The sequence below is a fragment of the Nostoc sp. genome (assembly GCF_036917455.1).
GTDB lineage: Bacteria > Cyanobacteriota > Cyanobacteriia > Cyanobacteriales > Nostocaceae > Nostoc.
On sequence record NZ_JBALDK010000141.1, the window covers coordinates 57,672 to 113,536 of the forward strand.

Annotated in this window: 68 protein-coding genes and 2 pseudogenes (1 of these 70 only partly in view); 20 read left to right on the forward strand and 50 right to left on the reverse strand. The window is 42.8% G+C overall.

Annotation, left to right across the window (positions count from 1 at the left end):
* Positions 1-212 precede the first annotated feature (212 nt).
* The 6 genes from V7K42_RS14560 to V7K42_RS14585 all read left to right on the forward strand — a co-directional run bounded on the left by V7K42_RS14560 (position 213) and on the right by V7K42_RS14585 (position 6,872).
* Positions 213-1,454: a DNA cytosine methyltransferase gene (locus tag V7K42_RS14560; protein WP_334917252.1), complete on the forward strand. Its 1,242-nt coding sequence runs from the start codon at positions 213-215 to the stop codon at positions 1,452-1,454.
* A gap of 106 nt (positions 1,455-1,560) precedes the next feature.
* Positions 1,561-2,241, forward strand: a complete 681-nt coding sequence (gene deoC / locus V7K42_RS14565) for a deoxyribose-phosphate aldolase (RefSeq protein ID WP_334917254.1) — start codon at positions 1,561-1,563, stop codon at positions 2,239-2,241.
* Positions 2,242-2,345: 104 nt separating this feature from the next.
* Positions 2,346-3,230 carry a DNA repair protein RecO gene (gene recO, locus V7K42_RS14570; RefSeq protein WP_334917256.1) on the forward strand — a complete coding sequence of 295 codons (885 nt, stop codon included), beginning with the start codon at positions 2,346-2,348 and terminating at the stop codon, positions 3,228-3,230.
* Positions 3,217-4,857, forward strand: coding sequence for an MFS transporter (locus V7K42_RS14575; RefSeq protein ID WP_334917361.1), 1,641 nt, complete (start codon positions 3,217-3,219; stop codon positions 4,855-4,857). Before recO ends, V7K42_RS14575 begins: the two co-directional genes overlap by 14 nt.
* Positions 4,858-5,203: 346 nt before the next feature.
* Complete coding sequence (locus V7K42_RS14580) at positions 5,204-6,352, forward strand: glycosyltransferase family 4 protein (protein ID WP_334917258.1); 1,149 nt, start codon at positions 5,204-5,206, stop codon at positions 6,350-6,352.
* Between the two features lie 124 nt (positions 6,353-6,476).
* On the forward strand, positions 6,477-6,872 hold the full coding sequence (locus tag V7K42_RS14585) for a hypothetical protein (RefSeq protein ID WP_334917260.1): 396 nt from the start codon (positions 6,477-6,479) through the stop codon (positions 6,870-6,872).
* Positions 6,873-6,887: 15 nt separating this feature from the next.
* Here V7K42_RS14585 and V7K42_RS14590 read toward each other — a convergent pair whose 3' ends face one another.
* The 8 genes and pseudogenes from V7K42_RS14590 to V7K42_RS14625 all read right to left on the reverse strand — a co-directional run bounded on the left by V7K42_RS14590 (position 6,888) and on the right by V7K42_RS14625 (position 14,287).
* Positions 6,888-7,694 carry a peptidase gene (locus V7K42_RS14590; RefSeq protein WP_334917262.1) on the reverse strand — a complete coding sequence of 269 codons (807 nt, stop codon included), beginning with the start codon at positions 7,692-7,694 and terminating at the stop codon, positions 6,888-6,890.
* A 10-nt stretch (positions 7,695-7,704) separates the two neighbouring features.
* Complete coding sequence (secG, locus tag V7K42_RS14595; protein WP_094328436.1) at positions 7,705-7,938, reverse strand: preprotein translocase subunit SecG; 234 nt, start codon at positions 7,936-7,938, stop codon at positions 7,705-7,707.
* A 97-nt stretch (positions 7,939-8,035) separates the two neighbouring features.
* Positions 8,036-9,634 carry a 2,3-bisphosphoglycerate-independent phosphoglycerate mutase gene (gene gpmI / locus V7K42_RS14600; protein WP_334917264.1) on the reverse strand — a complete coding sequence of 533 codons (1,599 nt, stop codon included), beginning with the start codon at positions 9,632-9,634 and terminating at the stop codon, positions 8,036-8,038.
* Between the two features lie 266 nt (positions 9,635-9,900).
* Positions 9,901-10,203 carry a TRADD-N-associated membrane domain-containing protein gene (locus V7K42_RS14605; RefSeq protein ID WP_334917266.1) on the reverse strand — a complete coding sequence of 101 codons (303 nt, stop codon included), beginning with the start codon at positions 10,201-10,203 and terminating at the stop codon, positions 9,901-9,903.
* A 502-nt stretch (positions 10,204-10,705) separates the two neighbouring features.
* Positions 10,706-12,391 (reverse strand): ABC-F family ATP-binding cassette domain-containing protein, encoded by a 1,686-nt coding sequence (locus tag V7K42_RS14610; RefSeq protein ID WP_334917268.1) that lies wholly within the window; start codon positions 12,389-12,391, stop codon positions 10,706-10,708.
* 155 nt (positions 12,392-12,546) lie between these two features.
* Positions 12,547-13,170: pseudogene (locus tag V7K42_RS14615) on the reverse strand (Rpn family recombination-promoting nuclease/putative transposase).
* A gap of 34 nt (positions 13,171-13,204) precedes the next feature.
* Complete coding sequence (locus V7K42_RS14620) at positions 13,205-13,702, reverse strand: hypothetical protein (RefSeq protein ID WP_334917270.1); 498 nt, start codon at positions 13,700-13,702, stop codon at positions 13,205-13,207.
* Between the two features lie 222 nt (positions 13,703-13,924).
* Positions 13,925-14,287 (reverse strand): helix-turn-helix domain-containing protein, encoded by a 363-nt coding sequence (locus V7K42_RS14625; protein WP_094342463.1) that lies wholly within the window; start codon positions 14,285-14,287, stop codon positions 13,925-13,927.
* A gap of 240 nt (positions 14,288-14,527) precedes the next feature.
* Here V7K42_RS14625 and V7K42_RS14630 point away from each other — a divergent pair, with 240 nt between their 5' ends.
* Positions 14,528-14,974 carry a hypothetical protein gene (locus V7K42_RS14630; protein ID WP_334917272.1) on the forward strand — a complete coding sequence of 149 codons (447 nt, stop codon included), beginning with the start codon at positions 14,528-14,530 and terminating at the stop codon, positions 14,972-14,974.
* A 9-nt stretch (positions 14,975-14,983) separates the two neighbouring features.
* Here the strand turns inward: V7K42_RS14630 and prfA are convergent, their stop codons facing one another.
* From prfA to rplC, 32 genes are all read right to left on the reverse strand, one after another.
* Positions 14,984-16,081 (reverse strand): peptide chain release factor 1, encoded by a 1,098-nt coding sequence (gene prfA, locus V7K42_RS14635; protein WP_334917274.1) that lies wholly within the window; start codon positions 16,079-16,081, stop codon positions 14,984-14,986.
* Positions 16,082-16,184: 103 nt separating this feature from the next.
* Positions 16,185-16,427, reverse strand: a complete 243-nt coding sequence (rpmE, locus tag V7K42_RS14640) for a 50S ribosomal protein L31 (protein ID WP_292848128.1) — start codon at positions 16,425-16,427, stop codon at positions 16,185-16,187.
* A 194-nt stretch (positions 16,428-16,621) separates the two neighbouring features.
* Positions 16,622-17,038, reverse strand: coding sequence for a 30S ribosomal protein S9 (gene rpsI, locus V7K42_RS14645; RefSeq protein ID WP_012410698.1), 417 nt, complete (start codon positions 17,036-17,038; stop codon positions 16,622-16,624).
* Positions 17,038-17,499: a 50S ribosomal protein L13 gene (rplM, locus tag V7K42_RS14650; protein WP_334917276.1), complete on the reverse strand. Its 462-nt coding sequence runs from the start codon at positions 17,497-17,499 to the stop codon at positions 17,038-17,040. The genes rpsI and rplM overlap by 1 nt, the downstream gene beginning before the upstream one ends.
* A gap of 67 nt (positions 17,500-17,566) precedes the next feature.
* Entirely contained in the window at positions 17,567-18,415 is an 849-nt protein-coding gene (truA, locus tag V7K42_RS14655) for a tRNA pseudouridine(38-40) synthase TruA (RefSeq protein WP_334917363.1), read from the reverse strand.
* A gap of 75 nt (positions 18,416-18,490) precedes the next feature.
* On the reverse strand, positions 18,491-18,841 hold the full coding sequence (gene rplQ, locus V7K42_RS14660) for a 50S ribosomal protein L17 (protein ID WP_094342458.1): 351 nt from the start codon (positions 18,839-18,841) through the stop codon (positions 18,491-18,493).
* A gap of 32 nt (positions 18,842-18,873) precedes the next feature.
* Entirely contained in the window at positions 18,874-19,821 is a 948-nt protein-coding gene (locus tag V7K42_RS14665) for a DNA-directed RNA polymerase subunit alpha (RefSeq protein WP_094328448.1), read from the reverse strand.
* 327 nt (positions 19,822-20,148) lie between these two features.
* Positions 20,149-20,544, reverse strand: coding sequence for a 30S ribosomal protein S11 (rpsK, locus tag V7K42_RS14670; RefSeq protein ID WP_012410703.1), 396 nt, complete (start codon positions 20,542-20,544; stop codon positions 20,149-20,151).
* 54 nt (positions 20,545-20,598) lie between these two features.
* Complete coding sequence (rpsM, locus tag V7K42_RS14675) at positions 20,599-20,979, reverse strand: 30S ribosomal protein S13 (protein ID WP_094328449.1); 381 nt, start codon at positions 20,977-20,979, stop codon at positions 20,599-20,601.
* A 115-nt stretch (positions 20,980-21,094) separates the two neighbouring features.
* Positions 21,095-21,208 (reverse strand): 50S ribosomal protein L36, encoded by a 114-nt coding sequence (rpmJ, locus tag V7K42_RS14680; protein ID WP_012410705.1) that lies wholly within the window; start codon positions 21,206-21,208, stop codon positions 21,095-21,097.
* Positions 21,209-21,331: 123 nt separating this feature from the next.
* Positions 21,332-21,634, reverse strand: coding sequence for a translation initiation factor IF-1 (infA, locus tag V7K42_RS14685; protein ID WP_442938569.1), 303 nt, complete (start codon positions 21,632-21,634; stop codon positions 21,332-21,334).
* Complete coding sequence (gene infA, locus V7K42_RS14690; RefSeq protein ID WP_006276978.1) at positions 21,635-21,859, reverse strand: translation initiation factor IF-1; 225 nt, start codon at positions 21,857-21,859, stop codon at positions 21,635-21,637. It abuts the gene before it with no gap.
* 191 nt (positions 21,860-22,050) lie between these two features.
* Entirely contained in the window at positions 22,051-22,602 is a 552-nt protein-coding gene (locus V7K42_RS14695; protein WP_334917278.1) for an adenylate kinase, read from the reverse strand.
* Positions 22,602-23,915, reverse strand: coding sequence for a preprotein translocase subunit SecY (gene secY / locus V7K42_RS14700; protein WP_094328451.1), 1,314 nt, complete (start codon positions 23,913-23,915; stop codon positions 22,602-22,604). Before secY ends, V7K42_RS14695 begins: the two co-directional genes overlap by 1 nt.
* 74 nt (positions 23,916-23,989) lie before the next feature.
* Positions 23,990-24,433 (reverse strand): 50S ribosomal protein L15, encoded by a 444-nt coding sequence (gene rplO / locus V7K42_RS14705; protein WP_094328452.1) that lies wholly within the window; start codon positions 24,431-24,433, stop codon positions 23,990-23,992.
* 137 nt (positions 24,434-24,570) lie between these two features.
* Positions 24,571-25,098 (reverse strand): 30S ribosomal protein S5, encoded by a 528-nt coding sequence (gene rpsE / locus V7K42_RS14710; protein ID WP_094328453.1) that lies wholly within the window; start codon positions 25,096-25,098, stop codon positions 24,571-24,573.
* A 93-nt stretch (positions 25,099-25,191) separates the two neighbouring features.
* On the reverse strand, positions 25,192-25,554 hold the full coding sequence (rplR, locus tag V7K42_RS14715) for a 50S ribosomal protein L18 (protein ID WP_094328454.1): 363 nt from the start codon (positions 25,552-25,554) through the stop codon (positions 25,192-25,194).
* A 2-nt stretch (positions 25,555-25,556) separates the two neighbouring features.
* Positions 25,557-26,105 carry a 50S ribosomal protein L6 gene (rplF, locus tag V7K42_RS14720; protein ID WP_104906407.1) on the reverse strand — a complete coding sequence of 183 codons (549 nt, stop codon included), beginning with the start codon at positions 26,103-26,105 and terminating at the stop codon, positions 25,557-25,559.
* Between the two features lie 114 nt (positions 26,106-26,219).
* Entirely contained in the window at positions 26,220-26,621 is a 402-nt protein-coding gene (rpsH, locus tag V7K42_RS14725) for a 30S ribosomal protein S8 (RefSeq protein ID WP_012410712.1), read from the reverse strand.
* 20 nt (positions 26,622-26,641) lie between these two features.
* A complete protein-coding gene (gene rplE, locus V7K42_RS14730; protein ID WP_094342456.1) occupies positions 26,642-27,190 on the reverse strand; it encodes a 50S ribosomal protein L5 in 549 nt (182 codons plus the stop codon).
* Positions 27,191-27,294: 104 nt separating this feature from the next.
* On the reverse strand, positions 27,295-27,648 hold the full coding sequence (rplX, locus tag V7K42_RS14735) for a 50S ribosomal protein L24 (protein WP_114081986.1): 354 nt from the start codon (positions 27,646-27,648) through the stop codon (positions 27,295-27,297).
* Positions 27,648-28,016 (reverse strand): 50S ribosomal protein L14, encoded by a 369-nt coding sequence (rplN, locus tag V7K42_RS14740; RefSeq protein WP_012410715.1) that lies wholly within the window; start codon positions 28,014-28,016, stop codon positions 27,648-27,650. The genes rplX and rplN overlap by 1 nt, the downstream gene beginning before the upstream one ends.
* A gap of 46 nt (positions 28,017-28,062) precedes the next feature.
* Complete coding sequence (gene rpsQ, locus V7K42_RS14745; protein ID WP_094328457.1) at positions 28,063-28,311, reverse strand: 30S ribosomal protein S17; 249 nt, start codon at positions 28,309-28,311, stop codon at positions 28,063-28,065.
* A gap of 6 nt (positions 28,312-28,317) precedes the next feature.
* Entirely contained in the window at positions 28,318-28,545 is a 228-nt protein-coding gene (gene rpmC, locus V7K42_RS14750) for a 50S ribosomal protein L29 (RefSeq protein ID WP_334834776.1), read from the reverse strand.
* A 3-nt stretch (positions 28,546-28,548) separates the two neighbouring features.
* Entirely contained in the window at positions 28,549-28,974 is a 426-nt protein-coding gene (gene rplP / locus V7K42_RS14755; protein WP_012410718.1) for a 50S ribosomal protein L16, read from the reverse strand.
* A 104-nt stretch (positions 28,975-29,078) separates the two neighbouring features.
* Positions 29,079-29,861, reverse strand: a complete 783-nt coding sequence (gene rpsC, locus V7K42_RS14760; protein ID WP_334917282.1) for a 30S ribosomal protein S3 — start codon at positions 29,859-29,861, stop codon at positions 29,079-29,081.
* 53 nt (positions 29,862-29,914) lie between these two features.
* Positions 29,915-30,271, reverse strand: a complete 357-nt coding sequence (gene rplV, locus V7K42_RS14765; RefSeq protein ID WP_094328495.1) for a 50S ribosomal protein L22 — start codon at positions 30,269-30,271, stop codon at positions 29,915-29,917.
* Positions 30,272-30,351: 80 nt separating this feature from the next.
* Positions 30,352-30,630, reverse strand: a complete 279-nt coding sequence (rpsS, locus tag V7K42_RS14770) for a 30S ribosomal protein S19 (protein WP_012410721.1) — start codon at positions 30,628-30,630, stop codon at positions 30,352-30,354.
* 99 nt (positions 30,631-30,729) lie between these two features.
* Positions 30,730-31,593 carry a 50S ribosomal protein L2 gene (gene rplB / locus V7K42_RS14775; protein ID WP_094342452.1) on the reverse strand — a complete coding sequence of 288 codons (864 nt, stop codon included), beginning with the start codon at positions 31,591-31,593 and terminating at the stop codon, positions 30,730-30,732.
* Positions 31,594-31,733: 140 nt separating this feature from the next.
* Positions 31,734-32,048: a 50S ribosomal protein L23 gene (locus V7K42_RS14780; protein WP_069070779.1), complete on the reverse strand. Its 315-nt coding sequence runs from the start codon at positions 32,046-32,048 to the stop codon at positions 31,734-31,736.
* Complete coding sequence (rplD, locus tag V7K42_RS14785) at positions 32,041-32,679, reverse strand: 50S ribosomal protein L4 (protein WP_334917284.1); 639 nt, start codon at positions 32,677-32,679, stop codon at positions 32,041-32,043. The genes V7K42_RS14780 and rplD overlap by 8 nt, the downstream gene beginning before the upstream one ends.
* A gap of 141 nt (positions 32,680-32,820) precedes the next feature.
* Positions 32,821-33,453 carry a 50S ribosomal protein L3 gene (gene rplC / locus V7K42_RS14790; protein ID WP_334917286.1) on the reverse strand — a complete coding sequence of 211 codons (633 nt, stop codon included), beginning with the start codon at positions 33,451-33,453 and terminating at the stop codon, positions 32,821-32,823.
* Between the two features lie 950 nt (positions 33,454-34,403).
* Here rplC and V7K42_RS14795 point away from each other — a divergent pair.
* On the forward strand, positions 34,404-34,880 hold the full coding sequence (locus tag V7K42_RS14795) for an NAD(P)H-quinone oxidoreductase subunit N (protein WP_094328464.1): 477 nt from the start codon (positions 34,404-34,406) through the stop codon (positions 34,878-34,880).
* A 42-nt stretch (positions 34,881-34,922) separates the two neighbouring features.
* Here V7K42_RS14795 and V7K42_RS14800 read toward each other — a convergent pair whose 3' ends face one another.
* Positions 34,923-35,351, reverse strand: a complete 429-nt coding sequence (locus V7K42_RS14800) for a GNAT family N-acetyltransferase (RefSeq protein WP_334917288.1) — start codon at positions 35,349-35,351, stop codon at positions 34,923-34,925.
* Between the two features lie 118 nt (positions 35,352-35,469).
* Here V7K42_RS14800 and V7K42_RS14805 point away from each other — a divergent pair, with 118 nt between their 5' ends.
* Positions 35,470-35,979, forward strand: coding sequence for a hypothetical protein (locus V7K42_RS14805; protein WP_334917290.1), 510 nt, complete (start codon positions 35,470-35,472; stop codon positions 35,977-35,979).
* 8 nt (positions 35,980-35,987) lie between these two features.
* Here V7K42_RS14805 and V7K42_RS14810 read toward each other — a convergent pair whose 3' ends face one another.
* The gene (locus V7K42_RS14810; RefSeq protein WP_334917291.1) at positions 35,988-36,815 is read right to left on the reverse strand and encodes an ABC transporter permease; all 828 of its coding nucleotides are present in this window, start codon (positions 36,813-36,815) and stop codon (positions 35,988-35,990) included.
* A gap of 596 nt (positions 36,816-37,411) precedes the next feature.
* On the opposite strand from V7K42_RS14810, the gene V7K42_RS14815 reads away from it, so the two are divergent.
* Positions 37,412-37,951, forward strand: a complete 540-nt coding sequence (locus tag V7K42_RS14815; RefSeq protein WP_334713613.1) for a DUF3172 domain-containing protein — start codon at positions 37,412-37,414, stop codon at positions 37,949-37,951.
* A gap of 83 nt (positions 37,952-38,034) precedes the next feature.
* Here V7K42_RS14815 and V7K42_RS14820 read toward each other — a convergent pair whose 3' ends face one another.
* Positions 38,035-38,793: a DeoR/GlpR family DNA-binding transcription regulator gene (locus V7K42_RS14820; protein WP_334917293.1), complete on the reverse strand. Its 759-nt coding sequence runs from the start codon at positions 38,791-38,793 to the stop codon at positions 38,035-38,037.
* Positions 38,794-38,994: 201 nt separating this feature from the next.
* Between V7K42_RS14820 and V7K42_RS14825 the strand changes: the two genes are divergently transcribed.
* Positions 38,995-40,914, forward strand: a complete 1,920-nt coding sequence (locus V7K42_RS14825; protein ID WP_334917295.1) for a transketolase C-terminal domain-containing protein — start codon at positions 38,995-38,997, stop codon at positions 40,912-40,914.
* Positions 40,915-40,976: 62 nt separating this feature from the next.
* Here the strand turns inward: V7K42_RS14825 and V7K42_RS14830 are convergent, their stop codons facing one another.
* From V7K42_RS14830 to V7K42_RS14855, 6 genes are all read right to left on the reverse strand, one after another.
* On the reverse strand, positions 40,977-41,813 hold the full coding sequence (locus V7K42_RS14830; RefSeq protein WP_334917296.1) for an AMIN domain-containing protein: 837 nt from the start codon (positions 41,811-41,813) through the stop codon (positions 40,977-40,979).
* Positions 41,814-41,882: 69 nt separating this feature from the next.
* Positions 41,883-42,380, reverse strand: a complete 498-nt coding sequence (locus V7K42_RS14835; RefSeq protein ID WP_334917298.1) for a hypothetical protein — start codon at positions 42,378-42,380, stop codon at positions 41,883-41,885.
* Positions 42,377-44,596: a cation:proton antiporter gene (locus tag V7K42_RS14840; protein ID WP_334917300.1), complete on the reverse strand. Its 2,220-nt coding sequence runs from the start codon at positions 44,594-44,596 to the stop codon at positions 42,377-42,379. The genes V7K42_RS14835 and V7K42_RS14840 overlap by 4 nt, the downstream gene beginning before the upstream one ends.
* 357 nt (positions 44,597-44,953) lie before the next feature.
* Positions 44,954-46,243, reverse strand: coding sequence for a cation:proton antiporter (locus V7K42_RS14845; protein ID WP_334917302.1), 1,290 nt, complete (start codon positions 46,241-46,243; stop codon positions 44,954-44,956).
* A gap of 707 nt (positions 46,244-46,950) precedes the next feature.
* Entirely contained in the window at positions 46,951-47,385 is a 435-nt protein-coding gene (locus V7K42_RS14850; RefSeq protein ID WP_334917304.1) for a hypothetical protein, read from the reverse strand.
* Positions 47,386-47,601: 216 nt separating this feature from the next.
* Complete coding sequence (locus V7K42_RS14855; protein WP_334917306.1) at positions 47,602-48,348, reverse strand: GDSL-type esterase/lipase family protein; 747 nt, start codon at positions 48,346-48,348, stop codon at positions 47,602-47,604.
* A 1,068-nt stretch (positions 48,349-49,416) separates the two neighbouring features.
* On the opposite strand from V7K42_RS14855, the gene V7K42_RS14865 reads away from it, so the two are divergent.
* The 9 genes and pseudogenes from V7K42_RS14865 to V7K42_RS14905 all read left to right on the forward strand — a co-directional run bounded on the left by V7K42_RS14865 (position 49,417) and on the right by V7K42_RS14905 (position 55,474).
* Positions 49,417-49,938: a phycocyanin subunit beta gene (locus V7K42_RS14865; RefSeq protein ID WP_094328475.1), complete on the forward strand. Its 522-nt coding sequence runs from the start codon at positions 49,417-49,419 to the stop codon at positions 49,936-49,938.
* An 88-nt stretch (positions 49,939-50,026) separates the two neighbouring features.
* On the forward strand, positions 50,027-50,518 hold the full coding sequence (gene cpcA / locus V7K42_RS14870; RefSeq protein ID WP_094328476.1) for a phycocyanin subunit alpha: 492 nt from the start codon (positions 50,027-50,029) through the stop codon (positions 50,516-50,518).
* 164 nt (positions 50,519-50,682) lie between these two features.
* The gene (locus V7K42_RS14875) at positions 50,683-51,495 is read left to right on the forward strand and encodes a phycobilisome linker polypeptide (protein WP_334917308.1); all 813 of its coding nucleotides are present in this window, start codon (positions 50,683-50,685) and stop codon (positions 51,493-51,495) included.
* A gap of 131 nt (positions 51,496-51,626) precedes the next feature.
* Positions 51,627-52,496, forward strand: a complete 870-nt coding sequence (locus tag V7K42_RS14880) for a phycobilisome linker polypeptide (protein WP_334917310.1) — start codon at positions 51,627-51,629, stop codon at positions 52,494-52,496.
* Between the two features lie 75 nt (positions 52,497-52,571).
* Positions 52,572-52,829: a phycobilisome linker polypeptide gene (locus V7K42_RS14885; RefSeq protein ID WP_334917312.1), complete on the forward strand. Its 258-nt coding sequence runs from the start codon at positions 52,572-52,574 to the stop codon at positions 52,827-52,829.
* The gene (locus tag V7K42_RS14890; RefSeq protein ID WP_334917314.1) at positions 52,829-53,671 is read left to right on the forward strand and encodes a HEAT repeat domain-containing protein; all 843 of its coding nucleotides are present in this window, start codon (positions 52,829-52,831) and stop codon (positions 53,669-53,671) included. Before V7K42_RS14885 ends, V7K42_RS14890 begins: the two co-directional genes overlap by 1 nt.
* A gap of 168 nt (positions 53,672-53,839) precedes the next feature.
* A complete protein-coding gene (locus V7K42_RS14895; RefSeq protein WP_334917316.1) occupies positions 53,840-54,568 on the forward strand; it encodes a HEAT repeat domain-containing protein in 729 nt (242 codons plus the stop codon).
* A 113-nt stretch (positions 54,569-54,681) separates the two neighbouring features.
* A pseudogene (locus tag V7K42_RS14900) lies at positions 54,682-54,807 on the forward strand (MvdD family ATP-grasp ribosomal peptide maturase); the annotation flags it as partial.
* Between the two features lie 253 nt (positions 54,808-55,060).
* Entirely contained in the window at positions 55,061-55,474 is a 414-nt protein-coding gene (locus V7K42_RS14905; RefSeq protein ID WP_334917318.1) for a hypothetical protein, read from the forward strand.
* 264 nt (positions 55,475-55,738) lie between these two features.
* Here the strand turns inward: V7K42_RS14905 and V7K42_RS14910 are convergent, their stop codons facing one another.
* Positions 55,739-55,865 carry the 3' portion of an HD domain-containing protein gene (locus tag V7K42_RS14910; RefSeq protein ID WP_334917320.1) on the reverse strand. 545 nt of this gene lie beyond the right edge of the window, so only the last 127 of its 672 coding nucleotides appear in the window; its start codon lies beyond the right edge, outside the window — the gene reads right to left on this strand; it ends in the stop codon at positions 55,739-55,741.

Here is a 55,865-nt window from a genome sequence, read left to right on the forward strand (position 1 = left end):
AACTCCTATATTTAATTGTGACTTCAGACTTTGTGTCTGTCAGGGATTTTCCTTAAAGATTGAGTAAACTTTCACATTAGTTACTTAGAGAAAGTGTGAACTTTTTTGACTATTTAAGCAGTCTTAAAATTGTTCTTTTTTTATTGGTACGTAAGTAAAAACCCTAATTATTCCTATATTAATTAAGACTGTTTCATAATATTAGTTATTGAATGAACGATCGCCCTTGTATTTTCTCCTTTTTTGCTGGTTCAGGATTTCTAGATTTAGGTTTTGAAACTAGCGGTTTTAATATTGTTTACGTCAATGAAATTTTTTCACAATTCATGGCAGCATACCGTTATTCACGGCAGATTCTCAATCTGCCGTTGCCAGAATACGGGTATTATGACGGAGAAGCAGGAGATGTAACCCAACTTCTCGAAGGTTCACAAATACAACATCTTTGCGAGTTAGTACAAGACTGCCGTAAATCTAATAATATTGTGGGTTTCATTGGCGGGCCTCCCTGTCCTGATTTTTCGATTGGCGGTAAAAATAGAGGAAGTCTAGGAGATAATGGCAAGCTTTCCGCTTCTTATGTTGAATTAATTTGCCGAAATCTCCCAGATTTCTTTTTATTTGAGAACGTTAAGGGGTTGTGGAAAACGACAAAACACCGTTTATTTTTTGAATCACTCAAGAAACAATTACTAGAAGCAGGCTATATCTTAACAGAGCGGTTAATCAATGCTATTGAATATGGTGTGCCCCAGGATAGAGAAAGAATTATTCTTATTGGTTTACGAAATAATTTTATCAAGGATATAGGAATAGAAATCGTTAGTGGTAATTTCCTCACTAAAAGAACTTTTCCTTGGAAAAATCACATTTTATATCCTCAAGAAAATGTTTTTTCTTACCCTTGGCGTAAGTGCGATCCCTTCCAAGAAAATTCTATAATACCTTGTCCTGAAGATATCCCTCAAGAATTAACAGTTGAATACTGGTTTATAAAAAATAATGTGCTGAAGCATCCTAATGCTGAAAACTATTTTCAACCAAGGGCAGGTATAACAAGATTTGCTGCTATTGATGAAGGAGATGATTCTAAAAAGTCTTTTAAGCGACTTCACCGATGGCGTTACTCTCCAACAGCTTGCTATGGAAATAATGAAGTACATTTGCATCCCTATAAAATCCGGCGGATTTCTGTAGCGGAAGCTTTAGCTATCCAATCTTTGCCTGAAAATTTTGTACTTCCAGAGAATATGTCGCTCACGAATATGTTTAAAACTATTGGTAATGGCGTACCATATTTAGCATCAAAAGCGTTAGCTCAAACTATTATTGACTTCTTCGGAACTAGTGTAAAAAATGCTGTTAATATTTCTAACCTTACTATGCCTAATGTCAACTTAAACACTTATACTAATTCCGCAACATCTATAAAGCCGATATCCAAAATAAGTTAGCACTTTATTTTCAGGATAAACTCGTAATAAATATGGTTTAATATATATATAAGAAATGTTTTAATTTTTTATAAAGTTTAATAATCAATTACTGGCAGCAGACACGATGGCAGCAGACTATCCAGATATTGATATTGCGCCATTTATCGATCACGCCCTGTTAACGCCAACAGCTACTCCAGAGCAGGTTCAGCAGTGGTGTGAAGAAGCATACAGATTTAATTTTGCGGCCGTTTGCTTGTATCCCACCTATGTCAAACAAGCAGTCGAACTCCTGCACGGCAAAAACCCGAAAGTGTGTACTGTTATTGGCTTTCCTTCTGGTGCGACGACTTCAGCAGTGAAACTTTATGAGGCTCAAGAAGCGGCGGATAATGGGGCCACTGAGCTGGATGTGGTGATGAATTTGGGCTGGTTGAAAGCTGGTAAAACTGAAGAAGTCCACCGCGAAATTGCCGAAATTTGTGAAGAGACTGGGCAAACTATCAAAGTAATTTTGGAAACCAATCTGCTGACAGATGCGGAGAAAAAAATAGCTGCTGAAATAGCTATGGAGGCGGGGGCAGCTTTCTTAAAAACTAGTACAGGTTGGAATGGTGGTGCAACAGTGGCAGATGTGCGATTTTTGCAGGAATTGGCAAAAGAAAGGGTGGGAATTAAAGCTGCGGGTGGTATCCGCACCATCGATCAAGCTCTAGACTTAATCGTAGCGGGTGCTACTAGATTAGGCACATCTCGCGGTATCGATTTGATCCGCCAGCGCGATAACCTGGGAAAAGGTGAATAGTCATTTGTTTCTCCTCTTACGCTGTCGGTACTTTATGTCATTTGTCCAAAGTCGAAAACCTAATGACTAATGACCAATGACCAATGACTAACGACTAATGACTAATGAGTAGAACCTACAAAGCAACCGGAATTAATCTTAAAACTCAGGTGCTGGGAGAATCAGATAAAATAGTGACGATTTTGACACTAGAATTCGGTCTGATTCGAGCAGTGGCTCCAGGAGCACGTAAACATAACTCCAGCTTGGGCGGCAGGAGTGGTATGTTTGTTGTGAATGAACTATTGATCGCGAAAGGGCGATCGCTTGATAAAATTACTCAAGCACAGACGTTAAAAACTTATCCTGGTTTAGCTAAAGATTTGGGAAAATTGGCTGCTAGCCAATATTTAGCAGAAATAGTCCTCTCTCAAGCTTTGAGCGAACAACCCCAAGAAGAACTTTATGAGTTGTTCAATGAACATCTCCATCGCTTAGAAGCCTTGTCTAGTACAAATGCATCTGGTGTTTTAGCTCATCTGGCTCATGGGGTGTTTCACCTTTTAGCCTTAGCAGGAGTAACGCCGCAAGTGCAAGTATGCTGCTTATCTGGGCGCTCCCTCAAGCCAGACTTTGCAGACCCCAATTGGCAGGTAGGATTTAGCATACCTGCGGGAGGAACGATTTGCTTAGAAACTAGGGAACGTTTACGAAAAGAGGGAGAGAGAGGTATAGGGGGTCCCGAGTTCCCCATGCCCCATGCCCAAACAGTTGTTGTACATCGACAAGAAATGCCTGTGATTTCTTGCCGTCTAGGTTCTATGGAACTGGCTTTGCTTCAACATCTGTCACAACCAGAGATAATGCAAATTGATGGTGCTAGAGACCATAACTGGTTATCTGTTGAGCAGATTTTGCGCCAGTATGCTCAATATCAATTAGGTCGCCCTATTCGCTCTGCTACCTTGATCGACTCTTATTTTGCTGCCAACCATGATGCAACCATCTGATTTGGATAAAAAAATCCTGCCTTTGTCACCAAGCCTCGCCAAAAAACAGAATAGGGTATCAGATCCTACAGTCAGGAATCACTTGAGTGCCGTTTCAAAGTGTACACCTAGTCAAATCAATAGCCAAGAAATATCCCCAAAAGAGGTTTCTAAAAACGATCGCAATGGGACAGCCCAGACCCCAAAAACTGATGTTTCAAGTGAATCAGAAATAGAATCTGAGAACAAGTTAACCTCTGCCCAAGCAGATGGAAATGGACAAAGTTTGCCAGTAGCCACTACCTCAGAAAAAGAACCACCAAACTTAGATGGATCTGGTTCAGGTGGAGAATCTATTACAGGGAATGTAAAACAGCAAGGGTTTTTGCCTGTATTAAAAAACCCCAATTTTCTGGCTCTTTGGGGCGGTCAAGTTTTCTCCCAACTAGCAGATAAAGTCTATTTGGTGCTGATGATTGCTTTGATTAATACTCAGTTTCAGGCTAGCAATCAGAGTATTAGTGGCTGGGTGTCAGTCTTGATGATGGCTTTTACGATTCCAGCCGTACTATTTGGTTCCGTCGCTGGTGTGTTTGTTGATCGCTGGTCAAAAAAGGCTGTGCTAGTAGCAACGAATATTTGGCGTGGTATCCTAGTTTTGTCAATTCCCTTTCTGTTGTGGTTGACTCATGACTGGAAACCCATAGGAATGTTGCCAGTAGGTTTTTTAATCATCTTAGGTGTGACTTTTTTAGTTTCCACACTGACGCAGTTTTTTGCACCAGCAGAACAAGCCGCAATTCCTTTAATTGTAGAAGAAGAGGATTTACTCTCGGCAAATTCCCTTTATACGACAACGATGATGGCATCGGTGATTGTTGGGTTTGCTGTTGGGGAACCGTTGTTAGCGATCGCAGATCGACTTTGGTCGCAAATTGGTGGTAGCGGTAGTTTGGGCAAAGAACTTTTAGTAGGTGGTAGTTATGCGATCGCTGGACTAATTTTATTCCTCCTGGCAACTAAGGAAAAACACCACCACCCCGATACAGAATTCCCTCACGTATTTTCTGATTTGCGAGATGGTTTTGCCTACCTCAAAGCAAATCATCGTGTCCGTAATGCTTTGCTTCAGTTAATTATATTGTTTTCTGTGTTTGCAGCATTAACTGTTTTAGCCGTTCGCATGGCAGAAATAATTCCCAATATGAAAGCCTCCCAGTTCGGCTTTTTACTAGCAGCCGGCGGTGTTGGCATCGCTGCGGGAGCAACAATTCTCGGTCAATTTGGTCAACGCTTCTCCTATACTCAACTAAGTTTGTATGGTTGTATGGGCATGGCAGCATCCCTGATTGGTTTATCAATATTTACAACCCAACTATGGCTAGTCTTGTTACTGGTGGCCCTATTAGGTATCTTTGGGGCTCTAGTGGGTATTCCCATGCAAACAGCGATCCAAACAGAAACACCTCCAGAAATGCGTGGTAAAGTTTTTGGTTTACAAAATAATGTAATTAATATCGCCCTCTCCTTACCTTTGGCATTAGCAGGAGTAGCAGAAACCTTTGTGGGACTACAGGCAGTTTTTTTGGGATTAGCAGCGATCGTCTTTTCAGGAGGTATATTAACCTGGTATAACTCACATAAGTAGTTATCAGCTAAGAGGACTTATTATTGATTACCTTGACGTAATTAATAATTTACTTAAAGCTTTTGTGTTCATGCTAAACTATGGTCAGTGAAAATTTATCATATACTTGTGGGATATCAATCTGACATTAGTCAGAATAAGTTGTTTAACTATTAGAAATTAACAACTTATAAGTAAAATAAATAAAGCTATCAATTCACTGGTTTAATCAGCTTTAAATAAGCTTTTTAAACCATAGTTTTGTGGCAATTTTTAATAAATATAAATCAGCAAGTATAGGTAAATAAAATCACAAAGGGTACACAAATAATAGCTCAAACCCGCTTTTCTTACAGCTAAATAAAGAATGCGTATAGCCTGGATTGGAAAAAAATCACCCTTTTGCGGCAATGTCACCTACAGTCGAGAAATTACAAATGCTTTGCTAGACAGGGGACATCAAGTTAGCTTTCTTCACTTCGCCCAGGAAGAGTCTGAACCTGACAATTGGCCAAATCTTCGAGAGGTTTCTCTGCCTTTCATTTACAAGTCTCAGGTTTACACAATCCCCACTTTTAAAGCGACCAAACTTTTAACTGAGTCGTTGCGGGAAATCAAACCAGATGTAGTCCATGCTTCTTTGACGTTATCTCCTCTAGACTTTTTTCTACCGGAAATCTGTGAGGAATTGAGATTGCCCCTAATTGCCACTTTTCACACACCGTTTGCTGGTAAGGGAGCAAAGCTGATATCGGGAACACAACTTTTGGCTTATCAGCTTTACGCACCTTTTTTAGTTAACTACGATCGCGTGATTGTATTTTCCCAAATACAGCGAGAATTATTAGCAGGGATGGGCGTAAGGGAAGAAAATATTGCCGTAATTCCCAATGGTGTTGATACCGTTAAGTATTCTCCAGGATTTTCCCAAATCAAAGCGGAATTTAAAGCCGAACGCTTGTTTGTTTATCAGGGGCGCATAGCACCAGAAAAAAATGTCGAAGCGCTCCTTCGGGCTTGGAAGCAGTCTGCAATGGAGCCTGGTACTAAGTTGCTAATTGTTGGCGACGGCCCTTTAAAGTCTTCTTTAGAGCCTTTTTATGGTTCCGAATACGGCATTATCTGGTTGGGATTTGTTGCTGATGAAGACCGACGCATCGAAATTTTACGGGGCGCAGATGTATTTGTTTTGCCTTCATTAGTAGAGGGTTTGTCCCTATCTTTATTAGAAGGAATGTCGTGCGGGTTGGCTTGTTTAGCAACCGATGTGGGTGCAGATGGAGAAGTATTGGAAAAGGGCGCAGGTGTAGTTATTAGTACTAAAACAGCGCGATCGCAATTAAAAACCCTCTTGCCCGTGTTGCAAGACCATCCAGAGTTAACAACCTTACTAGGGCATAAAGCCAGACAGCGTGTATTAGACCGCTATACCCTCAGTAAAAATATTACTCTGCTGGAAGAACTTTATAAAGAAGTTTTAGCACAACGACCTCTACCCTTAAGTCGTAGAGCATAGGGAAAGGGAAGAAGTGCGATCGCACTGCAAGTTATCAGATGGCAATGAGTGCGATCGGGTAAAATACAAATACCTAACTAAGAATTCTTTTACCAGTTTTACAAGGCTATCTAAAGTTAAAAGAATGAAGTATCACGCAAGTCAGATAAAGGTGATAAATATCCCTGACTTAGAGCAGCTAGAAGATGGGAAGTGCTGCCGAACATACGTCTATTGCTTCACAAATCCGTTGCCCGAACAAACCGTTATTGACGAAATTGCAAATAGTTTGGAGAAGAGATTCACCTTTTCAAAGGAAGTATATGAGATTCCTGAAGATATTGAAATTTGTGCATCTATTTTCATAGAGCGTTTACAAGATGACGAAGCCAAAGTTCGTGTTTTGACAAATCAACCGGAAGAAGTTTGCGTTTACATATTTGGGATATCGACTCTGCCACGCAAAATTGAGGAAAGGTTTGGAGTTGTACAGTCGATTCAGGGGGAACAGCGAGAGACTTGGATTACTGACAGACAGTAGGGTATTATCTATCGATCAATTAATCTTTGAATTGTCTACTAAAGACCATCCTAAACTGGTTGGCTGTTCATAAACTCGCTTTAGAGTATTTACATCTCTGGCAGAAATAGGCGACGGGTTACGAACTTGGGAAAAGTATAAAGCATCTGTTTGTAGCGGACTGTGACCCCAAATTCCTAGCGCATGACCGAATTCGTGGCGGCTAGCTGCAACGAGATACTCACCTATTTGACTAGGACTTAACAAGATAGTGAAGCGGTGGGATAAAACATTGTTGCTGGTGTATAACTCGTAAGTAGTTTGTGCCGATCGCGCACGGGGTATATTACTACCAGGAGAAATTTGTAAAGGTGGAACTTTTCGTGCGATCGTAATATCAGCAATTTCTGGCTGTTCGACTATTGTTAAAGGTAAATAAGTACTCCACTCGTGTACACCCTGTAAGACACCGTTAATCCATACTTGAGCTTGTTTTTCATTAACAGCTTTTGGTGGTTCTACGTAAACTTGAATAGGAAACTGTGACCAGACTAAATAACCAACTTGGGTTGTTGTGATTTGGGAAAAGTAGTCACCACTGTTAGTACTATCTTGCCACTGTGCAAGTGTAGGCGGTAAGGGATGGGATTTTGGTGGAGATGAGGGGAGAGAAATTATTAAGTCTGAATATACAAATGTTGGTATTTTTGTCAATCCACCACTTGACTGAAGATTAGTAAAAATAATTAATAGCCCTGTGCCAAGAAAAAAGGCAAGGGCTGTAATTAACCGTCGTGAAATTAAATTTATTAGGGTGGTAAGGTGTTGGGTTATTTTCCCCATTGACCTATCCTTATTTAGGCAGCCAACCGGCACTTAAAACCACTGTCAAACCGAGAAAAATTACTGTCAATGCCCAAGTAATTCGGTTTAAGGTGTTTTCTGCACTTTTGGTACTGCTAAATAGCTGGGCTTGCCCACCAATGGCTCCAATCCCATCACCTTTGGGGCTATGCAGTAAAACCAAGATAATCAAACCAGTGGCGGAAAACGCCCAAATACCTTGCACAATATTAGTAACTGTCATGGTAGCAATCTCATTTATAAAAAATTTCAAAAACACGATTCAGAATTCAGAAGTTAGGAGTTTTTAGTAAACTCCTAACTCAGGATTCACAAATCTTTTACAGCCCTACTTGCACGGGGGTGCGAGTGCGTTGCAACTCATAATCTGCTGTTTTCAGCAGCGATCGCCCGGTCATTTCTGGTGGCTGAGGCAGCTGTAAAATCTCTAGAATTGTGGGGGCAATGTCGGATAGCTTGCCATCGGTTCGCAGTTCGACATTTGTGCCATATCCAGGGATTTTGACTTTCTCGCCTTCTACCAAGATCAAGGGGACTGGGTTAGTGGTGTGGGCTGTCCAGGGATTACCCCCATCATCTAGCATATACTCAGCGTTGCCATGATCGGCAGTAATAATTGTTGTACCACCGGCTTTGATAACGCTCTCTAATAGGCGACCCAAACAGCGATCGACTGTTTCAATTGCTGTAATGGTAGCGTCGATTTGACCAGTATGCCCTACCATGTCTGGGTTGGCATAGTTAATCACAACTAAAGAATACGTACCCTTTTGAATCGCAGTAGCAGCAACATCTGTAACTGCTGCTGCTGACATCGCTGGGGCGCGATCATAAGTAGCTACCATCGGGCTGCTTACTAATTCCCGATCTTCTCCAGCAAAAGGTTCCTCCAGACCCCCATTAAAGAAATAGGTGACGTGGGCGTATTTTTCGGTTTCGGCGGTGCGGAACTGATTCAGACCGTGATTGGCTATGACTTCTCCCAGAATGTTACTGAGATTCTGAGGCTCAAAGGCTACAGCTACGGGTAAGTCTGAATCGTACTGTGTAAACGTGACAAAAGATAGCGGTGTGATTTGCTGTCTTTCAAAACCAGTAAATGTGGGACTGACCAAAGCTTGAGTCAGTTGTCTGGAGCGATCGGGGCGGAAGTTGAAAAATATCACCCCATCCCCTGGTTGTATTGCGCCGGGAGCAATTCGGATTGGGTTGACAAATTCATCTTTTATCCCTTGGTCGTAAGATGCTTGCAAGACTTCCACAGCCTTGAGACCATTACCAACACTATCTTGTATCATCATGTCGTAGGCGCGTTTGACCCGATCCCAGCGGTGATCGCGATCCATCGCGTAGTAGCGACCGCTGAGGGTGACTATGCGCCCAATTCCTGTGCGGTCTATATAATCTTGCAGCAGTGTGATCGATCTTATACCGTCAGTTGGGGCGGTGTCACGACCATCAGTAATGGCATGAATACAAACTTCTGGAATTCGCTGGTCTTTGGCTAAGTCAAGTAGTCCGAATAGATGGGTGATATGCGAATGTACCCCTCCCTCAGAACAAAGCCCGACTAGATGCAGCTTACTATTCCGAGAACGAACTTCCTGGCAAATTTTGACGAGTGCTGGGTTTAAGGCAATAGAACCGTCTTCAACCGCATCGGAGATGCGTACAAGTTCTTGCGGTACCACTCGCCCAGCACCAATGTTCAAATGACCAACTTCAGAGTTGCCCATTTGACCTTCTGGCAACCCTACGGCTTTTCCTGATGTGCGGATGAGTGTATGCGGGTAAGCTGCCCATAAACTGTCCATAATGGGAGTTTTAGAAGCAACAATAGCGTTTCCTCGCTTTTCCTCGCAGTAGCCCCATCCGTCTAAAATGACTAGCACCACAGGAGCAACAGGTGCTTTGGTCATAGTAAAATTGCCCTTTACTTTTTGTAATACCCGAATGATACCACTGCTAATCCACGCTGCAAGAGAATTTCTCTTATTATGAATTACTTTATAGTTTTTTTAGAATTTTCTTAATCTTAAGAAATGTTGTGTATGTTGTTGTGATATTTACATTTAGTGATTAGTCTAGTACTAGCAATAAAGTACTACTACTAGACTAACTGCATCATTTTTGTTTTGCAGTAGCTTTAGCAGCATCCAAAAATAAGTGGATCAAAAATGAATATTTAATCATCTTCTAAAAGCTCTTTAGCAGTCTCATCCAGTCTCTTGTTTGCATTATCACAGAAGTTGAAAAATAATTTGCTTACAACTCCAGAGCTAAGTCCAACAGCTGTTGTCGCTGCTGCTGCCGATACATTTTCCAGGCAAACTGATACAGCAGTTACAACACCAAGTATAGTAGTTGCTGTTGCTAGGCTAATAGCTAGGTTAAAACTTGCACTGGCTTGTCGAGAACGTTCTCGATACCAATCTAGTGAAATATCCTTTGGCTGCACTTCTATGTTAGTTTTAGATTGTCTGTTCATTTGATTTGTGAAAAAGTAGGTTTTTTTGAAAGTCTGCAAGGTAGCTGCGAACTACCCAGCAGGTTGATGAAGGCTAGCCCTACAAATAGGCTGCCATCTTCTAAATACCACTTTAAGTCAGTAGTGTTTAATAACCTGCCTGGAAGCTGCAAACTAACGGGCAGGTTTTAACATACTGAAAACTCTCAACTAGAGAATCCTAGCTTAAGAATTATTGTGATTGTAATAGTACAATCAGTAGCAATACTTAAGTAAAAATGAGAATGACCGTATATAGAGTGCTTCAAAAAGCCTTTTTACTTTCTAATACCCGAATGATAGCACTCCTAATCCACGCCGCAAGTGAATTTTTGCTTATTAACTTCTTTTATGAAGAACTTGCGGTTTTTTGAAATTTTTTTGAAATTTTAGTAGTTTTTCTATGATGTTTTAGGACGCTAATAAAGGAGCGATCACTTAGTAGTAGCGTTTTAGCACTACTACTAAGGTAGTATCCAATCCTTTATTTCCTTTTGGTGGATGCCTTTGCAGCTTTTTTAGCAGCTTTTTCGGCTTCGATCGCAGCTAACTTTGCTTGTTCTTTTTCTTCAGCAATTTTCTGGAGATAGTAATGATAGTCTCCTAAGTAAACGCGGAATTCACCATCACGAATTTCTACGATTTTATTTGCTACTTGAGAAATAAAATAGCGATCGTGGGAAACTACAATTGCCGTCCCATCATAATTTTTGAGCGCTTCTTCCAGCATTTCTTTAGCTGGAATATCTAAGTGATTTGTCGGCTCATCTAAAATTAGTAAGTTCGCGGGACGTAAAAGCATTTTTGCCAACGCCAGACGAGCTTTTTCTCCTCCACTTAATGCCCCAACCGCCTTAAATACAGTATCACCAGTGAATAAGAAGCGTCCCAAAAGCGTGCGGACTTCTTGGTTATCCCAATCTGGAACTTCATCATGGATAGTTTCCATGACAGTTTTCTTCAAGTCCAAGGCTTCAGCTTGATTTTGCTCAAAGTAACCAGGGATAACGTTGTGATCCCCTAATTGAACACTACCTTCTGTGGGTGCTTCCATACCCATAATTACGCGCAGAAGGGTAGATTTCCCAGCACCATTGGGGCCAAGAAATGCAATGCGATCGCCCCTTTCAATTAGGAGATTTGCTGCCAAAAACAAGATTTTATCACCATAAAGATGAGTTAAATCTTTAATGTCCACTACCTCACGTCCACTGCGGGGTGCAGGCGGAAAACGGAAGTGGAGAGTTCTTACACCGGCAATGGGTGCTTCAATACGTTCAATTTTGTCGAGTTGCTTTTCCCGGCTTTTCGCTTGGGTACTACGGGTAGCACTGGCGCGGAATCTATCAACAAAGGTTTGCTGTTTCTCTAATTCTTTCTGTTGACGTTCGTAAGCACTAAGCTGTGCTGATTGACTTTCGGCTTTTTGTTCTAAATATGCTGAGTAGTTACCAAGGTAGGTACTAGAAACGCCACGTTCAGTTTCCACAATTTGGGTGCAAAGGCGGTCAAGGAATTCCCGGTCATGGGAGACTATTACCATTGGCGTAATCAGCCCTCTGAGGTAATTTTCCAACCACTCAATGGTTTCTAAATCTAGGTGGTTAGTCGGTTCATCCAGCAGCAACAAGTCGGGTTTTTGCAGGAGAATTTTACCCAAACTCATCCGCATTTGCCAACCACCACTGAAGGCACTGACGAGGCGATCGCCATCTTCTAGCCCAAACCCCATCTCTGGTAAGATTTTCCCAATGCGTGCATCTAAGTTGTAGCCATCCAAGGCTTCAAATTTGCGCTGCAAGCGATCCAACTTGTCGATCAGTCGATCCAGTTCATCTGGGTTAGCCGTTTCCATCTCTTGCGGAATGTGTGCCAGAGATAACTGTACTTCGTTGGCTTCTTTAAAGACAGTCCAAAATTCTTCTCTAACGGTGCGAGTGGGGTCTACTTCAAACTCTTGGTTGAGGTAGGCTATATGTAAGCTATTAGGACGAATGATTTCGCCGGCGGTGGGTTCCATTTCCCCAGAGATGATTTTGAGTTGGGTTGATTTTCCAGCACCGTTGACACCGACTAAGCCAATGCGATCGCCTGGTTTAACTTCCCAGTTGATATCTTTGAGAACTTCGCCTGTGGGATAAATTTTACTTATATGTTCTAGTCGCAGCATTAAGTTTCTCTCAGGTAGGGAGTGGGTGGTTGAGGACGAAGTACTAACACCGCCTCTAATATTAACAAAAATTAACTATAAATTCGTCGCGATCAAGTCTGAAAGCCGCAAACCAAATTTGGCTTGAGCCACGGATAAAATTTACCACATCTATCTCAAGGCTGGCTTTGTGTTACTTGTCTAACTTCTTCGACACTCAAATCTAACGCCTGTGCTACTTGTTCTACAGTCAACACTGCTGCTAACATTGCGTGGTACTGCTTTTAGTTTCCCTTGAAACTTACCTTGTTCAACACCTTCTTGAAAGGCTTCCTGATAAAATCTGGTTTGCTTTAACTCGCTTAAGCTAAACATTTGCTCGATCTCCTCCCTACTCATTGTGGGAAACTTGTAAGCCAAAATAGTCTCTATAAATTGTAATAATTGCTGCTATTTTGGTGGTGAGCTAATCTCTGACTTGGTTCTGTCTATCAACTCCCTTGCTTGTGCGATCGCTATGTCGTCGGTTGCAATTACTAATTTAGCAGTTGCAATGCCAAGTGGAAGCGATGCAGCCTCACCTAATTCATCCAAATAAATACGCCTGATGCGCCCACTTGTGAGAAACTCATGGTAATGTTTGATACTGCCTGTATCTACATTCCTGTTTGGGTATAAAACCACAGCACCCCAGTCAACCCCTTCGGGGAATTCAAAATTCAAAATTACAAATTTATAACTTCAAATAAAATATCAGGGAATTCTTGAAACAGGCGATAAAAGATGATGTCTGTTTTCACAACTTTATATCAATTGAAAATTTTGATTTGCTCTTCATGTGTTGCTTGATTCTTCCGAACCATCTCGCACTTTCAGCAATTGCTCTTTCGGCATCCCTAATATCCGTGAAAGGGGCGCTAACAAACTATCATCAAATGCTTGTCCAGCATAAATATTATTCAGTTCTGTGGGAGATAATTTAAAGGTATCGCAGAATTTAGCAAACTCCTGGTTACTCAAGTCAAGCTCTTTTTGTCTATCTTGAAGTAAAACTGCGATCGCTCTAATTCCATGCTTGGGACGCTCACTAGTTTTTACATATTTTTCCATTAAATAATATACTTTTCTGGTATCGCCTCCCAGTTTTTTAATTAAATCGGTACAAGCCATTTTTAGAGCTTTCTTTAAAACTTCTTCTTCGTTTAAAATTTTAATTATTTCATTGGCATAATCTGGTTTAAAAAATCCCACCAAATTCCCTTGATGATAAATTGGTATATAAGGATTGTTCGTTTGAACTTGCCAATCTAAAGGCTCATTGCGTAGCGACATAGCTGCACCCCTAAATATTTTAAGATTGCACCATTTTAAAACCATTTATTGCTTAACTGCCAATAAAATTACCCTAGTTCTGGCGATTAGAAATCGCAGCTATACAGACAAAAAAGGTTTGTCCATAGAGTTGAATCTTGACAGCAAGAAACCACAAGCTAGTTTGATCCGATTTTGCGCTAAATCGCCCTTAAAAAATTTAATTACAAATTACAAATATATTTAACTGGCCTTCGCCTCATCTCCAGACGCTTCAGCCACAGCCGCCAATCTATCTGCCGCAGCTTGCACAATTTGAGCTACTTGGGCCAAAGGCATGTGCTGAATTTGTCTCAGAATCAGACTCAAATCTGAGGTTTCTGAAATTGGCTTACCATCAATGCAGCTGATTAACTCTTCCATTGTGTAGCCTGCTTTCGATGCGATTTGAGCCAAATTTTCTGTATCTGGAACCTTCACACCTTTTTCCCACATCTGAACAGCAGTAGCAGATACTCCCAAAAGCTTACCAAAGGCTCGCTGACTCATTGAACCGCGAGCTAGTTTAATGATTTCAATCAGTTTTTGTTTGCTTTCGATCTTCACTGCTTATATAGCTAGCCAACTTTATTTACAAGTTTACTTTCAATAATACAAGTTTACTTTTATATTGACAGCCTTGTGTTTTAGTACTAAACTATATCTCTGGTTGTAAATCGGCAACTATAGGCATCAAGCTAGTAGAATAATCCATCTATCTTTAATCAACCCAAAAAACTTAGTTTGCTACGGCGCTTGTGCTAGTAGCTAGACTTTGCTGCGAAGAAATAATATCGAAGGTGCATCATGTTTCGCAAGCCACGCAAAATTAACCAATATCGCCGCAAAGGTAAAAATCTGATAGCCACTAATAAAATTAAACCAGAAAAGTGGAACATTTCTGAAGCAGAAACCAAAGAAGCCTTAAAGGTTAAAGGCTACGATGTTCAGCAAATCAAAAAAATCCACCTTCTGAAGCATCAAGTGTGTATTTCCTACTGGGATGCAAAAGGAAATATGTGCAGCAGCTTTTTTAGCTACCGGATTTTTGCGCGTTGGCAAGAAGAAGCCCAAAAGCTAATTTATACCTGTCAAACTCTGAAGGACTGGGCGAAGCTAAATTACGTTATGAAGTACGAATTTATCTATTACCATTATCCCAGTGAAATGGAAGATGCACTCCACACTATATTAGAAAACCACCTGTGTATGTTAAAAGCAACAGTACAACAAGTGGTTTTACAAGAACATTAACAACAAAAATTAGTTAGCGGCGGAAGTCGCTAACTCCGCGAGACGTTCTTGTTGGTCTAGAGATATACAAGATTGGATAAGCGTCTCTAAATCACCATCCAAAACAGGGTTAAGAGAATAATTCTGACCTAAGCGGTGATCGGTAGCGCGGTTATCTTTATAATTATAGGTGCGAATTTTTTCCGATCGCGATCCAGTACCAACTTGCGATCGCCGCATGGAAGTTACAGCTGCTTGTTGTTCGCCTAACTTGATGTCATACAACTTCGCCCGCAGAATTTGCATTGCCCGTTCTTTGTTTTGTAACTGGCTGCGTTCTTCTGTACAGAAAATCCGAATCCCTGTCGGTTTGTGCATCAAGTCAACGGCTGTTTCCACCTTGTTGACGTTTTGTCCACCAGCACCGCCAGAACGGGCTGTAGTCATTTCAATATCTTTCGGGTCAATGTGAATTTCCACATCATCCACCTCTGGCATAATCGCTACGGTAGCTGTAGAAGTATGAACCCGTCCCCCAGATTCAGTTGCCGGCACGCGCTGCACGCGATGCACTCCAGCTTCAAACTTTAACTGGCTGTAAACGTCATTACCTTTAATTTCTAGAATGACCTCTTTCCAGCCACCCATTTCTCCTTTAGATTCGCTCACTAGAGAAACTTTCCAACCTTGAGTCTGGGCATAGCGGGTGTACATCTGCATCAAATCGCCAGCCCAAATGCTTGCTTCATCGCCACCAGTACCAGCGCGAATTTCCAACATGATATTCTTTTCATCATTGGGGTCGCGTGGTAGCAGTAAGACTTTCAAGCGAGACTCTAAATATTCTATTTTTTCTTCAAGTTCCTTTACTTCCAGCGATGCCATTTCTTGCAACTCTGGATCGCTCGCAGATTCTTTGTAAACTTGACGCGCTCCAGTCAAGTCTTCTTGGGCTGCTTTCCAAGTTTCATAAGTATTAACTACTTCTTCTAAAGAAGAACGAGACTTAGCAATTTCTTGATACTCATCAGGATTGCTAGCGGTATCGGGGTCGCCAAGACGACGTGTTAACTCATTAAAGGTTTGTTCAACGGATTTTAGTTTGTCCAGTAAGTATGATTCAGCCATGACGAGTGCGATCGCTCCTTAAAAAATAACAAATTGGCTCGAGCATATAAATGACAATCGACCCAGCTGATGCAGGGCCGTCGTTAACAGCAGAGCCAACCCGCTACTTTTTGGTTTGTTCGTCGCCAGATGTTTGAGTGCTGCTCATACCGTACTTACGGAGGAAGCGCTCTACTCGACCTTCAGTGTCAATAATCTTCTGAGTGCCAGTATAAAAGGGGTGGTTTCCAGACCAAACATCTACGTGCAATTCTGGCTTTGTAGAGCCAATGGTCATAACAACTTGACCGTTGCAGTAAACTTTAGCATCTGGATACCATTTGGGATGAATATCAGATTTAGCCATTGTTCTTTGTGGGATTGAATCTATATAAATTATAACTTTCAGGTTTCAATTGGGGTTAAGGATTAGGGACTGGGGACTAGGGATTGGGGACTGGGAAAGATGTAAATAAACAACGGACTTTTCCCAATACCCAATTATCAATATCTAATCTCCAATACCCAGTACCCAGTACCCAATACCCAGTCCCCAATCGCTTAACGCTTAGAGTACTGAGGTGCTTTCCGGGCTTTATGTAAACCATATTTCTTCCGCTCTTTTGCTCTGGGATCGCGAGTCAAATAACCTTCGGTTTTCAAAGGTGGGCGGTTGTCTGGGTCTAGTTGGCATAAAGCACGAGCAACTCCCAAACGGACAGAATCAGCCTGTCCGGTCAAGCCACCGCCTTCTGCTTTCACCAAAATGTCATATTCGTTTTCTAATCCCAGAGTTTCCAGAGGAGCTTTGATCACTCCTAGGTAGTTGGGATTGAATTGGAAATACAAGTTTCCATCTTTACCGTTCACAGTCAGTTGACCGGTGCCTGGAACCAAGCGTACCCGTGCTACTGCGTTCTTCCGGCGGCCAGTACCCCAGTATACGGCGCGACCGCTATTGGCATCTGCTACTACCATTAATTTTCTTCTCCAGGAATTGTACTAACTTTTAGTTCTTTAGGTTGTTGAGCATCGTGGGGATGGGTAGGTCCAGCGTAGACTTTCAGCTTGGTGAACAACTGCTTACCCAGGCTATTCTTAGGTAGCATACCTTTAACAGCCTGTTCTAAGATTCGCTCTGGTACGCGCTGTTGCAGTTTAGCGAAAGTTTCCGTTTTCATCCCACCAGGACGACCAGAATGGCGACGGTAAAGCTTTTGAGTGCGCTTTTTGCCTGTGACTGCGACTTTCTCGGCATTGATGACGATTACGAAGTCACCTGTATCCAAGTGGGGTGTATATTCGGGTTTATTTTTGCCTCTTAAAACCTGGGCAATTTCGCTGGCGAGGCGACCGAGGCGTTTATCGGTGGCATCCACTATGTACCACTCACGCTCAATCGACGCTTGAGAAGGAAGGTATGTTTTAACTGTTGTCATTTGATTATTTGTCCTTTGTCATTTTTGATTTGTCATTAGTCATTTGTCTTTTGTCATTTATTATTCACTAATGACCAATGACTAATGACTCTTGACTAGTGACGAACTTTGGTAAGGTATCGTACCAAATCTCTTTTGAAAAGGGGAAATCGGGATAGCCGACTCGCAACAAGCACAAGCCTTGAGGCGGGGCGGCGTGTTTTACTTCTTCCCGGCGTTGTTCTTTCCAAAGCTCCGTGAAACTAGAAAGTGTCCGCTGTCCAGAACCTACTTGCACCAACATCCCTACCAACAGCCGTACCATGCCATACAAAAATCCATCTGCCTGTATTTCAATATGGATAAATGGCCCACTGCGACGACACTCTGCTGCTTGCACCTCTACCCAGGAATGCGATCGCTTTGAGCCTGCACGGTGAAAAGCAGCTAAGTGATGCTTTCCCAAGAGAGGTTTCAAGGCAGCTTGAATTAAAGATTCATCCAGGGGTGCATAATAATAATGCCAACTGAAGGGTCTTACAAACAAGTTAAGCCGATCTTCAGTGTATATTGTGTAGCGATATCGTCGATAGGCTGCACTAAAGCGGGCGTGCCAACGATTATCTACACTAGCTGAAGCCCTGATTAATATATCTGGCGGCAGATAGCTGTTGAGGATTGTTGCCCACTTGTGAGGCGGAATTAAACCTGTAGCTTCAAAATGGGCTACTTGAGCAGCAGCATGAACTCCAGAATCGGTTCGTCCAGCACCATGTAGTGTTACATGATGCCCAAGAATAGTCGCGATCGCTATTTCTATCTCTTCCTGGACTGTCCGCTGTTTTTTTTGCCGTTGCCAGCCATGAAAATGAGTGCCTAGGTATTGAATTACCAAGGCTACTCGATGAGTTTGTGTCGGCTGGGGGCTTTCTAACATACAGATTTTGTCCTTTGTCATTTGCCAGTTGTCCTTTGTTATTCACTAATGACTAATGACCAATGACTAAATGACTTAAACCAATTCAATTATTGCCATTTTTGCATTATCGCCCCGACGCGGTACGGTATGCAGGATGCGGGTATAACCGCCCTGACGATTACCATATCGAGTTGGAACTTGCTCAAATAGAGCGTGAACCAATTGTTTGTCGAAGATATAGCCAAGGGCTTCACGGCGTGCTGCCAGGGAGCCATTTTTAGCTAGAGTGATCATTTTTTCCACTTCACTTCGCAGAACTTTCGCTCTAATTAAAGTGGTGGTGATCTTACCATGACGGATCAGCTCGGTGGTGAGCGATCGCAGTAAAGCACGGCGTTGATCGGCTGGTTTACTGAGTTTTTTGACGCGACAACGGTGACGCATAATTATGCACTATGTAATTATGAAGGTTTTTCTTAAGGGTGTTTAGAGCCTCTTTCCATTGGCAGGGTGATGCCTAAGCGACGCTGCAAAGCTTCCACAACTTCTTCTGCTGACTTCTGCCCAAAGTTCTTAATTTCTAAGAGGTCTTCTTGGGTATAATCCAACAAATCTGCCACAGAGTTAACTTGTGCCCGTTTGAGACAGTTATATGCCCGCACAGAAAGTTGCAACTCTTCGATGGGTATCTGGGCAGTTGGGTCGTCTGGAATATCGGAACCTGTATCTGTTGGTTCTAGGGAGATGTCTTTCAACGGGTTGAATAAATCTACCAAGATCCCAGCAGCAGAAGATAGTGCTTCTTGAGGAGAAATACTGCCATTTGTCCAAACTTCCAACAGTAGTCGGTCTTTTGGAATCAAGCCTTCCCCACGAGATTCTTCAACACTATAATTGACTTTTCGCACCGGCATAAATATCGAGTCGATTTGGAGAAAGTCTAACGATGTAGCTTCCTCACGTCCTCGTTCAACGGTGCGATAGCCTTTGCCTTTCTCGATCCGAAATTCCATTTCTAGCTTTCCACCCTCAGCGATGGTGGCTACATACTGAGTCGGATCGATAACTTCTACTTCACTGGGTAAATCAAAATGTGCCGCAGTAATTGTTGTCGGGCCGCTAACGAGTAATCTACCAATCTGAGGCTGTGAGGAATAATTTTTGAGGATAACTTCCTTCATTTTCATGAGGATTTCCAGTACATCTTCCCGCACGCCCGGAACTGTGGCAAACTCGTGTGAAACACCTGCAATCCGCACTGCTGTAACTGCTGTACCTTCTAGGTTAGACAGTAAAACCCGCCGCAGTGCGTTACCAACTGTTGTTCCTTGACCGCGTTCTAGAGGTTCCAGAACAAATTTACTGTAATGGTTCCGACTTTCTTCAGTATTCGACTCTACACATTCAATCTGAAACTGCGCCACGGATGAGCCTCCCTTTTTCTAAGGTGCTGCTAGCAGACAAATCAATTGCCTCCCGAATTGAATTTATGTCCTGTAGGTTATAGGTCTATCAAACTATTAGTATGAGATTACGATATAGTTTGACGCTCCTATTGAGCTTTCAGGCGCTAATAATATTTTGGGTTCCCGAAGTTTAACAGCTTTCCTTACAGAAAAATCTGATTTGCTTTTGGTCGCCCAAGTTTTCACCCAATGACAGTTTGCACGTTATCCGCCCAATTGGTCATTGCAAGTAACTTTACTTTCTTTGGTTGTAGCTTATTGTCCTCAATGCCCAAATCCTAGTATTTAAACTCGGCGGCGCTTGGGTGGACGGCAACCATTGTGAGGAATGGGGGTAATATCCCGAATGAGTGTAATTTCCAGTCCTGCTCCTTGAAGTGCCCGGATAGCGGTTTCTCTACCTGCTCCTGGTCCACTGACCATTACCTCGATTTGGCGCATTCCTTGATCGATAGCTCTACGGGCTGCACTTTCAGCAGCTGTTTGCGCTGCAAAGGGAGTTCCCTTTTTTGCTCCCTTAAAACCGCTAGAACCAGCACTAGCCCAGGAGATGACATCTCCATTCTGATCGGTAATGGTGACAATGCTATTGTTGAAAGTAGACTGGATGTAGGCCATCCCACTGGGTACATTCCGTTTCTGCTTCTTGCTCCCGGATTTTTTAGTTGGTTGTCTCGCCATACTTGTTTTGTTGATTTAAGGTAAAACTTGCTGTGATTAGCAAGTGTTGCAAATTTATTTCCCTGGAGCCTTCTTCTTACCAGCCACTGTCTGCCTTCTACCTCGACGGGTTCTGGCATTGGTGCGAGTTCTTTGTCCTCTGACTGGTAAGCCCATACGATGACGACGACCTCTGTAAGTACCAATGTCAACTAAGCGCTTGATGTTCAAAGACTCCAAGCGCCGCAAGTCGCCTTCAACTTGATAGTTGGTTTCTATTTCGCCTCGCAGGGCTGTCACATCGGCATCACTTAAGTCCTTAACACGGGTGTCTGGGTTCACACCAGTAGCCGCTATAATTTCTTGAGCGCGTGATAAACCAATTCCATAGATATAAGTCAGACCGATTTCAACGCGCTTATCGCGTGGAAGGTCTACTCCGGCAATACGTGCCACAATGAACTCTCCCTATTGTTTTCGCAATTACTGTTGGTTGGAAAAACGTGATTAATCGCGTCTTTTCGTTTTTAATGATGATATGTGTGTACAACTCACCCTGTTGATCAGAGTGTTATCCTTGACGTTGCTTGTGCTTGGGGTTCACGCAGATCACCATAACGCGACCACGACGTTTGATGACGCTACATTTTTCACAGATTTTCTTGACTGAGGCTCTAACTTTCATGCCTTTTATTTTTTGACTCCAAATATTAAATCATAGCATTTTGAGGGAAAAAAATCCACTAAATTGACTAGCAAACAGTCAAAAAGATGGTTTTATGGTAAACTTCTCTACATCTACATATAGTTACTTGTTACGCAAGCGATAAGTAATTCTGCCTTTGGTCAATTCATGAGGAGCTAACTTTACCTTGACGCGATCGCCAGGTAAAATCTTGGTATATTGACTGTTCACGGGAAGATATGCCAAGACTAAATCCCCATTGTCTAATTGAACTCGAAACTTCTGAGCATTTTTTAATATTGAGCCATCATCCCTTTTAACTAGAAAGCTGTCACGAGATAATAACTCTGTAGCGCTGCCTTCCATTTGAATGGCTTCTGGCTTAGTCAATAATTTACTTACCTCCGATGAAGATTTTAGTTGCATTTACTTCTTACGCAAGCGGTAGGTGATTCGACCTTTGGTCAAGTCATAAGGAGTTAACTCTACCTTGACGCGATCGCCAGGCAAAATCTTGATATAATTGCGGCGAATCTTGCCGGAAATGTGAGCTAGCACGTTAAATCCATTGTCCAAGTCAACGCGAAACATGGCGTTGGGCAAGGACTCTGTAACCGTGCCTTCCATTTCAATCAAATCTTGCTTAGACAATTTGTTTTTTCCTCAACTCAACAATTTCGTGTTCAGTTGCAGCACTTCATCTGCAAGAGAACACATTTTAAGAAATATATCAACAGTTTATTAATATATCTTAGCTAAAATTGATCTGTTTCTTGGGAGGGGTATAGAACATTGGGAATTGGGGAAAGAACTACTGTAGCTCCTCCCCTACTCCCTCATCCTCAAGCGATTAGCTTTTGCAGTTCACTAGTGACTTCTTCTTGGGACTGATTGCCGTTTACTGTTAAAAGTTTTTGGCGATCGCGATAATAATTAATTAAAGGTGCAGTTTCATCACGGTAAACCTCTAACCGCCGACGAATCACCTCTTCGTTATCATCTTTTCGTCCTCTAGCTAGCAAACGTCCTACCACAACATCATCTGGTGCATCTAGATTGACTACCCTTTCGCCAGTTTGATGTATTGTTTCCAGCAATTCTTCTAGAAAAGCCGCTTGGGTCACTTTGCGGGGAAAACCATCAAGAATCCAACCCTTTTCTGCATCTGTTTGGTTTAGGCGCTCCTGTACCAAGTCCTGCACTAGCTGGTCGGGGACTAACTCGCCGCTATTTACATAGTTTTGAGCCTTGATTCCCAAAGGAGTTTGCTCTTTCATGGCTTGTCTTAAGATTTCCCCAGTGGAAATATGGGGAATATTTAGGTGTTCAGCCAATGCTTGAGCTTGTGTTCCTTTACCAGCCCCAGGTGGCCCCAAGAAGATTAGTCGCGTCACTATTGTTTCACCATTCCTTCATAGCGCTGAGATATAACGTAAGTTTGGATTTGTCTTGCCGTATCAATTGCCACGCCCACTAAAATTAACAGAGAGGTCGCACCTAGTCCCTTAAATGTAGGTACTCCTAAAGCACTTTCTACACCAGTTGGGATAATCGCAACCAAGCCCAAAAAGATCGCACCCAAAAAGGTGAGTCGGTTTGACACGCGCTCGATATACTCGCTAGTCGCTTTACCGGGACGAATGCCAGGAATACTAGAACCCATTTTCTTCAAATTCTGCGCTACATCTACTGGGTTGAGAATCAATGAAGAATAGAAGTAGCTGAAGAAAATTATCGAAATCATGTAAACCAAGGCATAGACCCAAGAGCCAGAACCGCTTGGACTCAAATAAGTGTTAATTATATTTGCCAACTCAGCATTCTTGGCGAAATTTGCAATTAGCAATGGCAAACTGAGGATAGCTGCGGCAAAGATAATTGGCATTACGCCACCTTGATTTAGCCGCAAGGGTAAAAAGCTCCGTTGCTCTGCCAAAACTCTACGACCTACTTGGCGACGAGCCGAAATAATCGGGATGCGGCGCATTCCTTCTTGGACAACCACAATACCAACAATGGTTGCTAGGAAAACTAAGATTAGTACGATAACGCGACCCACTGTTTCCCGACCGCCGACTTGCACCAAATCGATAGTATCGCCTAAAGCTTTTGGTAATGAAGCAACAATATTGACAAAAATCAACAATGATGCCCCATTCCCAATCCCCCGCTCTGTAATCAGTTCTGATGCCCACATGACGAACATAGAACCAGCCGTCAGAGCGATCGCGGTTTCAGCTACAAAGATTGGCCCTGGCTTTAAGGCAAATTGCTGGAGGAATAATGCCGAAAAAGCTGTACTTTGGATAATTGCCCAACACACAGTTACATAGCGGGTAATTTGCGATATTTTCCGCCGACCCGCTTCGCCTTCATTTTTCTGTAAATTTTCTAAAGAAGGAATTGCCGCAGTGAGCAATTGGATGATAATGGACGCATTAATGAAAGGTAAAATCCCTAAAGCAAAGACTCCTAAAGTCGAAAGTCCGCGCCCAGAAAATATATCCAATAAACCGAAGATGGAATTATTGCCCGATATGGCATCGTGAAACCGCCCTCTATCAATCCCTGGTACGGGCAGGAAAATTCCCAGGCGAACCAAAATTAAAACGCCAACAGTGACAAGCAGCCTACCTCTAAGCCCGGCTGCTTGTGCCATCTGCATAAAAGTTTCTTGAGCCGTTGGGGCTTTGTCTCGACTGATCATAGAGTGCTACCTTTATAGTGAACCAGGCGCTGACAGCGAGTTGGCTTCCATTTAAGTGCGCTGTTCCGGCTCACTCATAAGACTTCACAACTACCACCAGCTGCCTCAATTTTGCTCCGAGCTGTACCTGTGAAAGCTGCCGCTTGTACCTTGAGCGGAATGCTCAATTCGCCGTTACCTAAAATTTTCAGTGGCCCTTTGACAGCAGTCAGGATACCTGCGGCTTTCAAGGAGGTCAAAGTGACTTCTGTATTAGCGGGAAGGGAGGCTAGCTTCTCTACATTAATCGTAGTGTAAATCTTCTGATTAACAATTGGAAAGCCTTTCAGCTTAGGTAAGCGGCGGTACAATGGCTGTTGACCACCTTCAAAACCGGGTCGAGTACCGCTACCAGAACGAGATTTTTGACCCCGCATGCCTAGACCAGCACTAGCACCTTGACCGGCAGAAATACCTCTGCCTACACGTTTCTTGCGTTTCTTTGAGCCTTTTTGCGGCTTAACATCATGGAGTCTCATAAGTTATCAAGTTCTCATTTGTCGTTTGTCATTTGTCGTTAGTCATTTGTCATTTGTGATTCACTAATGAACGCCACTTCAACAGGGGGAACCCCCGCAACGCAGTGGCTTTTAATGACCAATGACTAATGACTAAATTAGATGTAGAGATTTTGAATAGGAATACCGCGATCTTCAGCGACTTCAGAAAGAGTCCGCAATGTAGATAAGGCATTGACTGCGGCTCTAGCATTGTTGAGCGGATTGTTGGAACCAAGTTGCTTGGCTAAAACGTTACGAACTCCTGCTAATTCCAACACAGTTCGCACAGCACCACCCGCAATTACCCCAGTACCAGGTGAAGCTGGACGCATAATCACTTTTGCACCGCCACCGACACCATCAATAGGATGGGGGATGGAGTTGGATTTGGTGATTGGGATATCAATGAGGTGTTTTTTGCCGTCGGCTACGCCTTTTTTGACAGCGCCAATTACATCTGAAGCTTTACCTACTCCGACACCAACTTGACCGCGTTCGTTACCAACGACAACGATCGCTCGGAAGCTGAGTTTTTTACCACCTTTAACGACCTTACTCACGCGGCGGATTTGGATAACCCGCTCTTGCCAAGTAGTTTCTTCTTTTTTGGCACGCTTTGTTCTACTTTTACGCTCTGTTGCCATAATTTCTGCTCTGGTGAACGTCATTTGTCTTTTGTCATTTGTCATTTGTCTTTTGTCATTTGTCTAATGATTAATGACTAATGACCAATGACTTTAGAAATCTAAACCAGCTTCGCGTGCTGCATCAGCTAGGGCTTTGACACGACCATGATATAAGTTACCACCGCGATCGAAGACTACTTTGGTAATACCTTTTTCTAGCGATCGCACTGCGATCAATTTACCAACTTGCACTGATGCGTCGCGGTTTGCACCTGACGCTAAACTAGATTTCAAATCGGGTTCTAAAGTCGATGCTGCCACTATGGTTTGATGCTGACTATCATCAATTACCTGAGCATAAATATGCTCATTAGAACGGAATACCGCTAGACGCGGACGTTCTGGGGAGCCAACAACTTTGCCACGAACGCGGCGATGACGACGGTTTTTTGATTCTCTACGAGTAAGTTTCATTTCTACTTCTTACCACCCTTACCAGTCTTACCAGCCTTACGTCTTACCACTTCACCGGCATAGCGAATACCTTTACCTTTGTAAGGTTCTGGTGGACGAACGGCGCGAATTTTTGCGGCTGTGTTGCCTACGATTTCTTTGTCGTAGCCGCTAACAATCACGTTAGTAGTACCTTCGACTGCAAACTGAATTCCTTCTGGTGGTTCAATTTGCACCTGATGGCTGTAACCCATGTTTAGAACTAGGTTACGCCCTTGAAGTTGTGCCCTGTAACCAACACCTTGGATTTCCAAACGGCGCTGAAAACCTTGGGAAACTCCCTCAACCATGTTGGCAACTAAAGTGCGGCTCAAGCCGTGCAGTTGCTTCGATGTCCGAGTTTCATCCCGACGATTTACGTGTAATATTTCTCCCTCTTGAGAGAGTGAAACATTATCTCTGAGAGTGCGAGAAAGTTCTCCTTTCGGGCCTTTCACCACAATATTTGTACCATCGATCGCCACTTGAACTTTGGCGGGAATAGTAATTGGACGTTTACCAATACGAGACATTACTTTTTGTCCTTTGTTATTTGTCCTTTGCCTTTTGTCCTTTGCCTTTTGTCCTTTGTCCTTTGCTTAAGACAAATGACCAATGACTAATGACAAACGACTAATGACCAATGACTACCAAACGTAACAAAGCACTTCGCCACCCAAGTTTTGACGACGCGCTTCGCGGTCAGTCATAATCCCACTGGATGTCGAAATAATGGCAATGCCAATGCCGCCTAGTACTCTTGGTAATTCTTTTCTATTGGAATAAACACGCAAGCCTGGCTTACTCACTCGCTTTAAGGCGGTGATTAAAGGCTGACGATTCTTACCTTTATATTTCAGGGAAATCACTAGGTTGTGTTTTACCCCTTCTTCTGCTTCTTCGATTTCAGCAATAAAGCCTTCCTCCCGTAGCACTTTGGCAATGCTGCGGGTCATTTTTGTAGCTGGCACTTGTGTAGTTTGATGCCGCGCCAGGTTGGCATTGCGGATGCGCGTCAGCATATCTGCAATTGTGTCGTTAGCCGCCATCGTTCCCTCTATAGATGAACTTACTGATCGCGAAAGGGCATTCCTAATTCTTTAAGTAAGGCGCGGCCCTCTTCGTCGTTTTTTGCTGTGGTGATGATGGAAATATCCATCCCACGCACTTGATCAACGCTGTCGTATTCGACTTCTGGAAAAATTAGCTGTTCTCTTACACCCAGAGTATAGTTACCCCGTCCGTCAAAGCTTTTAGGGCTAACGCCGCGAAAATCTCTAATTCTGGGCAGTGATAGGCTAACCAGCCGATCGAAAAAGGCATACATCCGCTCGGATCTCAGAGTAACCATGATTCCCACGGGCATCCCTTGACGAATCTTAAAGCCAGCGATCGCCTTTTTCGCCCGCGTTACCACTGGTTTTTGACCGGTGACAAGCGCAATTTCGTTGATGGATGCTTCCAGAGACTTTGCGTTTTGAGCAGCTTCACCCAAACCTCGGTTAATAGTAACCTTTACCAACTTCGGTACTTGATGAACGTTGGTATATTGAAACTGATTGATCAATTTGGGGACGATTGTCTCTTGATATAAGCTTTTGAGTCTTGTTGCCGCCATAGTTTTTTGTCCTGATATCCCTGGGCTTGGTCAGGGAACTTTTATTGTCCTTTGTTATTTGTCTTTTGTCTTTTTACTCATGACAAATGACTAATGACCAATGACTATTTATCTAGAATCTCGCCAGTTTTCTTGAGTTTCCTGACTTTCTTGCCTTCTGAGGTAAAGGTATAACAAACACGACTGGCAACGTTTTGCTTGGTGGAATAAAGCATCACGTTAGAGCTATGAATTGGGAATTCTTGGGTAACAATTCGCCCTGATTCCCCTTCTTGCTGGGGTTTGACGTGCTTGGTTTTAATATTGACACCTTTGACGATGACTTTACTCAGTTGGGGAAGTGCCTGGATAATTTCGCCAATTTTTCCTTTGTCTTTCCCAGCAATCACTTGTACGGTGTCGCCAGTTTTGACGTGCATTTTGTGGAATACTTTGGGCGTACCTTGTTTGGTTGCCATTAAAGCACCTCCGGAGCCAGAGAAACAATTTTGGTAAAGTTTTTATCGCGCAGTTCCCGGGCAACTGGGCCAAAAACCCGTGTACCTCTTGGATTACCGTCTTTGTTGATAATCACAGCAGCATTATCATCAAAGCGAATACTCATGCCACTGTCACGAGATACGGCTTTCCGAGTGCGGACAATTACTGCTTCCACAACATCAGACTTTTTGACAGCCATGTTGGGCGTAGCATCTTTGACAACGGCGATAATTTTATCACCGATAAAACCATAACGGCGGTTGCCTCCACCTAAGACGCGGATGCACATTAGTTTACGAGCGCCGCTATTATCTGCGACATTTAAATAAGTCTGGGGTTGAATCACAATTATTCTCCCTTGTGGTGTTGTTAGAAACTAACAACGATGAGGTTTAAGCGGGCTTGACGTTCAGGACTTCTGTGATTTTCCAGCGCTTGGTTTTGCTCAGGGGTCTAGTTTCCTGAATGCGAACGCGATCGCCTACTTTACACTTATTTTCTTCGTCGTGAACTTTATATCGTTGGGTGTTAACCACAATTTTGCCGTACTTGGGGTGAGGAGCGCGGTTTTCTATGGCAACTACCACAGTTTTTTGCATTTTATCGCTCACTACCAAGCCAACTCGTTCTTTAACTGCCATAATCTCCTACTTTTCTTCTTTAGCCGATTGACTTGCTGCCCGTTTGCGTTCTGTTTCTAATGTCAGCAATTGGGCTAGGCGATGTCGAGCCTGTCTGAACTGGTGGGGCTTTTCTAATTGTCTTGTCGCTTTTTGCAAGCGCAACTGAAATAGTTGTCTTTTGATGGCGATAATTTCATCAGAGAGCTTTTCGTCACTTAATTCTCTAGCTTCTGAAATCTTGGGAAGAGGCATAAGCTACTCCTGCTCCTGTGGTTGAGAACGCACAATAAACTTGGTTTTTATAGGCAGTTTAAATGAAGCTAAACGCATAGCTTCCCGGGCGATTTCTTCAGAAACTCCACCGATTTCAAACAAAATCCGTCCTGGCTTGACTACCGCTACCCAAAACTCTGGATTACCTTTACCGGAACCCATCCGGGTTTCAGCAGGACGCATGGTTACAGGTTTATCAGGGAAAATCCGAATCCAGATTTGTCCACCCCGACGAATATAACGAGTCATTGCCCGACGGGAAGCCTCGATTTGCCGGGAGGTAATCCAAGCAGGTTCTTGAGCTTGGAGTGCAAAATCACCGAAGTTGAGGGTGCTACCACGGGTGGCTAGTCCCTCCATCCGTCCGCGCTGTTGTTTGCGGAATTTAGTTCTTCTAGGGCTTAACATGATTGGCTACTAGGTACTAGGTACTGGGGATTAGGGATTGGGAATTCGGGATTGGGGATTGAGAATTCTTACCCAGTCCCCAGTCCCCATTCCCCAGTCCCCGTTTACCCTTCATTTGAACGGTCTTCAAATTGCTGGCGACGACGTTGTTGTTGACGGCGACGGGGTTCACGATCGCGATCGCGGGGATCTCGTTCGCGATCGCGGCTTGCGGGTGGTAGCGGCTCTGGTTCCTGTCCAGGAATAATTTCTCCCTTAAAGACCCATACTTTGATACCCAAAATGCCGTAAACAGTTTTTGCCGTGCAATAAGAGTAGTCAATGTCAGCCCGTAAGGTATGTAAAGGTACTCTACCTTCACGAGTCCACTCTGTCCGGGCAATTTCTGCACCGTTGAGGCGACCGCCGACTTGGATTTTAATCCCTTGGACACCAGCGCGTTGGGCCCGTTGAATCGATTGCCGCACTACCCGCCGAAATGAAACTCGACGTTCCAATTGTTGAGCAATGTATTCAGCAATTAGGTAGGCATCAGCATCAACTCGTTGAACTTCAACTACGTTAATGCGAATTTGGCGATTGCTACCCAACAGTCCTTGGAGTCCGGTACGCAAGGATTCAATACCTTGTCCACCACGTCCTACTACTACACCGGGTCTAGCTGTGCGTACTTCTAAGTCGATTTGGTCGGCTTTGCGCTCAATCCGCACTTCGGAAATACCGGCGTTGTTTTGAGCCTGTCTACCCAGCTTTTGTTCTATATACTGACGGAGTTTGTAGTCTTCTTGTAAAAGTTCTGGATAGCGGTCAGGAACAGCAAACCAACGGGATTGATGTTCATGTGTAATACCCAGGCGAAAACCAACTGGATGAATTTTCTGTCCCACGAATGCTTCCTCTAAAATTTCTTACTTTACACAATTTATTCGTGTAAGCGTGCTTATTTTTCTGGGGCGGCTCCAACAGCCACAGTAATATGACACGTCGGTTTGCGAATTTGGTAAGCTCGACCTTGCGCTCTTGGCTGGAACCGCTTCAAGGGTGGCCCTTGATCGGCGTAAGCCTGAGTAATCACTAATTTAGTCCGGTCTAACCCAGCGTTGTGTTCAGCATTGGCAGCAGCGCTTCTGAGAACCTTCAATATGGGTTCAGTGGCGCGATAGGGCATGAATTCCAGGATGATTAACGCTTCTCGGTACGATCGCCCCCGGATTTGATCGAGTACCCGACGCACTTTATAGGCCGAGATGCGGATAAAACGAGCGATCGCTTTTACTTCAGTAGTATTAGTAGCCATAATTTTCTCCAATTTTGTCATTTGTCATTTTTCATTTGTCACAAGTCTATAGCTAATGACTAATGACTAATAACTAATGACTACCTACCCGCTTTTTTGTCGCTTTTTCCATGACCCCTGTAGGTGCGTGTCGGTGCAAATTCACCCAACTTGTGTCCTACCATCTGTTCGTTTACAAAAACTGGCACGTGTTGTCGTCCGTTGTGAACAGCTATGGTATGACCTACCATTAGGGGCAAAATTGTCGAAGCTCTTGACCAAGTTTTAATAACTTCTTTTCTGTTATTGTCGTTGAGCTTTTCAATTTTTTTTAGGAGATGATCCGCAACGAAAGGACCTTTTTTTAGAGAACGACCCATAGTTCAATTTTGGATTTAGGATTTAGAAATTAGTAGTGAGGAGTGAGGAATTAGAAGTTAGATTTTACTCTCAACTCATAACTCTTAACTCCCAACTCTTTAAGACTCACGACCACCGCGACCGCGTTTAGAAGACTTCCGGCGACGACGCACAATGAATTTACTGCTAAGTTTCTTGCGATTGCGTGTCTTCGCGCCCAATGTGGGTTTACCCCAAGGTGTAACAGGCCCCGATCTACCGATAGGCGCTCTACCTTCACCACCACCATGTGGGTGATCCACTGGGTTCATGACGCTACCCCTAACCTTGGGACGGCGACCTTTCCAGCGATTGCGTCCTGCTTTACCTGCACTCAGGTTTCTCGCATCGGTGTTGCCTACTTGCCCAATGGTGGCATAGCACTCGCGCCGAATTAAGCGGACTTCTCCTGAAGGCAACTTGAGAGTTACATAATCACCTTCTTTTGCCACAACTTGAGCGCTAGCACCAGCAGCCCGCACGATTTGACCACCTTTACCAGGAGTCATTTCTACGTTGTGAACGCTAGTACCCAAGGGAATCCTTGATAGAGGTAAAGCATTACCATCTTCAAAGGGAGATTCAGGACCAGAAATAATTATTGTTCCAACTTTCAACCCGTTGGGATGAAGAATGTACCGTTTTTCGCCATCTTGGTAATACAAAAGGGCAATTCGAGCATTACGGTTAGGATCGTATTCAATTGCTGCGACTTTAGCAGGAATATTATGTTTATCCCTTTTAAAATCGATGATCCGGTAAAGTTGTTTGTGTCCGCCACCCCGGCGACGACTGGTAATCCGCCCGGTATTATTCCGACCTTTGGCGCGATGCTTTGAGGTAGTTAGGGATTTTTCTGGCTCGGTTTTTGTGATTTCCGCAAAGTCAGAAACTGTAACTTGGCGAGTGCTGGGGGTATAAGGGCGGTAAGAACGAGTACCCATAATCTATTTTGGATTTTGGATTTTGGATTTACTTAATTTCGGATTTTGAATTTTGGATTTAATGAGTGTTTAACTAATTGCGACCATCTTTGGTGTTTATTGAGTCAACTGCTCAATCTAAAATCTAAAATCTAAAATTCCTAGACTTCTGGGAATAGAACTTGTCTAATCTTGTCTTCATCCCCAGGTGCGACTGTAACAATAGCTCGCTTATATTGGGGCTTATAACCGATAAATTTACCAACGCGCCGCTTTTTACGTGGTGGTAAGGTGGTGTTGACTTTTACAACCTTGACCTGAAATAAGTCTTCGATCGCAGCCTTGATTTCTGGCTTAGATGCCTTTGGAATTACTTCAAAGGTGTACTTATTTTGCTCCATCAAGATAGTCGCTTTTTCGGTGACTATTGGGCGACGGACTAAGTCGGCAAGGTCGCGGGGGTCAAAGCTAGGCACTGTAGACCTCCTGAATTTTTTCTAGGGCTGATGCCGTAACTACAATTTTGTCAGCGTGCAGTAAATCAAAAACATTTAACTGGTCGGCTGCAATTAGTTTTAAATTTTCAATGTTGCGGCCTGATAAATAAACGTTATCTGTATCCGCAATTTCAGACAAAATTAAGAGTGCCTTGCTCTCTGGCACTACTCCCCAACGGGCAAGTGCTGCTACTAAGTCTTTAGTCTTCGGGCGAGATAGCTCGGTGCTAAATTCTTCTACTACGATCAAGTCGTCAATGCGACTGACAAATGCTGTCCGCAGTGCTAAACGTCGCTCTTTGCGGTTCAATTTAAGGTCGAAGTCTCTGGGCTTTGGCCCAAAGATCACACCACCACCACGCCACAGTGGTGAACGAATAGACCCTGCACGAGCGCGACCAGTACCTTTTTGCCGCCAAGGTTTACGACCCCCGCCTCTAACTTCAGCACGAGTTTTTGTACTGGCATTTCCTTGACGAGCATTAGTTAATTGCCGTACTAAGGCGCGGTGTACAATGTGAGACGCTGTTTTTTCCTTGGCAACGCGCAATTCGAAGGTCGTCTCACCGACCTGTTCTCCTTGCCAATTTCTAACTACGCTTTCAACCATCTTTCTTATTTGTCCTTTGTCATCTGTGAGCCACTGCGGTCTTGAGGTCTCCCCAAGTGCAGCATGTGGCATCATCTGTCATTTGTCTTTTGCCATTTGTCCTTAGCCAATGACTACTGACTAATGACTTTTGACTTTTGACTATCCCACTACTTTTGCAGGTACAACACTTACTAAAGCGCCTGGTTTACCAGGAATGGCTCCTTTAATTAGCAATAAATTGCGTTCTGCATCAACTCGCACTATGGTCAGCTTACGGATTGTGATGCGTTTACCACCTAAACGCCCTGCCATCCGCTTACCTGGATAGACACGACCTGGTGTTGTACCAGCACCAATAGAACCGGGCGCTCTGTGGTTTTTGGAACCGTGTGACATGGGCCCACGACCAAAGTTGTTGCGCTTCTGGTTTCCGGCAAAACCGCGACCGATGCTTGTACCGATTACATCGACAATTTGACCTGCACTAAAAATATCTGCTTTAATCTGTTGACCTAAAGCATAATCACCAGAACTCTCGGTGTGATATTCATTTAGGTGACGCAATGCTGGGGCAGATGATTTAGCCAAATGACCCAGTAATGGTCTATTCAGTGACTTTGGTTTAACTTCGCCAAAACCAACTTGAATGGCAAAGTAACCGTCGGTTTGTTTCGTTTTAACTTGTGTAACAGTGCATGGCCCTGCTTGAATGACAGTTACAGGAATAGCTACTCCTGCTTCGTCAAATATTTGGGTCATGCCCAGCTTGGTGCCGAGAATACCTACAGACACAGTAACTGGTTCTCCTTTCTACTTGCTGACCTTGGAATTGGACTCTAGAGGACACGCTTTGTACGCATCAGTTTAGGCTGGGTTAGCCTGCGAAATTTGGAATGGCTTTAGTAAACCAATCCAAATGCTTTTGGGACACAACAAACCGTGTCCGTACTGCTTGGTGAATCTGTTTAGCTTCACTCAATAGATCACCAGAACAGCTACAATTCTCTTCTTTTTAGGAAGGAGTAACTTCTGGAATCAATGCAAGGCGCTACAGTTTTAAGCTGTGTGCAGCAATGCTTTCGTCTAAGCAATTGCTTTGGCACTTTCTGGAGGCAGCCCTGTCAGCGGGTTTTCCGATTGGTATACGCCCTTGTAGACGGTTTCCCGGAGGTTGGCTACTGCCGTGTTGCAGTTGGACTTAAGCGGTCTTTACCACCCAGTATCCGTTAACTGAGACTGACGTAATGCCATGAAACCAACATTGCTGCTCAGTTTTACTTCCTTAAATACCTTAAACTATTGTTTAAGATTTTGCCTGCCTTTTCAGGGGCACAGGAGTAAATTTCTTCTGGAGCTTAGGATTAGCTTTGATTGTTCATCCATAAGTTCCAATGTTGACCTGAAAGCTTTCTTAGTTTACCAGTCTACGAGCAATCTGAGTTAGATTATCCAATTTGGATTAAATCATCAGCTTTGAATGCTAACACTACCTCAGAATGACAGTAAAATGTTCACCTAATTTGCGTGTTTGGTCACAATCTAATAATATAAATTATTTATTTATGTTTGTCCAGTAATTTAGAGAGCTATTTTTAGGGAGTAGGGGAAGAAGCAGGGGAAGGGGGAGAGGGGAGCAGGAAGCAGGGAGAATAGCTAATGCCTAATACCCAAACAAAATGCTTTTAATCTATCGGTTCAGGGTAAATAATAGAGATATCTAAGTGGGATAACGACGAAAATCTATGGCACTAATTACCACTGGCAACGGTTTGATCCGCGATCTGGAAAAATTTGGCGCTCTTGGAGTGTATATACCTCTGGAAGGGGGTTATGAAGGTCGATATCAGCGCCGACTCCGCGCAGCTGGCTATACTACCCTCCACATTACTGCAAAGGGACTGGGCGATATAGCTGCGTATCTAACAAGAATTCATGGAGTCAGACCTCCTCATCTTGGTAAGAAAAGTACTGGTAGTGGTGCGGCAGTAGGTCAAGTGTACTATTTACCACCAATTCTCAGTTCTCATCTAGAACAGTTACCACCAAAATCAAAAGGGCTGGTCTTGTGGATTATTGAAGGGCATATTCTTTCTAATGAGGAACTTGAGTATTTAACGAATTTGCCTCAGTTAGAACCACGAGTGAGAGTAGTAATTGAGATGGGTGGCGATCGCTCTTTCCGTTGGACTTCTCTAGAAAAAACTCTGTTAGCTAGTTAGTCCTTGGTCATTGGTCATTAGTCATTTGCTTAAAACTAATGACTAATGACTCAATTCAATTAGCATTTCAATAATACTGAGTCGAAAACCACAAGATAAAAATAGCCGCCGTGAAGCTTCGTTAACAACTGCTGTATTTAGACGAATTTGTTTAACGCCCATCTGATGAAAGCGTTCAATACTTTGCATCACCATCTGCCGTGCAATTCCGTTTTGCCGATGTTCTGGCTCAACCCAGATATCATGGATAAAAGCAAATTCCTGTAACCGATAAATTGGTATTTCTCGCTCAATTGTTGCCACGAAAAACCCAACAAGTTGCCCCTCATTTTCGGATACTAGAAATATACTGCGTACGCTGGAAGCGTCGGCGGAGCGATCGCTATTGGCTAAACGTGTCAACCATTGTTCATAACGCTGTTCTGGATTCGGTAGAAAACCATATTTGGCAGACAGAATCCCAAGACTCATGCAAAGCACAAATTTTGGCAACCATTGGTAAAACTGCGGGTACATCAGCTATGGTAGCGGGACGAATCAGCATAGGTTCTAAAACTTGTTGCAGAAACGGTAAAAGTGGCTATCTGGAATGGTTATAAGATTTAGAGATTATCGTAAAAGGCTTTCTGATTTTGAGAAAGAAATTTTAGTTCGTTGTCCACAATGCAATGGCACTGCCAAAATATTGACTGTAAACTCTGAACAATCCAGTCCCAGTTCAATCAAAAGAATTACCTGTCAGCATTGTAGCTATACAAAGCAACAGTCAAAAGATGGCAAGCGAAAAGCCACATTGCTACTGTGGCAAAATAATTACAAGGCTAAAAGCAATTGTGACTATGAAATATTAGACCATTTTTTTGGCTTGCCCTTGTGGTTACAAACCTCCTGTTGCGGTCAGGTGCTTTGGGCGTATAACGAAGCACATTTGAATTTCTTAGAAACTTATGTTCAATCAAGATTGCGAGAACGTTTACCAGATGACACATTAGGTTGGCATAATGGCAGTCTTGCTAGCCGCCTACCCCAATGGATTAAGCTCATGCAGCATCGGGAAAAAATTTTACAGAAAATTCAACAGTTAAAGCACAGTTTGTAATGAAAGTTTTAATCTTGTTGGTGAGCGAATTTATACCCACCCCACAGAGAAAGTGCGATCGCAATCACTAGCAAAATCAGTATGCTATACCAAGGAAACTGGGATAAGGGTAAATGGGCTGCTGCACGCAGTCCGATGCTGGCGTAGGTGAGTGGTAACAGGTAAACTACGACTTTGAGGGCAGTGGGTAATGTCCCAGGGTCAAAGAAGGTTGCCCCCAAGAATGACATAGGGATAATTATAAAATTGTTGTAGAGTCCGACTGATTCGAGCGATCGCACACTCAACCCTACAATCACCCCTAATCCAGCAAATACCGAACAATTTAGCACTACCAACAGTAAAAATAGTGGGTTGAGAAAATTCCAGTTTCCAGTCAATAGTAGCGCTACCAAAATCACAGAACCAGATGTCATCAACCCCCGTACTACTCCCGCTAGCATTTTTCCGATATGCAACGCTAAGGGATGTATCGGAGTTAACAGCAATTCCTCGAAGGTTTTGCTAAATAGCCTGTCTCCACAAATCGAAAATGTCGTTCCACCAAAGCTAATTGTCATTGACGATAGCGCTACCATCCCCGGTAATATGAATTCCAAATAGTTATTATAGTTACCACTAATCCCTGAGCCTGGTTTGATGGAACTACCCAAACCTAAACCAAAAGCTAAAATATATATCAGTGGGGATATTAAGCCTGATGCAGCAACTTGTACGATTCTTACACGTAAATCTAACCAATCTCCCCAAAAAATAGTCAGACTATCAGCTAGGAAAATTTGGAGTTGCGAAGTTTTGAACCTCTTGGCCGAAAGTAGCGCTCTTTGAGATGTCACGTGCTTTCTATTACTTATCAAAATTTCATTAAGTATTAATTTACATTGTTTGACATATCAATTACTAGGGTGAACAAAAATATTACATCCTAAAAATTTTAAATTAACAACAAAAGCCTGGAAATCAAAGCATTAGGACTGCATTAATTTTGAAAATTCAATTAGGATTATCTGACATAAATCAAAAATATGGTATAATGTAATCGCAAAATATAAAGTCAATTAAGCAAGTTAAACAGGATAAAGAGTCATAACTAATAAAAATTCGTTAACGATCTAAATCAAGAAAATACTTACCAATTATTCAAGATATAAAGAACAGACGATAAGGTTTAAATTTTGGTCAAATAAGAAGCAAATCAAGTATTTTCAGTAATTTAAAACTAATATTAGTTCGGACTAAGGGCTATAACTGCTTATTCATAACCTTTATTTCCGTATACTAAGTTACCTAAACAAGTTACTATTTTTCTCATTTAACAAGAATATCGTACAGAAAATTGCAGGCAATCACAGTCAAAACTAGGCATACTGAAAATAGAGAGAAAACTTTAGACCACTCCCTCCAAAATCGGCGTGAAGGTGATTAAGCAACAATGAGACGTAAACCCCCTGGTAGATCGGCTACTACTTCTAAACCCTCTATTTTCCAATCCCCTATGTTTAACCTCTTCACCATTGCAATTATGGGAGGGGTGTTAATTTTGGGGATTGGAATTGGCATTGCTTTTAGTTCTACAACCACGTTAGCTCCATCAAATGTGGCTTCCCGCGAATTCATTGACACCAAAGCACCAAACCCTGAAATTTGTGTGCAGTATGGAGCCAGCGCGATGGTTATGGACGCTAGACTGTTCGTTACTCTCAACCCTTTTAATGTTTATGTTGCCCAACCGAGTATGCGTCCTGGATGCGTGATCCGACAAAATAACTGGGCGCTTTTAGAGAACCGCAAGCTGGTGACATCCGATCAGGTAAATGAGTGCAAAAATCGCCTGAACACTTTTGGCTTTACTGGTAACTTAGACAGTGACAAACCTGATATTAGGTGTATATATCAAAATGAAGCTGCTCAAAACTTCTTTACAGCTCAACCAGGAGCAGTGGGAACACCTCAAGAAACGGATAGATTTTAGATTTGGGAATAGGGAATTAGGAGTTATTCTCCTTGTCCTCGCTTCTATCCCTAGCGATCGCATCTGCTCGCATGAAATCGTGGTTACTCATCACGGATAATGGTCAAACCTAAAGCTTTGTAGGCACTCAGCATACTATTAGATACTGTAGGTGCTGTTACAAGGTAAGTTAGGGCACGAATAGACTCCACTAGATAAGGAGCAGCCGTGTCCAATTTTTCTGCTGTCACTAATCCTACTACCTCAGCCGATCCAGCAATCATGGCTCGTTTAACGTGGGCTTCGTCTAGGTTAGGTACACTAATCCCAATCTCTGGATGTAAACTGCAAACCCCCAACATGCACAAATCTGCACGAATCATCCGTAATGTCTCAATCGTTACAGTACCAACATTCACCAAGGCTTTTTTATAAAGTTGTCCGCCTAACATCACAACCTCTACATGGGGATGTTCTGCTAAAGCAAGAGCAATTGGCGGACTATTTGTGATCACTGTCGCTTGCAAATCTAAGGGCAAATGACGCGTCACTTGGAGAGTTGTCGTACCTCCATCTAAAATTACCACCTGTCCTTTACAAACTAATTTTGCTGCTGTCCGAGCGATCGCTTCCTTTTCTTTGGGCGCTTGCTTTTGGCGATCGGCATAACTGGCGGTGGCTGGAGATTTGAGGAGCGCTCCCCCATGAACGCGTTGCAATAATCCAGTTTCTGCTAGTTCTCGCAAGTCCCGCCGAATCGTATCCTCAGAAACTTTGAGAACAGCACTAAGTTCCGTCGAAAGCACCTTTTTATCACGACGCAGAATTTCTAAGATGAATTGTCGTCGTTCAGCAGTTAGCATAATTAATTTTCCTGAAATTGCGTTTTTAAACTTGAAATTGCACGTTTGTGAGTTTATACTTATTCATAAGCAGCAACTTCAATTGAATTCAAGCACGTTCATGCATAGATAAATGTATTAATTTTGGCATTTGATGAAACCAGATGGTTCCAAATGGTTGGTCTTAGCTCCCAATCCCCAGTCCCCTTTACTAAATAAACCATGACTATTATTGATACCCAATTTCCAATCGATCTCGGTGCTTACCAATTTTTAGTGCTCAATCCAGCCAATTCGAGCCTCACAGATGAACAGCGAGAGACTCTAAAAGCGAATATTCAACTCTGCCGGGATGCGATCGTCTTTTTTACAGCAACTGGCGCTGCTAGCGGAGTTGGCGGTCATACTGGTGGGCCATACGATACAGTGCCAGAGGTAACGATCCTCGATGCCTTCTTTCGAGGCGCATCGGAGAAATTTGTGCCAATTTTCTTTGATGAGGCAGGACATCGAGTCGCCACCCAATATCTAATGGCAACGTTGTATGGTGGCTTACCTGCCGAGCAACTTTTACGTTATCGTCAAGCACATTCTCATCTGCCAGGACACCCTGAACTGGGACTAACCCCTGGTGTGAAATTTAGTTCTGGCCGTCTGGGGCATCTTTGGCCTTACATCAATGGTGTGGCAATGGCAAATCCCGGCAAAGCTGTTTTTTGTCTCGGTTCTGATGGAGCGCAGCAAGAAGGCAACGATGCTGAAGCTGCTCGGTTGGCGGTTGCTCAACATCTCAACGTCAAGCTGATAATTGATGACAATGATGTAACGATCGCTGGACATCCTTCTAAATATTTACCTGGTTTCAGTGTCGCCAAAACCTTAGAAGGTCACGGCTTAAAAGTACTTCAGGGAGACGGCGAAGACTTAGACGATTTATACCGTCGCCTCTGTGAAGCTGTGAATACTCCTGGAGCGATCGCTCTCGTTAATAAACGCCCAATGTGTCCTGGAATTGAGGGTTTAGAAGGCTCCACTCATGGTCATGATGTAATTTCTGTAGATTTAGCAATTAAGTATCTAGAATCTCGCGGACAAACTGCGGCGATTGAATACCTGAAGAGGATTGAGAAACCCAAGCAAACATATACATTTCTGGGTTCCAGTGACAAATGGGGCGCTAACCGCAATGTGTTTGGTGAAGCCGTGGTAGCTGTCCTCAGTCGCATGAGTGAGGGGGAACGTAAAGAAAAAGTCAAGGTGATTGATAGCGATTTAGAAGGCTCCTGCGGCTTGAAGAAAATTCACGATACATATCCTGAGATATTTATTCCCTCTGGCATCATGGAACGGGGCAACTTCTCGGCTGCTGCTGGATTCGGGATGGAGAAGGGCAAGCAAGGTATTTTTGGGACTTTCAGCGCCTTCTTAGAAATGTGTATTTCAGAAATCACAATGGCACGGCTGAACTATTCTAATGTCTTGTGCCACTTTTCCCATGCGGGTATAGATGATATGGCAGATAACACCTGCCATTTCGGTTTGAACAATATGTTTGCCGACAATGGCTTGGATGATGGCTACGAAACACAGTTGTACTTCCCAGCAGATGTTAATCAAATGACAGCTTGTGTAGAAGCAGTATTCCATGAGCCGGGACTGCGGTTTATTTTCTCCACCCGTTCCAAAGTGCCCAATATTCAGGACAGCAAAGGCAATGACTTATTTGGAAGTGGCTACAAATTTGTTCCAGGTAAAGATGAAGTAGTTCGAGAAGGAACGCAAGGCTATATCATCAGTTTTGGCGATGCTCTCTACCGCGCCGTTGATGCTGTAGAGCGTCTTAAGCAAGAAGGGCTAGACGTTGGTTTAATTAACAAACCAACTTTAAACGTCATTGATGAAGAAATGATTACCAAAATTGGTAACGCTCCTTTTGTGCTTGTTGTAGAAGCCTTCAATCGGCGGACAGGTTTAGGCAGCCGTTTCGGTTCTTGGTTGCTAGAGCGCGGGTTGACTCCCAAATATGCCCATCTAGGAACTCATAAAGAAGGTTGCGGTGGTTTGTGGGAACAGTATCCATACCAAGGTATCGATCCAGTGAGCATCATCAACAAGGTGAAGGAATTAGTTGGAAAAAGGTAATAGTTGCTAACTGGACAAATATCTAAATTAGGACATGGGGCATTGGTTTGATTTTCCATGCCCTATTTATTTTTGGGTAAAGGTTGACCAAACTCGATTACCTGGGGATTGGAAACATTGGGGGTTGTTGGAACTGGAAATTCCGACACACCAGAAGGAGAAATGTTATTCAAGTTATCGGGTTGATTTGGGAAAGAAGGAGGGGGAAGAGTCAAAGCAGGTTGTTGAGAGGATGTATTCGGAGCTAGGGGAGGTACGGTGACAAAAGGCTGTCCTGAGTTATTAGTAATTGTTGAGGGCAGATCGTTTGATATCGGCGGAATTGTGAGTAAGGGCGCTTGTAAATTAGTAGTAGTTGCGGGTAGGTTACTAGGCTGCTGTGGCTTATACAATGTTTGAGATTGTTTCTTGGATGAAGTTGGGGAGTTTCCTGGTTTCACGGCAGTAGTTTTACCAGAAATAACCGGACGTAATACCCAGCGAGTAGAGTTTTTTCGAGAAATGGGTTGCAGTTGTACCTGTTTGGGATTAAAAACAATCCCTGGTGCTAAATCTAAGACGATGCGTGTGTCAGTTGCGTTCAATTGAGAAACACGAATGCTTTTGATTGCCCCAGAATAATTTTGTTGTGTGGAAACTTTACCCAACTTAGTATTCGGTAAATCTACAACAAGGCGAGAGGGTTGGGCTAAGTAGAAATAATGAGGTGTTGTGCCTGCTGAGAGGATAATTTCGAGTTGCTGTGTTTTTGGGGAAAACCGCCAATTATCTAGCTTTGCTACTGGTGTAACAGCAGTAGTGCAAGTTTCGATGGCGATCGCTGCCCAAAAGCCTAATAGACTGATGTAAAATAGCTGCTTGCGCCATTGGCATTGCCTAGTCTTTAGTCCCTGATTCATTCTTTTTATCTGCTCCATAGAACCCATACAATGCGCTCACATTGCTCTTTAGTCCCCACTTCCCAATTCTCACTTCTGAGATTTTTCTTCAGCTTTTTCGGGCACAGCAGTAAATTTCCGGGTTTGTGGAATGTCATTTACGGTTAATTGACCTGTCATATTACCTTTATCCACAAGTTGCATTTGAATTGTGACTGAGTTCAGAGGATCGTTTTGGGAGTGAGGAATATTACAAAGGATTGATTTGCCAACTTTCCCAGATAAATTTAATTGTTGATTTCTGAAGATGCCTGCCAGAGAGTGCTTTTCGTCAGTATCGGCGTTAGCATTTGCCGGTAATACAGAGGCATTTAAGTAAATACCCGACTGCTCAATGTTTAACGTTAGGGTATCCGATTTTTCACAGTTAGGCAAATTCTCTGACAGGGTTAGACGATAGCGGCCGTTAACGGCTGGAGGAGCCTTAAGCTTGTTTTCCCCATAAACACTGACAGTTTTAAACAACAGTAGCACTGAAACTATTGCTACTCCGTAAAAAGCTAAAGATTTGAAGTTGAAATGATTCATGTTCTCAACTCCTCAATAGTTGGCTCTTGACTACTAACTTCAGGAAGCATAGAGGCAAGGTGAGCGGTAACTTGACTGTAGCGGCGGGTAATTAGCAGGGAAGAACGACATTGCATAGCTAGTTGATCTGTATATCTTCCCAAAGTTTGGCGCTCGATCCCCCAGGCGCGGCTGGTGCCAGCAATAGTTAAGTCAACACCTTCCGAGGCTTGAATTACAGCTTGGATTGGTTCTGGGGCTTCGATAATTTTGATTTCAATGCGATCGCGTACACTGGTGGGCAATTGCTCCATCATCGTATGCAGTTCGTAGCTCAATTCTTCGCTGGTATGATTTGCCACTAGCTGTAATATCTGCAACATACAAGTCTCACGATTGATTAGCAGTCTTAGAGCTAGTATTAGCGCTAAATCATCATGGGTATTTGCAGAATAAGGTACGAGTAAACTTTCTAATCGCTCTTTGCCTTTATCTATAAACACTGCTACATCCACTGGTGCAGTGGTAAGCATTTGTCCAACTCGTCCACCTAAACGATTACTACTAAAAGCTGGCCGATGCCAGCCCACGAGAATTAAATCAGCTTGTTCTAATATGGCAATCTGTGCTGTTTCGCGGGCAACGTTGCTAGATATGCGAACGATAGGATGTACACAAGATCGAGTTTCTGGTGGTTCGAGAGTATTAATCAATTGTTGTAGCTGATGGCGGCGCTGGGCGATTAATCGGTCTGCTTCAACTGGGGTACTTTCAAAGGCATAGTCTTCTTGAAATTCAATCAGGCTGAGGGGGTTAACAACGGCAGGAGATCGATAATTGAGAGCGACACCGACGGCGGGCTGCGCCAATGCTACTGCCAACTGTACTAAACCTTTTTGCGTACTTGGATTAGCCACTGGCACCAAAATTCGGAAAGGATGAGGGGAAGTTTCACTGACAACAGAGGTGTCTATAACTGTTTCTGCTCCCAACTCCGGTTCTACGACATCTAACCGGATCAGCTTCTTTGGATATGTCCATTCCAGCAGTGGCGAGGTCATAAATGTAGTTACCAATGCCATAATTACCAGCATGGTAAATATTAAGGGCGAAATTACCCCTAACTCTAGACCAATATTTAGTACAATCAGTTCGGTTAAGCCACGAGTATTCATTAACCAACCGAGTGCCGAGGCTTCCCGCTTACTAATGCCACTGACACGGGCTGCTACATAAGTACCAACATATTTACCTGCGATCGCCACTCCTAAAATCAACGCACACAAAAGCCACAATTCTGGACGGTTGAGCAAGCCAATCTGCGTCTTTAAACCACTGTAGGCAAAAAATATTGGCAGCAAGAAGATTAAAACAAAGTCTTCGGTTTTTACTGCCAATTCCCGCACTAGATCTTCATTTTTGGGCATGGCTGCTCCCAGTAAAAATGCCCCAAAAATTAAGTGAATACCAATTAGTTCGGTGATTAATGCCGACGCAACCACGCCCATATAAATCCCAGCGAGCAGCAATTGGCTGAGTCGTCCCGCACGGAGGTAGTGTTTGGCAAGGCGCTGGAGGAACCAACGTCCCACCGTCAACATCAAGCCGATGTAAACGATACTGGCGATAATTGTGGGTATAGCACCAGCAAAGTTACCTGTTCTAGCTACTGCGATCGCTACTGCTAACAAACACCAAGCTGTTACATCGTCCACGGCTGCACAAGTTAACGCCAAGGTTCCTAACCGCGTTCCTTGTAAATTGTTTTCAGTAATGATTCGCGCCAACACTGGAAAAGCAGTAATCGACATCGCCGCTCCCAAAAACAAGGCGAAAGCGGTGAATGATACGCTTGCATTGGAAACTAGGGGATAAAGTACCACCGCTAGCAATGTTCCTAGAGAAAACGGCACCAAAATGCTGACATGAGAAGTTAAAACTGCTACTTCTAATTGTCCGCCGAGGTATTTTGGATTTAGTTCTAGCCCAATCAGAAACATAAAAAATATTAGTCCCACCTGAGACAAAACATTTAAAAAAGGAAAAGTTTCTGGTGGAAACAAGGTAACTGCTACATGGGGAGCAACTAAACCAAATAAAGATGGGCCGAGCATAATTCCGGCGACAATCTCACCAATTACCAAAGGTTGCTTAATGGAACGGAATCCTAGCCCTACTAGCCTTGAAAGTCCAATAACAATCAGCACCTCAACCAGAACGAGAATAACTATGTGCATGGTTTCCTCAAAATTAACTATCTGGTTTCTCTTAGATGATTATTTAAAAGACTGAAAAATGTCAAGTTTGTTAGATACAGCCAAGATTAATTTGCCCTTAGTTGTAATGCCAATTACTGAGAAGAGGCAGTTACAGAGGTGAAAACTTAATTCTGATGATTGGAGAAGCTAAATTTAGAATAACTTCCGAATTAACAACACAAAAAAATAAATAATTGGTATTGACTTCGTAGTAGTATTTAAAATCTAGTACAAACAAGTTAGCCGTTATAGCTTAGAGTGAAAACAGATAATTTTACCCAACTCTGATGTAATTAATATCAGTGAATTGGTACTGAATTTTATATTTAAATTTGCTTAGGCAGAAGATTTATCATAGCTTGTACCGTGCAATAAAAATGCAATCAGGGGTGATGCCATGAGTGTAGTAATCACTGCCATAATCACCATTATAGTGAATAAAGTTGGGGTAATTATACCTTGTTCAAGACCAATATTGAGGATGATTAACTCCATTAAACCGCGAGCATTCATTAGAGCGCCGATAGTTGCAGACTCACGCCAATTTTCACCAGCTAATTTTGCAGCCAACATACAAGCAACACCTTTGCCAAGAATTGCGATCGCAATAATTAAGAGTGTAACTCCCCATAAAGTAGGTGTGTTTACTAATCCAATTTGAGTGTTTAGTCCAGAGAAGACAAAAAATATCGGTAGCAAAAAAGAAGTAGTTAAAAACTCAGTATATTGGCGAATTTGTTGGGCGAATTCTCCTCGTGGTGTTACTGCTCCCAGCACAAAAGCACCGAATATTGCATAGATACCTGTAATATCAGTAAACCACGCACAAAACATCAAAATTATCAACATCAAAGTTAGAGTTTGTCTATTCACACCTGCATCGCGTTTTGTCATGCGTGTGAACACTCTCAATAGAGGTTGACCAAGAAAAATTGCAAATAATATGTAGCAAATGCCACCACCAATTGCTAATATGGCAATGCTCAGAGAATTTTTCACGCTAGCAAGGACGATCGCTAGCAAACACCAAGCAACTCCATCATCTACCGATGCTGCACCTAAAGCCAATGTACCAAAGCGGGTTTGTGCAAGACCGCGTTCGTAAAGAATACGAGCTAACATCGGAAATGCTGTAATAGTCATCGACGCACCCAGATACAAAGCGGCTGACCAAGATGTTACCTTTGGTTGAAAGAAATCGCCATTTTGATAAAACCAAAAAGATGCGATCGCTCCTAAAATAAAAGGAGTAAAAATTCCAGCAGCAGATAGCAAACTTGCACTTTTGATATGATGTTTTAAGAGTTTTGTGTTGAACTCTAAACCAATCAAAAACATATAAATTACCAACCCAATCTGGCTGATAGCATATAAAATCGACATCGACGGATTGGGTATTTTAAGTCCGACAGCAGTGATGATTGGAAGCTTAGGAAAAAGCCATTGCTGAAAATCCGGTGCAATCAATCCCAAAAGTGATGGCCCTAGCATTACGCCTGCAATCATTTCGCAAACAACATCGGTTTGACCAAGATAACGCCGTCCTAAAATCGTCACGATGCGACAAGTAGCTAAGATAATTGTGAGTTGCAAAAATAGCTGAATAATTAGATCAAAATTTGACATTGCACTTCCTTAATTTGCGTTTCTGCATTGAAAAATCTCCCTAAACTCCAAAGCTTATGCGGTTTTCTCTTGTACATGACTACTACATCAGCACAAACGCCAATTTTGTAGAATATACATAAAATAGCTATTTTTAATTTGGTGAGATACAAAAAGCAATACATTGAAAACCTTTCCAAAGTTGTAGTAATTGCCTTTTTGTTCGTAAAAACGCATACAAATGTACGTTAATACAAGATATTGCATCTAAACTTAAACCGCCAGATATGAGTCAATTTTTACAATCCGATGAATTTGCATATAGGATTACTATTTGATTTTTGAACAAAATTAGGTATTGTAGAGGAGCCAGTGCGTTGCGGTGAATCCAGCGCTGTAGGCGGGTTTCCCAACCTAAGCGACTAGTTTTCCCGAAGGGATGTTCCCTCCGTTGTAGCAATTGACGTTGTGTTAGAGGTTGTTTGAAAAGTCATTATTCATGTATCAAATATTTGCTACACGAATGTGTGTATCCGTTCTTCTCTGCGAGATGCTGCGCGAATGCAGTTTGTTTATAACTCTGCGTAAGTCCGAAACAAATAAGTCGATGCATTTATATAACAAGCTGATGCATTGTCATAAGAGGTCAATATACTTGTGTGTACACCATATCCAATACACTTGGGTTAAGTGCAGTCTTAACGATCAGTCTTTAAGTGGACACAATATTACAACCACTCACCACCCCGAAAACGCCAACGGAGGAACATAATTCGCATCAGGCTTTGTGAACTAATAAAAACTGCTAGCCACACGACACTATAGTGGAATAAAAAAACTGCTAAAGGTAATTCTTCTTTAGGTAAAGGTATTGGTAAAAAGCCAAACAGTTTTACTCCACAGAACACAAATGCTAATTCCCATATCCCAGCTAAAAGTTGATAAGCTGCGGGCCAATCCCTATCCCATCGGGATTTCTGAAGATGGTTATAAAGCACATCCCAACCTAAGCCAAAGACGGCGACATAACCAAGTATGCAAAAATAAACCGAGTTAGCGCCAGGGCCAATCAAACCCAGCGCAAAAGGCAAAGATACAAGTACGCCGACAGTTAGAATTAATAATAATCGAGTTTGCCAACGACCAAATAAAGTTGGTGTCATAAGAGTGATGAGTTAAGAGTTAAGAGATGCGATTAATCGCGTCTACACAGGAGTTAGAATTAATGAAAAAGAGAGAAGTTAGAGTTTTTATGGATTGATTGTGAAAGAATATTGCATCTACTTTAATTCAAAAATTAGCAAGATTGTAGTACTTTTTGCGAAGATAGCGAATATGAGAATCTAGGCTAACTTCAAAGCACCAACACATCTCTATTATTAGGATGGTTTAAGATGATAATTAAATTGAGAATGGTAAGCTGCATTGGCAAAGCCTACTGAATGTATCGCGTCCCAATCTATCACATCTTCTAACAAAGCTTGATAACCAAGTGTATTGGGATGAAGACCATCTTCACTCAGGCGTTTGAGCCGCCAATTTTCACCGCGTTCCATCCATTGCTCAAAAATATCTAAATAGGGAATCTGCCGTTTGCTGCAAGCAATTCGAGTTGCTTCTTTATAGCGGTATTGATCGGCATGATTATAGTAAAAACAATCTAAAAATGGCATATTGGCTTCATCTACTGGCACCATGCCCACAAATAACACAGGACAGAGTTGTTGTGCTAAATCTAGCAGAGAATCAATTTCTTTTTCAAATAGGGTAAAATCTGTGTAACTTCGACCATCGGGACGCGCCAACCGCGCTGAGTCGTTCACGCCTACGGATAAAATAATCAAGTCGGGGACACGATTTCGCAGTTCACCCCGGTGGCGAAATTCAACTTCTAGTCTTTGGGCTACTTGTTGCGTGCGATCGCCTCTTACCCCTAAATTATAAAGAATATGACCGGCACTATCCGGCAACATCCACCATCGCCGTAGTTGCTCGATCCAGCCTCCTTTTTCTGGATCGCCGAATCCATAAATTAAGCTGTCCCCCAGTGCGACAATCTTCATTGGCTGAAAGTGATTTGGTGGTACAGACAGCTGCATTGAGGAAGAAGCTAGAAATGTGTGCATTTAACAACTATATTTTATATCTTTACAAGATTCTATACATTTCTATACCATAGATGGCTATCTTTAGTGTCTAAGCATCTATGAGGTTTCTACTGGTTGATATAGTTGCAAGGTTAATATCATCGCAGTTGAGCCTCAAGTGTCGAGTTTGGAACTCAAAACGACAGGGGCGATCGCACCATGTTTTCTTTTTGAGGACTTATGCAAAATATCTCTCAAACTCTTATATTCTCCGTGTTCTCTGCGGTAGTCTGCGGCAAGCCACTTTACGTCTATTTTATTCCCTAACTCGTGCGTAAATTCTATTTATTTTAAGTGAAAATAAGTGATATTTTGGACATGCTATGCCTAGATAGTTTGCCAACTGAGTATGACAAACCACACGATTTTTTGGCAATTTATGAGTCCTGAAGGTGCTGGACAAACATTGGGAGCGATCGCTTAAGAAATTAACCAAACTTTTAACTTTTGGCAGTTTTGATTTAAAAAACAGTTTAACGCAGCAGGTGCCGCTCGCTTGGGTAGTGGTTAGGTTTGGCTGGTCGCAATCCTCAAGTCTGCGTTAGCAACAATCCTAATAATCTCCCCTTGCATCTTCATGTAGCTATGAATCCACGGATGTAATGGATGCAATGCAGTCGTGAAATGTGGTTCGCACCTTTATCAGTAGGAATAGAGTTGCAAATATTACTTTAATTCAGGGTGCGAGCGCATTCTTTGAGGAATTTCCTGGAGGTGAAGAGAAGCCAATCAGAAATGTAAAGTTATGTAAAATAAATTAACAAACATAACAATAATTTGTAATAAATAATGATGCGGCAGCATTGTATAAAGAGAACTTGGAAGTAAAAAACAACATCTTAATCAGGTTTTCCAGTCATTCACAGAAGTTTTAAGTTTTTTAACAAAAGTTTTAATCTGAAAGCCTGGAGATCGTAAACTTATTTCTTGGATGTCTGTTTTAAACCTTTCGGAACTCGTCAGGCAGTGCTGACATCAAAAAAAGCTGAACCATTCAGTTTTGAGTCCAATTAATTCTTAACCGAGCAAAGTAGGAGATTTAAGGCAATGGTTTTAGATGCATTTGCAAAAGTAGTTTCCCAAGCTGATACACGTGGGGAATACCTCTCCGATGCACAATTGGATGCATTGAGCGAACTAGTCAAAGATGGTAACAAGCGTGCAGATGCTGTTAACCGCATTACCAGCAATGCTTCCGCTCTAGTTGCTGCTGCGGCTCGTGATTTGTGGGCAGAACAACCCCAATTGATCACTCCCGGTGGTAATGCTTACACCAGCCGTCGCGCTGCTGCTTGCATCAGAGACTTGGACATCATTCTTCGCTACATCACCTACGCAATCTTTGCTGGCGATTCCAGCGTTCTAGATGACCGTGCCCTTAACGGCTTGCGTGAAACCTACTTGGCATTGGGAACCCCTGGAGCTTCAGTTGCTGTTGGTATTCAAAAGCTGAAAGCAGCTTCCCTAGCAATTGTTAACGACACAAACAACATCACCAGAGGCGATTGCAGCGCTTTAGCGTCTGAAATAGCTAGCTATTTTGATCGTGCTGCTTCAGCAGTAGCTTAAGGCAGATACTGCTGCTATTGACTGAGATAATTGTCCATTAGGACAAAACAAAATTTCAACCAAAAGTTTGTAAAAGGGAAATACCAAAATGACAAAAACACCTCTAACGGAAGCAATTGCATCAGCAGACTCTCAAGGTCGCTACCTCAGCAGCACCGAAATTCAAGTTGCTTTTGGTCGCTTCCGTCAAGCGCCAGCTAGCTTACAAGCAGCAAAAGCATTAAGTGCTAATGCTCAACGCTTGACCGAAGGTGCTGCTCAAGCAGTATATAACAAGTTCCCTTACACCACTCAACAACAAGGCCCTAACTTCGCGTCTGATTCACGCGGTAAAGGCAAGTGCGTTCGTGATGTCGGCTACTACTTGCGGATTATCACTTATGCATTAGTTGTTGGTGGCACAGGCCCCTTGGATGATTTCTTGATTTCTGGCTTGGCTGAAATCAACCGGACTTTTGACCTATCTCCTAGCTGGTACATTGAAGCTCTCAAGTACATCAAAGCTAACCACGGTCTAAGCGGCGACCCAGCTGTTGAAGCAAATTCCTACATCGACTATGTAATCAATACTCTAAGCTAGAGTGTTTCTTTAGCCCGGAGAGGAAATCAGCTCTTATGACAAGTGATGTTCTATGAGTTGCTTACCTCTCCGGGCAGTTTTATTTTCAAAAGACTGTTAAAAGACTAGAAAAAATTTTTCTAAAAAGTTTTCAGTTTTGCAGTTAAAACTGAGGAGGTTTAAAGATGGCAGCTTTGGGACAAGCAGCAAGGTTAGGGATTGGAGCATTTGAAAACTCAGGACAGGTAGAACTACGTCCCGATAGAACTGAAGAAGATGTAGCAGTAGTTATCCGGGCAGCTTACCGTCAAGTTTTGGGTAATGCATACCTCCTAGAAGGAGAGCGTCTGGAGAGTGCCGAATCACTTTTGCAGCAAGGCTTAATCTCAGTTCGCGGATTTGTGCAAGCCATTGCTCAATCGGAACTTTATCGAGATAAGTTTTTTTACTCCAACTCACAAACTCGGTTTATCGAGTTAAATTATAAGCATTTATTGGGGCGTGCCCCAGAAGATGAGTCAGAGATTTCATTCCATGTTGAGCTTTACAACTCACAAGGTTACGAAGCTGAAATTAACTCTTACATTGACTCATTAGAATATCAAGAAAGTTTTGGCGAAAATGTTGTGCCCTACTATCGAGGCTTTAAGAGTCAAGTAGGACAGAAAAATGTTGGATATAGCCGACTGTTCCAACTGTATCGGGGTTATGCCAATAGCGATCGCGCCCAAGGACAAAAACAAGGACGGCTAACCTGGGAAGTCGCTAAAAATCTAGCTTCACCCATTTATCCAGTCTCTGCTGGAGCCTTAACCGGCCTCTCTACAGGTGGTCGTGGAGAAACATACCGCATCAGAGTGCTACAAGCAGCTTCCCCAAATTCAACTGTAGTAAGACGTGGGACTGCGGAATTAATCGTACCCTACGAGCAACTTTCTAGTAAATTGCAGCAGTTGAATCGTAAGGGCAGTAGAGTTATTAGCATTACTGCCGTATAAATTAGGACTGGGGACTGGGGACTGGGGGCTGGGGACTGGGGATTAGGGAGTGGGAAAGAGTTTTTCCAATACCTAGTAGCCTATCCCTAATCCCCAGTCCCCAATTAGTAATTACAAAAGGAAAATCACCAATGGCTATTACAACAGCAGCGTCCCGTCTAGGAACGGAACCTTTTAGCGACCAATCTCCTGTAGAATTGCGTCCCAATGCAACTAAAGAAGATATAGAGAGAGTAATTGCTGCCGTCTATCGTCAGGTGTTGGGTAACAACTATATATTGGCATCTGACCGCCTCGAAAGTGCTGAATCTATTCTGCGTGATGGAAAAAATACAGTACAAGAATTTGTGCGCCAAGTTGCTAAATCAGAACTGTACAAAACCAAGTTCTTTTACGACAATTTCCAAACTCGCGTTATCGAACTGAACTATAAACATCTGTTGGGTCGTGCCCCTTATGATGAGTCTGATGTGGTTTTTCACTTGGACTTGTACCAAACTAAGGGATATGAAGCCGACATCGATTCTTACATTGATTCACCAGAGTATCAATCTAGCTTTGGTGAAAATATAGTTCCTTACTATCGTGGCTTTAACACCCAAACAGGACAGAAAACTGTAGGATTTAGCCGGATATTCCAACTTTATCGCGGCTATGCCAGTAGCGATACTTCCCAACTCAAAGGCAAGTCTTCCCGCCTTGCTAGCGAACTAGGTCGCAATAGTGCATCTATCGTTGTTCCTCCATCTGGTGCTTCTTCTGGTTTTTCATACGTTGCTTCCGAAAAAGGTGTTACCCCCAACAGTACCTTTGGTGGTGCGGGAACATTTGGTAAAGAAGGCAGACTTTACCGCATTGAAGTCGCAGGCGTTTTTGGTGCTGGATATCCTAGCACCCGCCGGGTCAATCAAGCTGTGGTAATCCCTTATGAAGAACTATCTAGTTACTTCCAGAGAGTGGTAAAACAAGGTGGTAAAATAGCTAGTGTGAAACCCCTTTAGTGTCATTTGTCAATAGTCATTAGTCATTGATTAATGACTGTTGAAAATTTGAAATTTAAAATTTGGAAGTGATTTATGCTTGGACAAATTAGTGGTAGAACTAGTAGTCGTAGCTTCCGGTATGAAGTTGTAGGTTTACGCCAAAGCGAAGAAACCGAAAAAACCAACTATCCAATTCGTTCTAGTGGTAGTGTATTTATCACAGTGCCTGAAAACCGGATGAATCAGGAAATGCAGCGAATTACTCGCTTAGGTGGCAAAATAGTCAGCATTCAACCATTGAACGCTGAGGTGAAAACAGATAGCGAACAAAGCGATCCTCCTTCTTCCTAATGAATTCCAGTCCAGAGAAATTTGAAGATTTATCAGCGACAGGTGATGTTGACGGTGGATCTTTAACAGTAGAACAAGCGCTCGCTAATCTTGAAAGTGCCGATTTAGGCTTGCGCTTTTATGCTGCTTGGTGGTTGGGTAGGTTTCGCATAAGTGAACCAGCTGCGGTTACAGGGCTAATTAAAGCTTTAGAGGATGAAGCCGACAGGACACCAGAAGGCGGATATCCTCTACGACGGAACGCAGCTAGAGCCTTGGGAAAACTAGGCGATCGCCAAGCAGTATCACCTTTAATTACGTGTTTAGACTGCTCAGATTTCTATGTACGGGAAGCAGCAGCACAATCCTTAGAAATGTTAGGCGATTCAGTTTGTATTCCTGGCCTAATCAAGCTATTAACAGTAGGTTTGCAAGGAGAGCAGCTTGTCATACAGCAACCTGATTTATCTCAACCCTACGAGGCCATTTTAGAAGCCTTGGGAACCTTGAGGGCAACTGAAGTTATCCCTTTGGTAAAGCCATTTTTAGAGCATCCAATTGAATTGGTACAGTATGCTGCCGCACGAGTGATGTATCAATTAACCCAAGAACTAGCTTATGGGCAAAGGTTAGTAAAGGCTTTGGCGGGTGAAAGATTGCAATTGCGTCGAGCAGTATTAGCAGATTTGGGAGCCATTGGATATCTACCCGCAGCAGATGCGATCGCACAGACTCTTGCTGAAAATAGCCTCAAGCTGATTTCTCTCAAAGGATTATTAGAACATCAAGTCAATCACACTACACCAAGCACTTTGTCAGAAGGTGCGATTAAAGTGATTAATTTGATGGACTCGCTATTGTAGTCATAAATTCTAAATAATAAGTTCTTATTAATACGTAACAAAAAATGCTTCCTATATATAAACCCCCAACCCAACTGCAAAATCAGGGTTAGGGGTTTATGTATGATGTCACCTACGGATAACTTAAGCTACAATTAGCTGACGGCTAATTACTCATGAGAAATTGTTATGAATAACAACGATCTTGCCCAAATACTGATCCGTGCTGTAGAAGAAGCAGACTCTTCAGAACGCTTAGTAGACGCAGTTCAAGAGTTAGCAGCAGCACATATAGAGGAATCTGTTCCTACTCTGATTGCAGCTTTGGGCTACAACAATCCAGGGGCGGCGGTGGCGGCAGTAGATGGACTAATTGCGATCGGGGAAGCCGCAGTATCGCCACTATTGGAACTAATTGATGATTACAACTATGGCGCTAGAGCTTGGGCACTTCGCGCTTTAGCGGGAATTGGCGATGTTCGAGCGCTGGATACCTTATTCGAGGCAGCAAAAACCGATTTTTCCTTGAGTGTGCGGCGGGCAGCGGCTAGAGGATTAGGTACTTTGCGCTGGCATCAATTACCACCTGAGAAAGTAGAATCTGTTCAGACTCAGGTATTAGAGGCGCTATTATTAATTTCTCAAGATCCAGAATGGGTAGTGCGCTATGCAGCAGTGACGAGTTTAGAAACATTGGCTATTGCCACAGCAGCCACTTTACCAGATCAAACATCACGAATTACCAATCAACTTCAGCAAATGTTCGATACAGACGTTGATCTTGGAGTTTGTACCCGTGTCAAGTTTGCACAGGAAAAAATTCAGCAGCAACAACATCAACAAGAAGTCTTTGCACCAAAAAGAAAGCTACAAGAAACTGAAGTTGAAGTGCCTCATCGTGGTGGTGGTAGGCGTTAAGCAATTCAAAAATTATCTTAGAGATGACCTACATTGCTAAGCTGTCGTGCCTACAAGTTGCCTCATAATCTTTTAGGTAAAACCTGTAAACCCTCTCCTCTGCCCCTCTGCTCCCCTATGGTCAGCACGTATTCCTTGAGGTTAACCCAGTTGGGGAATTTTTCTGGATGGAAATATATTCACCACACTATCCTATTTCAAGTGCGATCGCTGAAATTTTGCTGACTAATAAAAATTAGGGTATTGGCAATTGGTAAAATTATTTCCTATTTTCTTATCTCTCACCTTGCAAGTTCTCCGTTGGAGTACTCGCAGAATAGCCGAAAAAGGTGCGTCTATATCCCCTACCTCTTTTAATATTTGGTAGTGGGATTTTCTTGTGAATGGCTTTCAATTTTTTTGGAATTGGATGCACCTTTTTTTATTTGCTTCAGTTATTTGAACTCAGGAATCATGTTTTAATCAAAAGTGTCAAGATTTTAGGTAATTATAATGGACGAAATTGTTAAAAAAGTGGCTGGTCTTGGTCTTCCTGGCGTAATTCTGGTGATTATAACAGCCGCATCTGGGGGTAGTTCCGCCGCCGTTGCTGCTACTCTCACAACGTTAGGAGGGCCGTTTGGCATCGTAGGAGCTATAGCCTTGTTTGGTCTAATAACCGTTGTGGGGGATATTGTAGCGGGATATGGAATTGAAGTTATTCTTAAGGCCATCTATGCAGAACGTAGCAAAACCGAATCTGTGAATTTTCTGATCGATGAAGTTAAAGATTTACCCATTACAGAGGATCTAAAACTCAAACTAAAAAATCAACTTTGCCAGGAAATGCTTACTGATTATAAAGAGGTTCAGACCCCAGAACCATTTGAAATCGTCGTGATGATAGTTCGATTTCAATGGCATTAAGTTAAGCGATTATTTAACTCAAATAAGAACCACTATATTTTTAAGATATGCAAGCTCAAGTTTTTCGCGAACGGCCCTCAGAGGATGTTTGAAAAGTCCTCTTGTCGGTATTAAAAGTTCTAGATTCCCCTAAATCTCCCTTTTTAAGGGGAACTTTGATTCTTCCCCCTTTTTAAGGGGGGTTAGGGGAGATCAATAAGTGCCTAAAATCACAGCCAAAGACTTTTCAAACAACCTCTAAGACTTTTAAAACATCCTCTTAGTTCAACAATTTTCATCAAAAACCATATCTTTAACCAACGACTGAATTTCTGCCTGGATATTGCCACGGGCACAGGGTTCGGCGAACTCTGACATTAAAGGCGTAAAGTAGATATGCGATCGCTGTAAA

Bases quoted from the DNA above. Each gene is read 5' to 3' on its own strand.
- V7K42_RS14560 (WP_334917252.1), top strand. From the start codon at position 213: ATGAACGATCGCCCTTGTATTTTCTCCTTTTTTGCTGGTTCAGGATTT.
- deoC (WP_334917254.1), top strand. From the start codon at position 1,561: ATGGCAGCAGACTATCCAGATATTGATATTGCGCCATTTATCGATCAC.
- recO (WP_334917256.1), top strand. From the start codon at position 2,346: ATGAGTAGAACCTACAAAGCAACCGGAATTAATCTTAAAACTCAGGTG.
- V7K42_RS14575 (WP_334917361.1), top strand. From the start codon at position 3,217: ATGCAACCATCTGATTTGGATAAAAAAATCCTGCCTTTGTCACCAAGC.
- V7K42_RS14580 (WP_334917258.1), top strand. From the start codon at position 5,204: ATGCGTATAGCCTGGATTGGAAAAAAATCACCCTTTTGCGGCAATGTC.
- V7K42_RS14585 (WP_334917260.1), top strand. From the start codon at position 6,477: ATGAAGTATCACGCAAGTCAGATAAAGGTGATAAATATCCCTGACTTA.
- V7K42_RS14590 (WP_334917262.1), bottom strand. From the start codon at position 7,694: ATGGGGAAAATAACCCAACACCTTACCACCCTAATAAATTTAATTTCA.
- secG (WP_094328436.1), bottom strand. From the start codon at position 7,938: ATGACAGTTACTAATATTGTGCAAGGTATTTGGGCGTTTTCCGCCACT.
- gpmI (WP_334917264.1), bottom strand. From the start codon at position 9,634: ATGACCAAAGCACCTGTTGCTCCTGTGGTGCTAGTCATTTTAGACGGA.
- V7K42_RS14605 (WP_334917266.1), bottom strand. From the start codon at position 10,203: ATGAACAGACAATCTAAAACTAACATAGAAGTGCAGCCAAAGGATATT.
- V7K42_RS14610 (WP_334917268.1), bottom strand. From the start codon at position 12,391: ATGCTGCGACTAGAACATATAAGTAAAATTTATCCCACAGGCGAAGTT.
- V7K42_RS14620 (WP_334917270.1), bottom strand. From the start codon at position 13,702: ATGTCGCTACGCAATGAGCCTTTAGATTGGCAAGTTCAAACGAACAAT.
- V7K42_RS14630 (WP_334917272.1), top strand. From the start codon at position 14,528: ATGTTTCGCAAGCCACGCAAAATTAACCAATATCGCCGCAAAGGTAAA.
- prfA (WP_334917274.1), bottom strand. From the start codon at position 16,081: ATGGCTGAATCATACTTACTGGACAAACTAAAATCCGTTGAACAAACC.
- rpmE (WP_292848128.1), bottom strand. From the start codon at position 16,427: ATGGCTAAATCTGATATTCATCCCAAATGGTATCCAGATGCTAAAGTT.
- rpsI (WP_012410698.1), bottom strand. From the start codon at position 17,038: ATGGTAGTAGCAGATGCCAATAGCGGTCGCGCCGTATACTGGGGTACT.
- rplM (WP_334917276.1), bottom strand. From the start codon at position 17,499: ATGACAACAGTTAAAACATACCTTCCTTCTCAAGCGTCGATTGAGCGT.
- truA (WP_334917363.1), bottom strand. From the start codon at position 18,415: ATGTTAGAAAGCCCCCAGCCGACACAAACTCATCGAGTAGCCTTGGTA.
- rplQ (WP_094342458.1), bottom strand. From the start codon at position 18,841: ATGCGTCACCGTTGTCGCGTCAAAAAACTCAGTAAACCAGCCGATCAA.
- rpsK (WP_012410703.1), bottom strand. From the start codon at position 20,544: ATGGCGAGACAACCAACTAAAAAATCCGGGAGCAAGAAGCAGAAACGG.
- rpmJ (WP_012410705.1), bottom strand. From the start codon at position 21,208: ATGAAAGTTAGAGCCTCAGTCAAGAAAATCTGTGAAAAATGTAGCGTC.
- infA (WP_442938569.1), bottom strand. From the start codon at position 21,634: ATGCAACTAAAATCTTCATCGGAGGTAAGTAAATTATTGACTAAGCCA.
- secY (WP_094328451.1), bottom strand. From the start codon at position 23,915: ATGATCAGTCGAGACAAAGCCCCAACGGCTCAAGAAACTTTTATGCAG.
- rplO (WP_094328452.1), bottom strand. From the start codon at position 24,433: ATGAGACTCCATGATGTTAAGCCGCAAAAAGGCTCAAAGAAACGCAAG.
- rpsE (WP_094328453.1), bottom strand. From the start codon at position 25,098: ATGGCAACAGAGCGTAAAAGTAGAACAAAGCGTGCCAAAAAAGAAGAA.
- rplR (WP_094328454.1), bottom strand. From the start codon at position 25,554: ATGAAACTTACTCGTAGAGAATCAAAAAACCGTCGTCATCGCCGCGTT.
- rplF (WP_104906407.1), bottom strand. From the start codon at position 26,105: ATGTCTCGTATTGGTAAACGTCCAATTACTATTCCCGCCAAAGTTCAA.
- rpsH (WP_012410712.1), bottom strand. From the start codon at position 26,621: ATGGCGGCTAACGACACAATTGCAGATATGCTGACGCGCATCCGCAAT.
- rplE (WP_094342456.1), bottom strand. From the start codon at position 27,190: ATGGCGGCAACAAGACTCAAAAGCTTATATCAAGAGACAATCGTCCCC.
- rplX (WP_114081986.1), bottom strand. From the start codon at position 27,648: ATGGCAACCAAACAAGGTACGCCCAAAGTATTCCACAAAATGCACGTC.
- rpsQ (WP_094328457.1), bottom strand. From the start codon at position 28,311: ATGGCAGTTAAAGAACGAGTTGGCTTGGTAGTGAGCGATAAAATGCAA.
- rpmC (WP_334834776.1), bottom strand. From the start codon at position 28,545: ATGCCTCTTCCCAAGATTTCAGAAGCTAGAGAATTAAGTGACGAAAAG.
- rplP (WP_012410718.1), bottom strand. From the start codon at position 28,974: ATGTTAAGCCCTAGAAGAACTAAATTCCGCAAACAACAGCGCGGACGG.
- rplV (WP_094328495.1), bottom strand. From the start codon at position 30,271: ATGGCTACTAATACTACTGAAGTAAAAGCGATCGCTCGTTTTATCCGC.
- rpsS (WP_012410721.1), bottom strand. From the start codon at position 30,630: ATGGGTCGTTCTCTAAAAAAAGGTCCTTTCGTTGCGGATCATCTCCTA.
- rplB (WP_094342452.1), bottom strand. From the start codon at position 31,593: ATGGGTACTCGTTCTTACCGCCCTTATACCCCCAGCACTCGCCAAGTT.
- rplD (WP_334917284.1), bottom strand. From the start codon at position 32,679: ATGGTTGAAAGCGTAGTTAGAAATTGGCAAGGAGAACAGGTCGGTGAG.
- V7K42_RS14795 (WP_094328464.1), top strand. From the start codon at position 34,404: ATGGCACTAATTACCACTGGCAACGGTTTGATCCGCGATCTGGAAAAA.
- V7K42_RS14800 (WP_334917288.1), bottom strand. From the start codon at position 35,351: ATGAGTCTTGGGATTCTGTCTGCCAAATATGGTTTTCTACCGAATCCA.
- V7K42_RS14805 (WP_334917290.1), top strand. From the start codon at position 35,470: ATGGTTATAAGATTTAGAGATTATCGTAAAAGGCTTTCTGATTTTGAG.
- V7K42_RS14815 (WP_334713613.1), top strand. From the start codon at position 37,412: ATGAGACGTAAACCCCCTGGTAGATCGGCTACTACTTCTAAACCCTCT.
- V7K42_RS14820 (WP_334917293.1), bottom strand. From the start codon at position 38,793: ATGCTAACTGCTGAACGACGACAATTCATCTTAGAAATTCTGCGTCGT.
- V7K42_RS14825 (WP_334917295.1), top strand. From the start codon at position 38,995: ATGACTATTATTGATACCCAATTTCCAATCGATCTCGGTGCTTACCAA.
- V7K42_RS14830 (WP_334917296.1), bottom strand. From the start codon at position 41,813: ATGAATCAGGGACTAAAGACTAGGCAATGCCAATGGCGCAAGCAGCTA.
- V7K42_RS14835 (WP_334917298.1), bottom strand. From the start codon at position 42,380: ATGAATCATTTCAACTTCAAATCTTTAGCTTTTTACGGAGTAGCAATA.
- V7K42_RS14840 (WP_334917300.1), bottom strand. From the start codon at position 44,596: ATGCACATAGTTATTCTCGTTCTGGTTGAGGTGCTGATTGTTATTGGA.
- V7K42_RS14845 (WP_334917302.1), bottom strand. From the start codon at position 46,243: ATGTCAAATTTTGATCTAATTATTCAGCTATTTTTGCAACTCACAATT.
- V7K42_RS14850 (WP_334917304.1), bottom strand. From the start codon at position 47,385: ATGACACCAACTTTATTTGGTCGTTGGCAAACTCGATTATTATTAATT.
- V7K42_RS14855 (WP_334917306.1), bottom strand. From the start codon at position 48,348: ATGCACACATTTCTAGCTTCTTCCTCAATGCAGCTGTCTGTACCACCA.
- V7K42_RS14865 (WP_094328475.1), top strand. From the start codon at position 49,417: ATGGTTTTAGATGCATTTGCAAAAGTAGTTTCCCAAGCTGATACACGT.
- cpcA (WP_094328476.1), top strand. From the start codon at position 50,027: ATGACAAAAACACCTCTAACGGAAGCAATTGCATCAGCAGACTCTCAA.
- V7K42_RS14875 (WP_334917308.1), top strand. From the start codon at position 50,683: ATGGCAGCTTTGGGACAAGCAGCAAGGTTAGGGATTGGAGCATTTGAA.
- V7K42_RS14880 (WP_334917310.1), top strand. From the start codon at position 51,627: ATGGCTATTACAACAGCAGCGTCCCGTCTAGGAACGGAACCTTTTAGC.
- V7K42_RS14885 (WP_334917312.1), top strand. From the start codon at position 52,572: ATGCTTGGACAAATTAGTGGTAGAACTAGTAGTCGTAGCTTCCGGTAT.
- V7K42_RS14890 (WP_334917314.1), top strand. From the start codon at position 52,829: ATGAATTCCAGTCCAGAGAAATTTGAAGATTTATCAGCGACAGGTGAT.
- V7K42_RS14895 (WP_334917316.1), top strand. From the start codon at position 53,840: ATGAATAACAACGATCTTGCCCAAATACTGATCCGTGCTGTAGAAGAA.
- V7K42_RS14905 (WP_334917318.1), top strand. From the start codon at position 55,061: ATGGACGAAATTGTTAAAAAAGTGGCTGGTCTTGGTCTTCCTGGCGTA.